This is a genomic window from Nocardioides sp. Z30_9 (assembly GCF_058215735.1).
Map to the genome: position 1 here is coordinate 508067 of NZ_JBZAJF010000002.1, position 57340 is coordinate 565406.

Genomic DNA, 57340 nt, shown 5'->3' on the forward strand with positions numbered 1-57340 from the left:
GCTGCTGGCGATGGCGACGGTCGAGGCGGTGGTCGCAGGCCTGGCGGCGTGGGTGATCGGCACGGTCGCCGTCGTACCCGCGGTCCTCGGTGTCAGCGGCGGGCTGCTCGGCGCCGCGGTGCCGCCGGTCGACCTGGTGTCCTACGCCGTCCTGACCGGAGCGGTCCTGCTGATCCCGCTGCTCACCGTGGTGCCGGTGGTGGCCCGAGCCGTTCGCAGCTAGGGCGATCAGGGTCCGGGCCGCAGGGGATCCGACCTGCCGGCCCGGACCGATAGCCTGCGCTGGTGAAGGTCGTCGTGCTCACCGGTGCCGGGATCTCGGCCGAGAGCGGCCTGCCCACCTTCCGCGACGCCGACGGTCTCTGGCACGGCCACGACCCGATGACGGTGGCCACCCCGGAGGCCTTCGCGTACGACCCGGAACTGGTGCAGCGGTTCTACGACGAGCGCCGGGCGGTGCTCGGGCGGGTGCAGCCCAACGCCGCCCATGTCGCGCTGGCCCGGCTCGAGGAGCACCTCGGTGAGGACCTCTACCTGGTCACCCAGAACATCGACGACCTGCACGAACGGGGTGGCTCCCGCCAGGTGCACCACATGCACGGTCGGCTCCGCGCGGCCTGGTGCAGAGCGTGCGACCGGCGCTTCGACTGGGACGGCGACCTCGGGAACCGTCCCCCTTGCCCCGCGTGCGGAAGCCGGTCCCTGCGGCCCGACATCGTCTGGTTCGGGGAGGTCCCCTACGGCATGGACGAGCTGCAGCAGGCGGTCTTCGACTGCGACCTGTTCGTCGCCATCGGCACGTCCGGGACCGTCTACCCCGCAGCCGCGTTGGTGCACTACGCGATCGGCAACGGGGCCGACACCCTCGAGCTCAACCTGGCGGCCGACCCGTTCAGCGACTTCGCCCAGGTGCGGCAGGGACCTGCCACCGAGCTCGTGCCGGCCTGGGTCGAGGAGATGCTGGCCTGACCCGTCCGGCCTGACCCGTCCGGCCTGACGAGCCCGGGGGTTCGGGCCGGAGTGAGTGGAGCCTCGCCTTCGTTGCGGGGCCTCCTCCGGGGCGGGAGCATGGTGGTCATGTCTTCCCCTCCCGCCGTACAGGTCCCGCCCATCGGTGGGCACGCGGACGAGCCACACTCGGAGTCGGTGAGCGGCAAGCTCAACGCGCTGCGCGCGGCGGTGCTCGGCGCCAACGACGGGATCGTCTCCGTCGCGGGACTGGTGATGGGCGTCGCGGGCGCCACCACCGACCGGCAGACCATCTTCGTGGCCGGGCTCGCCGGGCTCGTCGCGGGCGCGATGAGCATGGCAGCGGGGGAGTACGTCTCGGTGAGCACCCAGCGTGACGCCGAACGGGCCCTGATCGAGAAGGAGACCCGCGAGCTCGCCGAGGAGCCGGAGGACGAGCTGGCGGAGCTGGCCGAGCTCTACCGCCAGAAGGGGCTCAGCGCCGACCTCGCGAAACAGGTCGCCGTCGAGCTGACGGGCGGTGACGCCCTGCGCGCGCACCTGGACATCGAGCTCGGGATCGACCCGGACGAGCTGACCAACCCGTGGCAGGCGGCCTGGGCCTCGTTGATCTCCTTCACCCTCGGCGCCATCCTCCCGCTCGTCACCATCCTGCTGTTCTCGCCCAGCCTGCGTGCGGTGGTGACGGTGGCCGCGGTGACCGTCGCGCTGGCCCTGACCGGCTTCACCAGCGCCAAGATGGGCGGCGCCAGGCTGCGCCCGGCCGTGGTCAGGAACGTGTGCGGTGGGGTGCTGGCGATGGCGATCACCTACGGCATCGGGCACCTCGCCGGCGTCGGGATGGCCTGAGGCCGCACCGACCGGTGAAGTTTCCGGTGTGACCGCGATCTCAAAGCCCGGAACGGTCACTGCGGTCCACTAGGTTCTGACGCGTGAAGATCGCTGTGGTGAGGGAAGTCCGTGACGGTGAGTCGCGGGTCGCGATGGTCCCTGAGCTGGTCGGGAAGCTGACCGCTCTCGGCTACGAGGTGCTGGTGGAGCCCGGTGCGGGTGTCCGCGCGGAGTACGCCGACGAGCTCTACGCCGACGCCGGCGCCGTGCTCACCGACGACGCGCTGACCGAGGCCGACGTCGTGCTCGGCGTGAACGCGCTCAGCATCGACCGCGCCCGGCGGCTGCGTGAGGGGACCGCCGTGCTGTCCTTCCTCCCCGTCGGCTCCTCCCACGACCTGGTCGTGGACCTGCGCGACCTCGGCGTCACCGCCTTCGCCCTGGAGTTGGTGCCGCGCATCTCACGGGCGCAGTCGATGGACGCGCTGTCCTCGCAGGCGCTGGTCTCCGGCTACCGCTGCGCGATCGTGGCTGCCGGGCTGCTGCGCCGCTTCTTCCCGCTGAACATGACGGCCGCGGGCACCGTGCAGCCGGCGCAGGTGGTCGTGCTCGGCGCCGGTGTCGCCGGCCTGCAGGCGATCGCGACCGCCAAGCGCCTCGGCGCGGTGGTGCAGGCCTACGACGTACGCGCGGCCGCGGCCGAGGAGATCCGCTCCATGGGCGCCAAGGCGATCGACCTGCAGCTCGAGACCCTCGAGGGCACGGGCGGCTACGCCCGGGAGATGAGCGAGGACCGCGCGCAGCGCCAGATGGACGCGCTCGCGCCGTACATCGCCGACGCGGACGCGCTGATCACCACCGCCGCCGTCCCCGGACGGACCGCGCCGATGCTGGTCACCGCCGAGATGGTGGAGCAGATGAAGCCCGGTTCGGTGGTGGTCGACCTCGCGGCCGAGACCGGCGGCAACGTGCAGGGCTCCGTGCCCGGCAAGGTCGTCCGGATCGGCCACGCGCAGGTCTGGGGCGGGGCCAACGTGCCCTCGCAGATGCCCGGCCCGGCCTCCAAGCTCTACGCCCAGAACCTCGTCAGCCTGCTCACCCTGATGACGCGCGACGGTGGGTTCGACCCCGACTTCGAGGACGAGGTGGTCGCCGGCTCCGCGGTGACCCATGCCGGCCGGATCGTGCACGAGCCGACCCGGGAGGCCATCGAGGGACCGCTCACGCCCGTGACGGAGCCGTTGCGGGCTGAGTCGTCCGGGCCACCCGGGAGCGGCCTCGGCAGCGAACAGCTCGATCTCCCCTACGACTCCGAGGACGACAAGTGAACGACGCCACTGTCTGGCTGACGATCTTCATCCTCAGCGTCTTCGTCGGTGTGGAGGTGATCTCCAAGGTCTCCTCGACCCTGCACACCCCGTTGATGTCGGGGGCGAACGCCATCCACGGGATCATCCTGCTCGGCGCCATCATCGTCACCGGTACCACCGACAACACCTTCGCCCTCGTGATCGGGCTGATCGCGATCGTGCTCGCGGCGGTGAACATGGTCGGCGGGTTCGTGGTGACTGACCGGATGCTGCAGATGTTCGTGCGCAAGCGGAAGAAACCGGTTTCGACAGGCTCGACCGGCGGAGCGAACGGTTCGACCGGCGGAGTGAACGGGGTGACCAGGTGAGCACTCCTCCGATCTGGGTCCAGCTGGTCTACCTGGCCTGCGCCGTCTGCTTCATCCTCGCGCTCAAGGGTCTCTCCGGCCCGAAGACCGCCCGCACGGGCAACCTGATCGGTGCCGCTGCTGCCGTGGTGGCGTGCGTGGTGCCGTTCCTCTACCTCGACCTGGACCACGTCCCGCTGATCGTGGGCGCGATCGCGGTCGGCACCATCGGCGGTGTCGTCGGCGCCCGGCGGGTGCAGATGACCCAGATGCCGCAGATGGTGGCGCTGTTCAACGGCGTCGGCGGCGGGGCTGCGGCCCTGGTCGCGCTGCTGGAGCTGCGCGAGATCGTCGAGCACGGCAGTGACGTCAACTGGTTCGTGCTCGCCGCGACGGCCTTCACGATCTTCGTGGGCTCGGTCTCCTTCTCCGGCTCGGTGGTCACCTTCGCCAAGCTGCAGGAGCTGATGTCCTCGGCGCCGCTGGTCTTCCCCGGCCTCGCGCTGGCCTTCGGCGTGGGCCTGGTCGCCGGGGTGGGCCTGTCCACCCAGCTGGTCCTCGACCCGGCGATGTGGGTCGGCGTCGTGCTGGGCCTGGTCGGCCTCGTCTTCGGCCTGCTGCTGGTGCTGCCGGTCGGCGGTGCCGACGTACCGATCGTGATCTCGCTGCTCAACGCGTTCACCGGTCTCACCGTGGCCGCCGGCGGCTACGTGCTCGGCAACGTCGTGCTCCTCGTCGCGGGCACGCTCGTGGGTGCCTCCGGCACGTTCCTGACCATGCTGATGGCCCGGGCCATGGGGCGCTCGGTGGCCAACATCCTCTTCGGCGCGCTGAAGGGTGGCTCCACCCTCGGCGCTGGCGAGGCCTCGGACCGCCCGGTGAAGTCGGCGAACCCCGAGGACGTCGCGATCATGCTCGGGTACGCCGACCGGGTCATCGTCATCCCCGGCTACGGGCTGGCCGTCGCCCAGGCGCAGCACACCCTGCGCGAGCTGGTCGACGTGCTCTCCGAGCGCGGTACCGAGGTCGACTACGCGATCCATCCCGTCGCGGGCCGGATGCCGGGTCACATGAACGTGCTCCTGGCCGAGGCGCAGGTGCCCTACGAGCAGCTCAAGGAGATGGACGAGATCAACGGCGACTTCAAGGACGCCGACGTCGTCCTGGTCGTGGGCGCCAACGACGTGGTCAACCCCGCGGCGAAGACCAGCCCCGGCGCGCCGATCTACGGGATGCCGATCCTCAACGCCGACGAGGCCAAGCAGGTCGTGTTCATGAAGCGGTCCATGCGGCCCGGGTTCGCCGGCATCGAGAACGAGCTGCTCTTCGAGGAGAACACCACCCTGCTCTTCGGTGACGCCAAGGACTCCATGGGCAAGCTGCTGAACGCCGTCAAGGCCCTCTGAGCCCGGGCGCCCGGTACTGCCCGGGCGCCTTGCAGAGCCCTAGTGGGCCAACCCGTACAGCCGGTCGCCGGCGTCGCCGAGCCCCGGCACGATGTAGCCGCGCTCGTCGAGGCGCTCGTCGAGCGCGGCGGTCACGACCGTGACCGGCACCTCGAGCCCGTCCAGCTCGTTCTCCAGGTTCTGCACGCCCTCGGGGGCGACCAGCAGGCAGATGCAGGTGATGTGGTCTGCTCCGCGGTCGGTGAGGAACCGGATGGCCGCCGCGAGGGTCCCGCCGGTGGCCAGCATCGGGTCCAGGACGTAGCACTGGCGGCCCGAGAGGTCGGCCGGCAGGCGCTCGGCGTACGTCGAGGCCTGCAGCGTCTCCTCGTTGCGGACCATGCCCAGGAAGCCGACCTCGGCCGACGGCATCACCCGCATCATCCCCTCGAGCATGCCCAGACCGGCCCGCAGGATGGGGACCACGAGCGGGCGGGGCCGGGAGAGGCTGACGCCCTGGGTGGGTGCGACAGGGGTGTGGATCTGCACCGCCTCGACGCGGACGTCGCGGGTCGCCTCGTAGGCCAGCAGGGTCACCAGCTCCTCGGTGAGGCGCCGGAACTCGGGCGAGGCCGTCTCCTTGTCACGCAGCATCGTCAGCTTGTGGGAGATCAACGGGTGGTCAACGACGTGCAGGCGCATGCGTACACGGTAGTGGTCCGCGTGCTGGCGTTGGTCTGCGCGCTGTGGTCTGCGAGGATTGCAGCGAGCATGAACTGCATCCGGAAGGTGGTGCGCCATGGCACAGGTGTCTGACGCCGGGGCTGGCGAGGTCGACCTCGCCGTCGTCGCCTACCGCGACGAGGGCACCTGGAACCTCGCCGAGCTTCCGGAACGTTCTCTCGACGACGTCGAGACGATCGCGAGCGAGCTGCGTCGCTACCCCGGTGAGAACGGCGCGCTCGCGCTGATCTCGGTGGCCGAGGACTTCGTGCTCCTGGTGCGCGCCCAGGGGTCGCTGGTCCGGGTGCTGCTCTCCGACGCGACGGCCGCGACCGACTGGAGCCTGGCCCGCTCGGCCGTCGACCACCTCGGCGTGCACGTCGACGACGAGGACGACCAGGAGCCCGCCGGTGACCTCGGGATCTTCGAGGACATGGGGATGTCGGCGCGGGAGATGGGCGCGCTGCTCGACGACTACGACCTCTTCCCCGACGAGATCCTCAGCGACCTCGCTGCCACGGCGGGCTTCGGAGCGAAGTTCGACGAGCTGGTCGGCATCGACGGGTGAGCCCGACCCTGGGTCAGGGCGCCTGGGAGCCCGCGATGCGCGCCGCCCTGGCGCAGGCACGGCTGGCGGCCCCCTCGGGCGACGTGCCCATCGGCGCGGTCGTGGTCTCGGACACCGGTGAGCTCATCGGTAGCGGGCACAACGTCCGCGAGCGCGACGGTGATCCCGCCGGGCACGCCGAGATCCTGGCGCTCCGCGCAGCGGCAGCCGCACGCGGCGAGTGGCGCCTGACCGGCTGCACCCTGGTGGTCACGCTGGAGCCGTGCACGATGTGCGCCGGAGCGGCGGTCCTCGCCCGCGTCGACCGGGTCGTGTTCGCGGCGTACGACGAGAAGGCGGGCGCGGTCGGCTCGCTGTGGGACGTCGTACGGGACCGTCGGCTGAACCACCGCCCCGAGGTGATCGCCGGAGTTCTCGCCGAGGAGAGCACCGCCCTGCTGCGCGGGTTCTTCGACGCACAGCGCCAGTCGCCCTGATTTCAGCCGCACCGAGGGCGTCCGGTAGCCTTCCCGGCGGTGGCGTGTCCGAGCGGCCTAAGGAGAACGCCTCGAAAGCGTTTGTTGGCGCAAGTCAACCGAGGGTTCAAATCCCTCCGCCACCGCCAATGTGATGTCGCAAGACGTCGCGGACTCCCGAACTCACGACCTGGGTTCGGGAGTCCTTGGTTTTCAGGGGGTCGAGCGTTCGCCCCGGCGCCAGGAGTCGAGCACCATCAGCGTCTTCGTGCCGATCACGTTGCCGTCGCGCCGGACCTGGTCGATGAGCCGGTGCAGGTGCTGGAGGCTGGCGATCCGGAAGTGGACGATCGCGTCCGGGTCCCCGGCCACCGTGTAGATCGCGATCACCTCCGGGATGTCCTTGGCCGACGCGGTGATCGCCTCGACCTCGGTGCTCCCGGTGAACCGCAGCTCGGCGAAGGCCTCGATCGTCTCTCCGAGCTGGCTCTCGTCGACCAGTGCCGTGTAGCCGGTGATCACCCCGCGTCGCTCGAGCCGCTCGATCCGTCGCCGGACCGGGCTCGGCGAGAGGTTCACGATGTCCGCGATCTCGCGCACTGTGCGGCGCCCGTCCTCGATCAGCAGGTCGAGGATCTGGCGATCCACGTGGTCGATCTCCAGGGACGGCATGAGGCCGATCCTAACGCTCAGAGGGCGGAAAGATGCGTGGAAAGAATTCTCAGCGCTTGAAAGCGGCAGACAATGGCGTTTTGGGTTCTCACATATTGCGCACGATCCGGCGACGTACGACGTTGAGCCGTGAACCCCACGCCGATCGGAGCACCCATGGCCTCGCTGGACACCTCGACGCTGCACTCGAGCCTTCGCACTGCGGACCCTGCCTCCGCCGACCTGGAGGCCCTCCAGGAGATCGCCAGGCGGGTGCTCTGGCTCTCCACGGCGATCGTGGACGCGGCCAACCGCGGCAGGCCGAACGAGTCCGGCGTGAAGGTGGGCGGGCACCAGGCCTCCAGCGCCTCGATGGTCGACATCATGGTCTCCCTGTGGTTCTCCGAGCTCACCAACCTCGACCGGGTCTCGGTGAAGCCGCACGCCTCGCCCGTGCTGCACGCGATCAACCACCTGCTGGGCGACCTGGACGCGAAGTACCTGCCGACGCTGCGGACCAAGGGCGGTCTCCAGTCCTACCCGAGCCGGCGCAAGGACCCCGACACCGTCGACTTCTCGACCGGGTCGGTGGGCATCGGCGCGACGGCGGCCCTGTGGGCGGCGATGTCGCACCGCTACGTCAGCTCGCACTTCTCCAGCGCCCCCGCGGCCGGCCGGTTCGTGAGCCTGCTGGGAGATGCCGAGCTCGACGAGGGGGCGATCTGGGAGGCCGTGGCCGACCCCTCGGTGGCACGGCTCGGTGAGCTGCTGTGGATCGTGGACCTGAACCGGCAGTCGCTGGACCGGGTGGTGCCCGACGTCCAGATCCACCGCCTGATGGGGATGTTCGAGGCCGCCGGGTGGCAGGTGATCACGCTGAAGTGGGGCCGGGCGATCGCCGAGCTCTTCGGTCGTCCCGGCGGCGAAGAGCTCCGCCAGCGGCTCGAGGAGATGCCGAACGAGGAGTACCAGCGGCTGCTGCGGGTCGACGCCGGCGAGATCGCCGAGCGGATCGCCGGTGCGCACGCGGGGGAGGGGCTGCGCAGCCTGCTCGCCTCGCTGCCGGCCGAGGAGCTCGCCCACGCCGTCCGGGACCTCGGTGGTCACGACATCGGGCTGCTGCTCGACACCTACCGGACGCTCGACGAGACGCGGCCGAGCGTGATCTTCGCCTACACCGTCAAGGGCCGCCGGCTCCCGACCGAGGGGCACCCCAACAACCACTCCGCCCTGCTGACCGGTGACCAGATGCAGGAGCTCGCCCGCGCCTGCGGCACCGACCTCGACGACCCGTGGGCGAGCCTCCCGCCCGGCTCAGCGGCCGCGCGGCTGTGTGCGGCACGCGGCGAGGTGATGGCCCGCCCGCCCGTCGTGGCCCGGCCGACCGTGGCGGTCCCGAGCCGGCTCTCTCGCGCGCACAAGGCGCCCATCTCCACCCAGGCCTCGCTCGGCCGCTTCCTCGGAGACCTCAAGCGGGCTGCGCCCGAGGTCGCCGACCGGGTGGTGACCTGCAGTCCCGACGTCGCGTCCTCCACCAACCTCGGCGGCTGGATCAACAAGACCGGGGTCTGGTCCGTCGCGGACCGTCTCGACTGGTTCGCCGACGACGCCGAGCGGGTGCTGAAGTGGTCCGAGGTCACCAGCGGGCAGCACATCGAGCTCGGCATCGCCGAGGTCAACCTGGTGAGCCTGCTCGGCGAGCTCGGCGCCACCTGGTCGCGCTGGGGTGAGCGCCTGATCCCGATCGCGACGCTCTACGACCCGTTCGTGGCGCGGGCGCTGGAGCCCTGGTCCTACGGCATCTACTCCGGTGGCCAGTCGATCATCGTCGGTACGCCGTCCGGGGTGACGCTCGCGCCGGAGGGTGGGGCCCACCAGTCGATCACCACCCCGTCGATCGGCCTGGAGCAGCCCGAGTGCATCGCCTGGGAGCCGGCCTTCGCGCAGGACCTCGAGTGGACCATGCTCGCCGCGATGTCCAGGGTCGGCATCGAGGGCGGGACGTCGTCGTACTTCCGGCTCTCCACCCGCCCGATCGACCAGGCACTGGCCGCCGTACCCGAGGACGAGCTGCTGCTCGAGCGACGGCGCCAGCAGGCCGTCGCGGGCGGTTACCGCATCACCGGCCACGACCCGGCGACGGAGCAGGTCACGCTCGTGGGCGTGGGCGCGATGATGCCCGAGGTGATCGAGGCGGCCGCGGCACTGGAAGGCCAGGGCGTGCGCGCCGGCGTGGTCTGCCTGACGAGCCCGGACCTCCTCTTCCGCTCGTTCCAGCAGCGCGGCACCGTCGGGTCGGCCCGGGGCGACGACATCCTCGGCACGCTGTTCCCGAGCAGGTTCCCGGCGCCCATCGTCACCGTGATGGACGGCCACCCGCACACGCTCTCGTTCCTCGCCGGTGCCCGTGGGGACCGGATCCGGTGCCTGGGCGTCAGCGACTTCGGGCAGTCCAGCAGCCTCGACGACGCCTACCGCATCCACGGGATCGACGTCGGTTCCATCGTCGACGCCGCCCTCACGATCACCGGTCGCTGACCGCCACCCGGCCTCACGGCCCGGCCCGGTGCGGTCGTGGCCAGGTGGAAGAGACGGTCGCGGTCTCGCATCATCACCCGCCCCGGTGCTGATTGCCGGCGACGCCCGCTAGGGTGCTCCCCACACCACGGCCGGGTCCCCTGGTCGAGGCCGCCCCCCGCACCCTCGAAGTGAGTTCGTCATCCAGTCCCCCACCGGCCCTGAGTCGCCGTCGCCGAGCGACGGCTCATCGCGACCTGCGGACGCCATGCCGGACCTGATGGTCCACCTGACCGAGACGATCACCTCGAACCTGGACCTGCGCGGCGTCCTGCAGACCGTCACGGACGCGGGCACGAGGCTCTCCGGCGCCAAGTTCGGCGCCTTCTTCTACAACGAGGTCGACGCCAGCGGCGCCAGCTACCACCTCCACGTGCTCTCCGGGGCCGACGGCGAGCAGTTCTCGGCGATGCGCGCACCCCGCATCACCGCGCTCTTCGAGCCCACGTTCACCGGCACCGGCACCGTGCGCATCCCCGACCTCGCCCTCGACGAGCGCTTCGCCGGCCTCCCTCCGGGCCATCTCGCGCTGCGCAGCTACCTGGGCACCCCCGTGGTCGGGCGCAACGGTGCCCCGATCGGCGCCCTGCTGTTCGGGCACCCGGAACCAGACGTCTTCGGTGAGCAGATCGAGCAGGCGATCGCGGTGGTGGCCGCCCACGCCGCGGTCGCGGTGGAGAACGCCCGCCTCTTCGAGGCCGAGACGGCCGCACGCCAGCTCGCCGAGGAGCGCGCCCAGAGCCTGGAGCTGCTGCAGGAGATCACCTCCCGCCTGGCCATGGCGCTGAGCGAGGACGAGGCCCTGGACGCGATGACCGACACCTTGAAGCGGCTGCTCGGGATCGAGCGGATGGGCGTCTACCGGCTCGAGGGGGAGGGCTTCCGAGCACTGCGCTCGAAGTACCCCAACGGGATCCCGGCGGCGGTCCAGGAGGACCTCGCCAACAACGCCCACTTCGGCTGGGTGCCGCTGACGGCCCCGAGCCTGGGGCGCGACGCCGTCCTCACCGGCGAGATCGTCACCGTCTCGGACCGCGCCGAGCTCGCCGAGCGCTACCCGACCCTGGTCGGCGACCTTCCCGGGATCGAGGCGGCCGCGGCGCTGCCCCTGCGGATCAGCGACTCCCGGATCGGGGCGATCGCGCTCACCTGGACCCGCGCGAAGCAGTTCAGCGACAACGACCTGAGGATGCTGTCCGCGGTGGCCGAGCAGCTCGCCGGCACCCTGGAGCGCACCCGCCTCTACGCGGCGGAGAAGCGTGCCCGGGTCGAGCTGAGCCAGCACGTCTCCGCCCTGACCGAGGCCTCGCGGACGCTCCAGCGCTCGCTGCTGCCCAGCGAGCTCCCGCCGTCCGAGCACGTCCAGGTCGCGGTCCGCTACGTGCCCGGGGCAGCGGACGCGGAGGTCGGCGGTGACTGGTACGACATGGTCGTCTCGCCGAGCGGCCGCGTCACCCTGGTGATCGGGGACGTTCAGGGCCACAGCTTCTCCGCGGCGGCGGTGATGGGCCGGGTCAGCACCGCCCTGCACGCCTACCTCCTCGAGGGCCACCCGCTCGACGTCGCGCTGCGCCGGGTCAACCCGATGGTGGAGCAGTCGGGGCTGCTGGTGACCTGCTGCCTGATGTCGCTGGACCCGGTGACCGGCGAGGTGCACACCGCACGCGCCGGCCATCCGCTGCCGATCTTCGCGCGCGGGGAGCGGGTCGGCGAGGTCGGATCGGAGTACGGCGGCCCGCCCCTGGGGGTGTCCACGGACCATGCGGAGTGGACCGTCGACGTGGGGATCGCATTGCCCGGCGACCGGCTGGTGCTGTTCACCGACGGGCTGGTCGAGCGCCGGGACTCCGACATCGACGTCCAGGTCAAGGAGCTGGTCTCGGTCGTGGCGGACGGCCTCGACGTGGGGACCGAGGCGGCCGCCGACCTGGTCCTCTCCCAGATGCGGCCCCACCACGGCGACGACGTCGCCCTGCTCGTCGCCGACTACGTCGGGTCCGAGCCGACGGCCTCGGCCTCGTTGGCCGTCACCGGCGCCGAGCACGTCGCCGCTGCCCGTGCGTTCACCCGCGAGCAGCTCAGTGCCTGGGGGGTGGTCGGGCACAGCGCCGACACCGCGGTGCTGCTGGTCAGCGAGCTGGTCACCAACGCGCTGCTGCACGCTCGCGGACCGGCGTACCTCGAGCTGTTCCGCTCCGCCGACGTGGTCCGGCTGGCGGTGACCGACCTGGTGCCGCACGAACCCACCAGGGAGAGCCCGGACGACCAGTCCACGCACGGCCGGGGGGTCCTCCTGGTCGAGGAGCTGGCCCAGCGGTGGGGCGTGGAGCCGTCGGGGCCGGGCAAGACCGTGTGGGCCGAGCTGACCTGCAGCTGAGCGGCTGCCTTTCACCGGCGGCGCGGTGGCAGCCAGCGGGATGCCACGATGGGGCCCATGGACAAGTCGAGGATCCTGGCCATCATCCAGGCAGGCGGCGCCGGCGGGCGCATGGACGTGCTCACCCTGGAGCGGGCCAAGCCCGCGCTCCCGTTCGCCGGCAGCTACCAGCTGCTCGACTTCCCGCTCTCCAACCTGGTGAACTCCCGGATCGACGACGTCTGGCTCTCGGTGGCCTACCAGGCCTCGGCGCTGCAGGACCAGGTCTCCAACGGGCGCCCCTGGGACCTGGACCGCACCCGTGGGGGCTTCCGTCTCCTGGTGCCCCAGGAGGGCACCGGCTCCCTGGACGAGGAGGGCTTCGCCAAGGGGAACGCCGACGAGCTCTACCGGCTGCGTGACCAGATCCGCAGCGCCGACCCCGACCTCGTCCTGGTGATGAGCGCCGACCACATCTACCGGCTCGACTATCGCGATGTCGTGGACACCCACCGGGAGAAGGGTGCCGAGGTCACGGTGGTCACCACCGACCTGGCCGGGACCTTCGGTGAGGATCCCGGCGAGCACGCCGTGGTCGAGGCGAACCGTCTGGGCCGGGTCACCTCGTTCGAGTACAAGCCCGAGAAGCCGGCGTCCACGACGGTCGCCACCGAGGTGTTCCTCTACGAGCCGGACGTGCTCATCGAGGTCCTCGAGACGCTGCACCGGGAGCAGTCGGACGAGCCCGACGAGGGGGACGACGGCGAGGGCGACTCCGGGCTGGGTGACTTCGGTGACCTGCTGCTCCCGCGCCTGGTCGAGCGGGGCAAGGCCTACGTCCACCAGCTCGACGCCTACTGGCGCGACCTCGGCCAGCCGCACCACTACCTCAACGCACACCTCGAGCTGCTCGACGGGGACGCCGGGCTGTTCCGGCGGGACTGGCCGCTCGCGACCCAGCAGCCGCAGCGCGAACCTGCCCGGGTGCTCGAGGACGCTCGGCTGTCCCAGGCCCTGCTCAGCTCCGGGTGCGTGGTGGCCGGTGAGGTGTCCCGAAGCGTGCTCGGCCCCGGGGTGGTCGTCGAGGCCGGCGCCAGGGTCAGCGAGAGCATCATCTTCGCCGACACCGTGATCCGCAGCGGCGCCAGCGTCACCCGCTCGATCGTCGACTCCGGCTGCGAGCTGCTCGACGGTGCCGACGTGGGTGATGAGTCGGTGGAGCTCGAGGACCCCGACGCCATCCCGATCGTCGGCCGCGACAGCCGGGTCAGCGTCTCGCTCCCCTCGGGGTCGCGGCTGCCCCCGGGCACCACCGTCTAGGTGGCCGGGGCCGGCGCGCGGCGCCGGCCCCGGACCGGACTCAGCGCCAGTGGGCGCGGGTGTACTGGTCGGGCCAGGGTGCGTCCGCGGCCGCGACGCCGAGCTCGTGCGCGGCGCGCAAGGGCCAGGCCGGCTCCCGCAGCGCGGCCCGGGCAAGCAGTACGACGTCTGCCTCGCCGTTGGCCACGATCTTCTCCGCCTGCTCCGGCTCGGTGATCAGGCCGACCGCGCCCGTGGGCACCCCGGCCGTCCGGACACCGGCGGCCAGCGGGACCTGGTAGCCCGGCTCCACCGGGATCGACGCGGGTGCGTTGCCGCCCGAGGAGACGTCGACGAGGTCGACCCCCCGCTCCTTCAGGAGTACGCCGAGCCGGGTGCTCTGCTCGAGGTCCCAACCACCTTCGACCCAGTCGGTCGCGGAGATCCGCACCAGCAGCGGGGCGGTGTCCGGGAGGACGCGGCGCACCGCCTCGACGGTCTCCAGCAGCAGCCGGACCCGGTTCTCGAACGATCCGCCGTAGGAGTCGTCGCGGCGGTTCGAGAGCGGCGAGAGGAACTCGTGCAGCAGGTAGCCGTGCGCGGCGTGGATCTCGACGGTGTCGAACCCGGCATCGATCGCGCGCCCGGTGGCGGCGGCGAACGCGGCGACGACGTCGTTGATCTCCTCGACCGAGAGGGCGGCCGGCTCGTCGTACCCGGGGAAGGGGACGGCCGAGGGGGCCACGGTCTGCCAGCCGCCGTCGGCGACGGGGACCGATCCGGAGGTCTCGGCCCAGGGACGGTAGGTGGAGGCCTTGCGGCCGGCGTGCGCGAGCTGCACGCCGATCGCGGCGCCCTGTCCGTGCACGAAGTCCACGATCCGCCGCCATGCGGCGACCTGGGTCTCGTTCCAGATCCCGGCGTCCTGCGGGGAGATCCGCCCCTCGGGCACGACCGCGGCCGCCTCGGTGAGGACCAGGCCGAACCCGCCGGTCGCGCGGGCGCCGAGGTGGACCAGGTGCCAGTCGTCGGGGACGCCGTCGGTCGCGGAGTACTGGCACATCGGTGCCAGCCAGACGCGGTTGCGGACGGTCAGTGAGCGCAGCGTGATCGGGTCGAACAGGGTGGACAAGGGGTTTCCTCCAGAGGGTTGGATGTCTTGGACAACCAACTGGCCCGGATTCCTGTTCCCTCCCGGCGTGGTGATGGTCGTCTAGCGTGCTGGTATGGAAACCGGACCGTTCGGCGACTCGGCACTCGGACCCGTCCAGCTGCTCACCATCGGGACCGAGCCCGGCCCGGTGCTCGAGCTGCTCGATCTCGGCGCCACCGTGCACCGGCTGTGGGTCACCGGCGGCGACGGCGTACGTCGCAACGTGGTGCTGGGCCACGCCTCCGTCGAGGAGCGCCTCGCCTCGACCGCCTACCTCGGCGGCACGATCGGCCGCTACGCCAACCGGATCGCCCGGGGCCGGTTCTCGCTCGACGGGAAGGACCACGAGGTCGGCACCAACGACCGGGGCAACAGCCTGCACGGAGGCCCTGACGGGTTCGACCGCCGGATCTGGTCGGTCGCGGACGGCTCCGAGCGGCACGTCACCCTGCGGCTGGTGAGTCCCGACGGCGACCAGGGCTTCCCCGGCCGGCTCGAGGTCTCGGTGCGGTTCGAGGTCATCGAGGACCGGGTCGAGGTGCGATTCGAGGCCACCACGGACGCACCCACCGTGGTGAACCTGACCAGCCACGCCTACTTCAACCTCGAGGGGGAGGGCTCCGGCACCATCGACGACCACCGGCTCGGCATCGACGCCGACGGCTACCTCCCCGTCGACGAGACCGGTGTCCCGAGCGGCGTGCTCGAGCCGGTGGCGGGCACCCCGTTCGACGTACGCCGCCCCACGGGTCTGGCCCGGGTCGTCCGCAGCCGGCACCCCCAGCTCGTCGCCGCCCACGGCATCGACCACAACTACGCCCCGCGCGGCGAGGGTCACCGGGTCGTGGCCACGCTCGACTCCCCGCGCACCCGGACCCGCCTCGAGCTCAGCAGCGACCAGCCCGGGCTGCAGGTCTACACGGGCAACGCGCTGGACGGCGTGCTCGGCTCGACCACGGGCGGGCTCTACCGCCAGGGGGACGGGATCGCCCTGGAGCCGCAGCTGTTCCCGGACAGCCCGAACCGGCCCGACTTCGACTCCCCGGTGCTGCGCCCGGGGCAGACCTACCGGGCGGCCCTGGACTGGCGGTTCCGCGCCCTTCCCTGAGGCCTGCGCCCGCGAGGTTTCCCGGTCAGCGTCCGGCCCGCGCCCGCTTTGGCCGCGTTTGATGTGAGCGATCACATTTCCCAGGTCACAGGATGGTCACGCCGGTCAAGAAGTTCTCTTCACGTCCTTGACCTTCGCGAATGTTAACGCTCACACTCGCAAGAAGTGACGTGCGTCACACACGGGCTGGGACCCGACGAACCGAGAGGACAACACCGTGCTGAAGAAGAGTCTGGTCGCCGCGTGTGCGATCACCTTGAGCACCATCTCGCTCACCGCATGCGGCAGCTCCGACTCCGGGAACAGCGCAAGCGGCGGCGGGGACAAGATCACGATGGGCTTCGCGCAGGTCGGCGCCGAGAGCGGCTGGCGCACCGCGAACACCAAGTCCATCAAGGAGACCGCCAAGGCCGAGGGCATCGACCTGAAGTTCTCCGACGCCCAGCAGAAGCAGGAGAACCAGATCAAGGCGATCCGGTCCTACATCCAGCAGAAGGTCGACGTGATCGCGTTCAGCCCCGTCGTCGAGACCGGCTGGGACACCGTGCTCGTCGAGGCGAAGCGCGCCAAGATCCCGGTGATCCTCACCGACCGGTCCGTGGACAGCAAGGACGACTCCCTCTACGAGACCTTCCTGGGCTCCGACTTCATCGAGGAGGGCCAGAAGGCCGGTGACTGGCTGGTGAAGAACGCTGCCGACGCGGACGGGAACGGCGACGGCAAGATCAACGTCGTCCAGCTCGAGGGGACCACCGGCGCCGCCCCCGCGATCGACCGCGGCGAGGGCTTCGCGGAGAAGGTCAAGGCCGACCCGAAGATCAAGGTGATCGCCTCCCAGACCGGGGACTTCACCCGTGACGGCGGCAAGAAGGTGATGGAGTCGTTCCTGAAGTCCCAGAAGGGCATCGACGTCGTGTTCGCGCACAACGACGACATGGGACTCGGCGCCATCGAGGCGATCAAGGCGGCCGGGCAGAAGCCCGGGACCGACATCAAGATCATCACCGTGGACGCCGTCAAGGACGGGATGATCGCCCTGTCCAAGGGGGAGATCAACTACATCGTGGAGTGCAACCCGCTCCTCGGTCCCCAGCTGATGGACCTGGCCAAGAAGGTCGTCGCCGGGGACGACGTCCCCAAGCGGGTCGTCACCAAGGAGTCGGCGTTCGACCAGGCGTCCGCCACCAAGGTCCTGGCCGACCGTCAGTACTGACGACCGCCAGCAGGAGCCGCTGGGCCCGTCCCGGAACGACCGTGGCGGGTTCGGCGCTCACGGCACCCCATGGGTGCCCGGGACCGAGGAGAAAGCGTTGACCCAGATGGACCTCCAGCCGACCGTCGCGAAGGACGAGTCCGCACCCGCCCGCAACGGGGACGGTGGGACCGGCGTCCCTCCCGTCGTGGAGATGCACGACATCCACATCGCCTTCGGCGGCGTACCCGCGCTTGCCGGCGTCGACCTGCGTCTCTTCCCGGGGGAGGTGCATGCGCTGATGGGGGAGAACGGCGCTGGCAAGTCAACGATGATCAAGGCGCTCACCGGGGTCTACAGCATCGACCAGGGCTCGATCGAGGTCGCCGGCTCCCGGCAGAGCTTCTCCTCGCCGGCCGCCTCCCAGGCGGCCGGCATCAGCACGGTCTACCAGGAGATCAACCTGTGCACGAACCTCTCCGTGGCCGAGAACATGCTGCTGGGCCGCGAGCCCCGTCGGTTCGGGGGCATCGACGGCAGGGCGATGAACCGGCGTGCCCAGCAGACCCTCGACCGGCTGGGCCTGGACATCGACCCGGCCTCGGAGCTCGGTGAGCACCCGATCGCGGTCCAGCAGCTGGTGGCGATCGCGCGGGCGGTCGACGTGGACTGCAAGGTGCTGATCCTCGACGAGCCGACCTCCAGCCTGGACGCCGACGAGGTCGCGAAGCTCTTCGAGGTGATGCGGACGCTGCGCGAGCAGGGAGTCGCCATCGTGTTCGTCTCGCACTTCCTGGACCAGATCTTCGAGATCAGCGACCGGCTCACGGTGCTGCGCAACGGCGCCCTTGTCGGGGAGCGGATGACTGCGCAGGTCACCGAGCTCGAGCTGGTGCGGATGATGATCGGGCGCGAGCTCGAGGTCCTCGAGCGCATCGACCGCGGGGCCGCGGCCAGCGACGTGCAGGAGTCCGGCGTACCGGTGCTCAAGGCGCTGCACCTGGGCCGCAACGGCTCGCTGGAGGCGGTGGACCTCGATGTCTACGAAGGGGAGGTGATCGGGGTCGCCGGGCTGCTGGGCTCGGGTCGGACCGAGCTCGCGCGGCTGCTGTTCGGAGCCGACACCGCCGACAGTGGCGAGCTCGAGGTGCATGCGCGACCGAGCCGGTTCCGGAGCCCCCGCAACGCCATCGACCACAAGATCGCCTTCTCCAGCGAGAACCGCCGGGCCGAGGGAGTGATCGAGGACCTGACCGTCGCCGACAACATGCTGCTCGCGATGCAGGCCACGCGGGGGTGGCTGCGGCCGATCCCCGCCGCGACCCGGACCCGCCTGGTCTCGCAGTACCTCGAGGCGCTCGACATCCGGCCCCCCGACCCCGGCGCGATGATGCGCACCCTCAGCGGCGGGAACCAGCAGAAGGTGCTGCTGGCGAGGTGGCTGATCACCGAGCCCGAGCTGCTGATCCTCGACGAGCCGACCCGGGGGATCGACATCGGCGCCAAGGCGCAGATCCAGGGGCTGGTCGCCGACCTGTCGCGCACGGGAGTGGCGGTGGTGTTCATCTCCGCCGAGCTCGAGGAGGTGCTGCGCCTCGCCGACCGGCTGGTGGTGATGCGCGACCGCCGCAAGATCGACGAGCGTCCGAACGACGACCTCAGCGTCAGCGACATCCTCGAGATCATCGCCGGCGAGGCCCGCAGCGAGGAGGCCAGCCATGCCTGAGACGACGCCCACCGTCACCAGCAGGGCCGCGTCCCTGGCGAGCAAGCCGCTGCTGTGGCCGGTCCTGGCCCTGGTCGTGCTGCTCGTGGTCAACGTGGTCGCCACCCCGTCGTTCTTCGACATCCGGATGCAGGACGGCCACCTCTACGGCAACCTGGTCGACATCCTCCGCAACGGAGCCCCCGTGCTGCTGGTCGCGCTCGGGATGACCCTGGTGATCGCCACCCGGGGCATCGACCTCTCGGTCGGTGCCGTGGCCGCGATCGCGGGCGCCGTGGCCTGCGTCTACATCGCCGGCGCCCGGGACCAGGCGTCGGCGGCCACCGCGATCGTCGCCTGCACGATGGCCCTGGGGGTCTGCGTCCTGCTCGGGCTGTGGAACGGCTTCCTGGTCGCGGTGCTGGGGATCCAGCCGATCATCGCGACGCTGGTGCTGATGACCGCCGGGCGCGGCCTGGCGATGCTGATCACCGACGGCCAGATCACCACCGTCAACAACGACACCTTCGCCGCCCTCGGCGTCGGTTTCGTGGCCACGCTGCCGGTGGCGATCCTGGTCGCGCTCGCCGTCTTCGCGATCACCGGCGTGGTCACCCGGCGTACGGCGCTGGGGATGCTGATCGAGTCCGTGGGGATCAACCCGGAGGCGAGCCGGCTCGCCGGCGTCCGCGCCCGCACGATCATCTGGACCGTCTACGTGTTCGCCGCCCTCTGCGCCGGGCTGGCCGGCCTGATGATCGCGGGCAACACCAGCGCCGCCGACGCCAACAACGCCGGCCTGTGGATCGAGCTCGACGCCATCCTCGCGGTCGTCATCGGCGGTACGTCGCTGGCCGGGGGACGTTTCTCCCTGACGGGGACCCTCATCGGTGCCATGCTCATCCAGACGCTGGCGAGCACGATCCCCAACATCGGCATCCCGGCCCAGTCCAACTACCTGTTCAAGGCCGTCGTGGTGATCCTCGTGTGCCTGGTCCAGTCGCCGAAGGCGCGGGCCGCGCTGAGGGTCCGGCGTACGACCTCCGCCCCCCTGACCGCGAACGGAGGTGCGGCATGAGTGCCGCGACCGCCACCGGGACCAGCACCTGGGACCGGGTCCGCACCTACTCCCCGCCCTCGCAGTACCTCCCGGTGCTGGGCACGTTCGCCTTGTTCGTCGGCATGTTCGCCGCGGGCGGCGTCCGCTACGAGGGGTTCGCCTCGCCGCAGGTGGTGCTGAACCTGCTTGTGGACAACGCGTTCCTGATCGTTCTGGCGGTCGGGATGACCTTCGTGATCCTCACCGGGGGCATCGACCTCAGCGTCGGGTCCGTCGTCGCCCTCTCCACCATGGTCGCTGCCCGGACGCTGGAGGCGGGCTGGTCGCCGGCACTGGCGATGGGCGCGGTGCTGCTCATCGGCACCACGATGGGGCTGGTGACGGGCCTGGTGATCCACTACTTCGACATCCAGCCGTTCATCGCCACCCTGGCGGGGATGTTCCTCGCCCGCGGGCTCTGCTACCTGATCAGCATCGAGTCGATCCCGATCCGCAACGAGACCTTCATCAGCATCGCCTCGGGGCAGATCTCGCTGCCGGGAGGTCTCTACACCACGTCCGCGGCCGTGCTGGCCCTGGCGCTGGTCGCGGTCGCCGCCTGGGTGCTGCACCGCACCAGGTTCGGCCGCACCGTCTACGCCATCGGCGGCAGCGAGAGCTCCGCGACCCTGATGGGCCTGCGGGTCGCGTTCACCAAGGTGATGGTCTACGCGATCAGCGGGTTCTGCGCCTCGCTGGCCGGGCTGCTGTTCTCCCTCTACATGCTCTCCGGCTACAGCCTGCACGCCGTGGGCATGGAGCTGGACGCGATCGCCGCCGTGGTCATCGGCGGCACCCTGCTCACGGGTGGGCGGGGCCTGGTGATCGGCTCCCTTCTCGGGGTGCTGGTCCTCGGCACGATCCAGACGTTCATCTCCTTCGACGGCACGCTCAGCTCGTGGTGGACCAAGATCACCATCGGGGTGCTGCTGCTGGCCTTCGTGGTCCTCCAGCGGTTCATCACCAGGCGTCAGGCATGAGCGCCACCGAGCCGCGGGCGGTCAGGCCGCTCGCCGGACGTACGCCGGTGATGGCCGACGTGGCCCGCCTCGCGGGGGTCTCGCACCAGACCGTCTCGCGGGTGATCAACGGGCACGACAGCCTGCGCCCGGAGACCCGGGCCCGCGTCGAGGAGGCGATCCGGCAGCTCGGCTACCGCCCCAACACGGTCGCCCGGGCGCTGGTGACCCGACGCTCGGCGACCATCGGCGTGATCGCCACCAACGGCGGGCTCTGGGGACCCTCCACGGTGCACCGGGCGATCCAGGCCGCTGCCCGCGAGTCCGGCTACTTCGTCAGCTCGGTCAACCTGCCGGACGTCACCCGGGAGGACCTCGCGGCCGCCGTCGAGCACCTGCGCGACCACAACGTCGAGGGCATCGTGATGATCGTCGCCACCGACGAGTCGCTGGACATCGCCCGGCACCAGGAGACCGGCGGCGTACCGGTCGTGGTCGTCGAGGGTGACCTGTCCCGGGCCCCGTGGACCGTCGGGGTCGACCAGGTCGCCGGTGCCCGGATGGCCACCGAGCACCTGCTCTCGCTCGGGCACACGCAGATCATGCACGTGGCCGGCCCGCAGCACTGGGAGGAGGCGCGGGCACGCGTCACCGGCTGGCGCGAGGCGATCCATGCCGCCGGCCTGCAGCCGATCGAGCCGCTGCTCGGCGACTGGACCGCCGCCAGCGGTCACGCCGTGGGCCAGGTCATCGCCGGGCGCCGGGAGGTCACGGCGGTCTTCGTGGCCAACGACCACATGGCGATCGGGGTGCTGCGCGCCCTCTCCGAGGCGGGGCGCTCGGTGCCCGACGAGGTCAGCGTCGTCGGCTTCGACGACATCCCGGAGTCGGGGTACCTGATCCCGCCCCTCACCACGGTCCGGCAGGACTTCGACGCGGTGGGACGTCTCGCGATCGACACCCTGAACGTGGCGATGCGCCCCGAGGAAGACGCAGGCGACGACGGCGGAAGCTCGCGCCGCGGGCTGCTGATCGAGCCGGAGCTGGTCCGTCGCGCCAGCACCGCGCCGCCACCGAGGAGTCGAGGATGACCACTGCGGCCGACCAGAGTTCCCACCCCGGAGACGTCGTCGTCGGCGTCGACTTCGGCACCCTGTCCGGCAGGGCTCTCGTCGTACGCGTCGCGGACGGCGCCGAGCTGGGGACCGCGACCCACGAGTACGCCCACGCGGTGCTGGACGAGGCACTTCCCTCCGGTACGCCGCTGGCACCCGACTGGGCCCTGCAGGTGCCCGACGACTACCGCGACGTGCTGCGCAACGCGGTGCCGGCCGCCCTCGCCGCAGCCGGGGTCGACCCGGCGCGGGTGATCGGCATCGCCACCGACTTCACCGCGTGCACGATGGTGCCGGTGCTCGCGGACGGCACCCCGCTCAACGAGGTGGACGGGTTCGCCGACCGCCCGCACGCCTACGTGAAGCTGTGGCGCCACCACGCCGCCCAGCCGCAGGCCGACCGGATCACGGCCCTGGCAGCATCCCGCGGGGAGAGCTGGCTGCCCCGCTACGGCGGCCTGATCTCCTCGGAGTGGGAGTTCGCCAAGGCCCTCCAGCTCTTCGAGGAGGACCCCGAGCTCTACGAGCGCACCGAGCACTGGGTGGAGGGCGCGGACTGGATCGTGTGGCAGCTGTGCGGTCGCTACGTCCGCAACGCCTGCACGGCCGGCTACAAGGGGATCCTGCAGGACGGCCGCTACCCGGGCCCGGACTTCCTCGAGGAGCTCGCGCCGGGGTTCGGGTCCTTCGTCACCGACAAGCTGGAGCACCCGATCGGCCAGCTCGGCGACCGCGCGGGCTCGCTGACCGCAGAGGCGGCGGGGTGGACCGGCCTGCCCGAGGGGATCGCGGTGGCGGTCGGCAACGTCGACGCCCACGTCAGCGCGCCCGCGGCGCAGGCCGTGGAGCCCGGGCAGATGGTGGCGATCATGGGCACCTCGACGTGCCACGTGATGAGCTCGGACCGGTTGCGCGAGGTGCCGGGGATGTGCGGCGTGGTCGACGGCGGCATCGTCTCGGGCAGCTGGGGCTACGAGGCCGGGCAGAGCGGTGTCGGCGACATCTTCGGCTGGTTCGTGCGGACGGGGGTGCCTCAGGCCTACGCGACGCAGGCCGAGCGCAACGGCGAGACCGTGCACGAGCTGCTCACCCGCCTCGCCGCGGCTCAGGAGGTCGGCGAGCACGGGCTGGTGGCGCTGGACTGGCACAGCGGCAACCGGTCGGTGCTGGTCGACCACCAGCTCTCCGGGCTCGTGGTCGGGCAGACGCTCGCGACCAGGCCCGAGGACATCTACCGCTCCCTGCTCGAGGCCACGGCGTTCGGGACCCGGGTGATCGTGGAGACGTTCCGCGACGCGGGCGTGCCGGTGACCGAGTTCATCGTCGCGGGCGGACTGGTCAAGAACCCGCTGCTGATGCAGATCTACGCCGACGTCCTCGCGATGCCGCTGTCGGTGATCGGCTCCGACCAGGGCCCTGCCCTGGGGTCCGCGATCCACGCGGCGGTCGCCGCCGGGGCGTACGCCGACGTACGGGCTGCCGCGAGAGCGATGGGCCGGGTCCGCCCCGACAGCTATCGCCCGGACCCGGCCCGGGCCCGTGCCTACGACCGGCTCTACGCGGAGTACCTCGAGCTGCACGACCACTTCGGCCGAGGATCCTCGGCGATGCGGCGGCTCAAGGGCATCCGTCACGACGCGGTGGCGCGACGTCGCGGTCGCCGGTCAGCCGAGGACCCGGCGCAGGCGGACGCCGAGTCGTTGGGCACGAAGCCGCTGGGCAGCGACCGGCAGGCGAGCCCGGAGATGTCGGCATGACCGCCGTCGCCGAGGTCGACGCGAGCGTCCGGTCGCTGCGTCGCGAGGTGTGCGCGCTGCACGAGCAGCTCACCCGCTACCGGCTGGTGGTGTGGACGGCCGGCAACGTCTCGGCGCGGGTGCCCGGGCAGGACCTGCTGGTGATCAAGCCCAGCGGCGTCTCCTACGACGAGCTCACCCCCGAGAACATGGTGGTCTGCGACCTGCGCGGACGCGTGGTCGAGGGGGAGCACGCGCCGTCCTCGGACACCGAGGCGCAGGCCTACGTCTACCGGCACCTGCCGCAGGTCGGCGGCGTGGTGCACACCCACTCCACCTATGCGACCGCCTGGGCCGCGCGCGCCGAGCCGATCCCGTGCGTGCTCACGATGGTCGCCGATGAGTTCGGCGGCGACATCCCGGTCGGGCCGTTCGCGATCATCGGCGACGACTCCATCGGGCGCGGCATCGTGGAGACCCTGCGCGGGAGCCGGTCGCGCGCCGTGCTGATGCAGAACCACGGGGTGTTCACGGTCGGGCCGACCCCCCGGGCGGCGGTCAAGGCCGCCGTGATGTGTGAGGACGTGGCCCGGACCGTCCACGTCGCGCGCCAGCTCGGCCAGCCGATCCCCGTCGAGCCGGCGGCCGTCGACGAGCTCTACGAGCGCTACCAGAACGTCTACGGCCAGCGCTGACCGTGCGGTCGACCCGCGCAGCGACGCCCTCAACGAGAGATCCCGGAGGCCCACCATGACCAGCACCGCCCCAGTTCCGGCGACAGTCCCGGCCCCAGCGTCGGACCCAGCCCAAGGGTCAGCCCCGGGGTCAGCCTCGGGCGAGGTCTGGTTCCTCACCGGCAGCCAGGCGCTCTACGGCCCCGAGACGCTGGACCAGGTCGCGGAGCAGTCCCGCGTCATCGCCGAGCGCCTCGACGCAGCGCTGCCGGTGCGCGTGGTGTGGAAGCCGGTCCTGCTCGACTCGGTCTCGATCCACCGGCAGATGCTGGAGGCGAACACCGCCGAGGACTGCATCGGCGTGATCGCGTGGATGCACACGTTCTCGCCGGCCAAGATGTGGATCTCCGGGCTCGACGCCCTGCAGCAGCCGCTGCTCCACCTGCACACGCAGGCCGGGATGGCGCTGCCGTGGTCCACGATCGACATGGACTTCATGAACCTCAACCAGGCCGCGCACGGTGACCGGGAGTTCGGCTACATCCAGACCCGTCTCGGGGTGCCCCGCACGACGGTGGCCGGGCACGTCGAGTCACCGCAGGTGGCTGCCCGGATCGGGTCGTGGGCCAGGGCGGCGCTGGGACGGCACGAGCTGCGCCGCCTCCGGCTGGCCCGCTTCGGGGACAACATGCGCGACGTCGCCGTGACCGAGGGCGACAAGGTCGAGGCCCAGCTCCGGTTCGGGGTCTCGGTGAACACCTACGGCGTCAACGACCTCGTCTCCGTGGTCGACGAGGTCTCCGACGACGAGGTCGACAAGCTCGTCACCGAGTACGCCGACACCTACCGGGTGGCGCCCGAGCTGCTGCCGAACGGCGAGCGGCACCGGTCGCTGCGCGACGGCGCCCGGATCGAGCTCGGCCTGCGGGCGTTCCTGACCGAGGGATCCTTCGACGCGTTCACCACGAACTTCGAGGACCTCGGTGGGCTGCGCCAGCTCCCGGGTCTCGCGGTGCAGCGGCTGATGGCCGACGGCTACGGGTTCGGCGGGGAGGGGGACTGGAAGACCTCGGTGCTGCTGCGGGCGACGAAGGTGATGGCCGCGGGGCTCCCGGGAGGGACCTCGTTCATGGAGGACTACACCTACCACCTGGTCCCGGGCGAGGAGAAGATCCTCGGAGCGCACATGCTCGAGGTCTGCCCGAGCATCACCACCCAGCGTCCCTCGCTGGAGGTCCACCCCCTCGCGATCGGGGGGCGCGAGGATCCCGTCCGGCTCCGGTTCGTGGCGGACCCGGGGCCGGCGGTGGTGGCGGGCATCTGCGACCTCGGTGACCGGTTCCGCCTGACCGTCAACGAGGTCGACGTCGTCGAGCCCGACGAGGACCTCCCGGCGCTGCCGGTCGCCTGCGCGGTGTGGGAGCCGCGCCCCTCGCTGTCCACCTCGGCCGAGGCCTGGCTGATGGCCGGGGCGCCGCACCACACGGTGCTCTCCAAGGCGATCGGGGTCGAGGTGCTCCAGGACTTCGCCGAGATGACCCGGACCGAGCTGGTGGTGATCGACGCGGACACCACGGCGCGCGGGTTCCAGCGCGAGCTGCGCTGGAACGCCGCCTACCACCGGCTGGCCGAGGGGCTGGGCGCCTGAGCGGCTGGTGCTCCCGCCGCCGCCTTGGTCAGGGCCTCAGGCCTCGGTCGCGAGCAGCTCCTTGAGGTGCTGGTCGACCTCGTCGAGATAGGTCTTCTCGAAGCCGAACAGCCCGAAGTGACCGGCGATCGAGTGCAGCATCCGCAGCTCGCTGCCGGGCGTGAGCTCCTGCTCGATCCGGCAGTCGCCGGGCGGGAAGAACATGTCCTGCTCGATCGGCATCACGAAGGTCTTCGCGCGCACCCGGCCCAGGGCCGCGGCCAGGTCGCCGCCGGTGTTGCGGGCGACGTCGCCGCGCTGCCACTTCCAGCCCATGGTGAGCAGGGCGTTGGGATCCATCATCCGGAAGAGCGCGCGCAGGAAGTTCTCCTGGAACTCCTCGAAGGTGTCCCAGCCCATCGCCTCCTCGAGCGGCTCGATGCCGCGCCAGAACTCGGTCCGCCAGAACTCCGTGGTCAGTCCCATCACCGCCCAGATGTCGGCGTGCCGTCCCAGGCCTGCGGCGACGTCCGCGGCGGCGGCGTACTCACCGCCGTTCCAGCCGGGGTCGGAGGTGATCGCGTCCATCAGGGTCTGGGTGAACACGAAGTCGTGCGGGGTGTTCTGCGCGGTCCCGGCGATGGGTGCGGCTCGTCGTACCTTCTCGGGGAAGCGCACCGCCCACTCCCAGGTCTGCTGGGCGCCCATCGAGCCGCCCACCACCAGGGCGAGGGTCTCCACGCCGAAGGTCTCCCGCAGCAGCTGCTCCTGGGCGCGTACGTCGTCGCCGATGCGCACGTGCGGGAACTTCGACATCGCCAGCTCGCGGTCCTCGACCGTGTGCGGCGAGGTGCTGAGCCCGTTGCCGATCTGGTTGACCACCACGATGAAGTACTGCGAGGGGTCCAGCGCCCGGCCCTCGCCGATGTAGACCTGCTCCCAGGTCTGGTGGGTCCCGGAGAACCACGTGGGCACCAGGATCACGTTGTCCTTGGCGTCGTTGAGCTCGCCGTAGGTGGCCACCGCGAGCTGCAGGTCGGGGATCACCCCGCCGTCCTCGAGCTCGAACCGGCCCACCGAGTGCAGCTGGTAGTCCCCTTGCGTCTCGGCGGTGTAGAACGGATTGGCGAGCGGCATGGGAACCTCCGAGAACGGGTAGTGGTGACGTGCGTCACACGCTATCGCGGGAATCCCTCACGATCCTGGGCTGCCGAGCCCGGCACCCGGACGAGGCCCGCACCTGCAGCAGCGATGAGAGAAGAGGCCCGCATGGAGCAGCGACTACTGGGACGGACCGGCCGCGAGGTCTCGGTCGTGGGCCTGGGCACCTGGCAGCTGGGCGCCGACTGGGGTGAGGTCAGCGAGGACGACGCGCGTGCCGTGCTCGAGGCGTCGGCGGAGGAGGGAGTGACCTTCTACGACACGGCCGACGTCTACGGCGACGGTCGCAGCGAGCAGATCGTGGGCCGGTTCGCCGCCGCCCACCCCGACGCGGGGTTCACCGTGGCCACCAAGATGGGCCGGCGGATGGACCAGGTGCCGGAGAACTACTCACCCGACAACTTCCGCGCCTGGATCGACCGCTCGCGCAGGAACCTCGGCGTGGACCGGCTCGACCTGGTCCAGCTGCACTGCCCGCCGTCGGAGGTGATCGACGCCGACGCGACCTACGACGCGCTGGACGCCCTGGTCGAGGACGGCTCCATCGCGGCGTACGGCGTGAGTGTGGAGACCGCTGCCCAGGCGCTCTCCGCGATCGCCCGCCCGCACCTCGCCACCGTGCAGATCATCCTGAACGCGCTGCGGCTCAAGCCGCTGGAGGAGGTGCTGCCCGCGGCCGCCGAGGCCGGCGTCGGGATCATCGCCCGGGTCCCGCTGGCCTCGGGCCTGCTGTCGGGCAAGTACGACGAGACCACCACCTTCGCCGACGACGACCACCGCAACTACAACCGCGACGGCAGCGCCTTCGACGTGGGCGAGACCTTCTCCGGCGTCCCCTACGAGGTGGGGCTGCAGGCCGCGGCCGACTTCACCCGCCTGGTGAAGACCTCCGCCCCGGGCGGGCTCACCCCCGCCCAGGCCGCGATCGCCTGGATCTGGCAGCAACCCGGCGTGACCACCGTGATCCCCGGCGCCCGCAACGAGCAGCAGGCCAGGTCCAACGCCGCCGCCGGCAACGCGAACAACCTCGGTGTGGAGTTCATGGACGGCGTCCGCTCGATCTACGACCAGCGGGTCCGCGGGCTGGTGCACGAGCGCTGGTGACGGGGTCACCGCCCACGACAGGCACAATGGCCACGTGACCCAGACGCCCTCATGGTTCGAGTCCCCGGCCGACGCCGAGAAGCAGCTGGCCGCGGTCGGGTACCTCGCCGACAACGCCACCGCCACCACCGCGTTCCTGGCCGGTGCACTCGAGAAGCCGCTGCTGGTCGAAGGGCCTGCGGGGGTCGGCAAGACCGAGCTGGCCAAGGCGATCGCGCGCGCGAGCGGGGCCGAGCTGGTGCGGCTGCAGTGCTACGAGGGGCTCGACGAGGCGCGGGCGCTGTATGAGTGGAACTACAAGAAGCAGCTGCTGCGGATTCAAGCAGCGGGTGAGCAATCGTGGGACGAGACCCACGACGACATCTTCACCGAGGAGTTCCTGCTCACCCGGCCGCTGCTCACCGCGATCCGGCGCCAGGAGCCGACCGTCCTGCTCATCGACGAGGTCGACAAGAGTGACGTCGAGGTCGAGGGGTTGCTGCTGGAGGTGCTCAGCGACTTCCAGGTGACGATCCCGGAGATGGGCACGATCGTCGCCGTACGCCGCCCGCTGGTCGTGCTCACCTCCAACGCCACCCGCGAGCTCTCCGAGGCGATCAAGCGCCGCTGTCTGTTCCTGCACATCGACTACCCCGAGTCCGAGCGCGAGCGCGAGATCGTCGTCTCGCAGGTGCCCGGCATCGAGGAGTCGCTGGCCGGCCAGATCGTCGAGGTGGTGGCCAGGCTGCGCGGCCTGGAGCTGCGCAAGGCGCCGTCGATCGCGGAGACCATCGACTGGGCACGCACCCTGATCGCCCTCGGCACCCGGACCCTCGACGAGGCCGCGATCGACCAGACCCTGGGCGTGGTGCTCAAGCACGCCAGCGACCACGACCGCGCGGTGCGGGAGCTCCGGCTCCGCACGCGGTGAGCGAGACGAGCCCCGGATGACCCTGCTGGACCGGCACATCGAGTTCGTGGAGGCGCTGCGCTCCACGGGCCTGCCGGTCTCGCTGTCCGAGGGGCTCGACTCGATCCGTGCGATCGACGCCCTCGGCATCGGCGACCGCGAGACCCTGCGGGCGGCGTACGCAGCGACCCTGCTCAAGCGGCACAACCACCGCACCGGCTTCGACCAGGTCTTCGACCTCTACTTCCCGGCCCTGATCGGGGACGGGTACGTCGCCGGTGACGGGGTAGTCCCGAACGAATCGCAGGATCTGGACCCCCTCGAGGATGCCGAACGGCCGGGACTACCCGGAGCGTCAGCATCACCCCCTCCCGAGGGTCCCCAGGCCCTCGCCGACTTCCAGGAGGCGCTGGCGACCGCGATGGCGATGGGCGACCCGGACGTGATGCAGTCGCTGGCGCGGGAGGGCGTGGCGCGGTTCGGCCTGATCAGGGGGCGCGGGCCGGGGGAGCAGCGGTGGTCGTCGTACAACGTGATCAACCGGGTCTCGCCCGAGGAGCTCGTCGCCAAGGCCCTCGCCGGCCTCGGTGCCTCGCCCGACGGGAGCGACGACCCCTCGCTGCGCCGGCTCGTGGAGGCGCAGGCGCAGGAGTTCGAGCGGCTCGTGGACGTGGAGGTACGCCGGCGCGCGGCCGAGGTCCGCGGTCCCGAGCACGTCGCGCGGCACACGGTGCGGCCGGCGATCGAGCTGGTGGACTTCACCTCGGCCCGCCGGGCCGACCTGGAGCTGATGCGCCGCGAGATCCAGCCGCTGGCCCGCCGCCTCGCCACCCGGCTCAGCCGGGAGCAGCACGCGCGCTCCCGGGGACCGCTCGACTTCCGGCGTACCGTCCGAGCCTCGATGTCCACCGGCGGCGTGCCGATCGAGACCCGGCACAAGCCCCGGCGGCCGGCCCGCACGGACCTCGTGGTGCTGTGCGACGTCAGCGGCTCGGTCTCCAACTTCGCCAGCTTCACGCTGATGCTGGTCTTCGCGCTGCGCGAGCAGTTCAACCGCGTCCGTGCGTTCACCTTCGTCGACGAGATCCACGAGGTCACCGACCGGTTCACCTCCGGCCGGGATCCCGCGGAGACGATGACCGAGCTCGCGGCCAGCGCGCGCTACGCCTCGCTGTGGGGCCGCACGAACTACGGCCGCGCGTTCACCCGCTTCTCCGAGGGGTACGCCGACGCGCTCACCCCACGGACGAACCTGCTGGTGCTCGGCGACGCCCGCTCCAACCACACCGACCTCGCGCTGCCGGTCGTCAAGGAGCTGGTGCACGCCTCCCGGCACGCCTGGTGGCTCAACCCCGAGCACGTGCGCAACTGGGACACCGGCGACTCGGCCGCCCGCGACTACGGCCGGCTGATCCCGATGGTGGAGTGCCGCAACCTCACCCAGCTCGGCGAATTCGTGCACGACCTGGCCTGAGCGGCGCTCTCCCGGGTCGCGGGACGCCGGTAGTCCGGATCCGGGACTTGCGGGGGCGAGCCCTGACCCTGCGCGGTAAAGTTGTCGATTCGCTGAGAACGACTTGCTCCTACGGAGGACACCCGCGTTGAACACTGACGTCGCTGCACGCGAGGTAGCGAGCGAGCAGGCCTACGTCGACACCGTCTACCGGCAGCTCGAGAAGGCGGCGCTCTCTGCGCAGGAGCTCGCCAAGGAGGGCCTCGCCCGCGGACGGATCGGCAACGAGGGCGGTCTCGTCGAGCGCGACGCGATGGTGTTCCAGGCCGCACGCCGGATCGCCACGCTGGACGCCGCCCACGAGGGACTGGTCTTCGGTCGTCTCGACATGGGTGCCCAGATCAGTGACGTGCCCCGCTACATCGGCCGGATCGGCCTGCGCGACGACAACTACGACGTGCTGCTGATCGACTGGCGGGCCCCCGCCGCGGCGGTCTTCTACCAGGCCACCCTGGCCGATCCCCAGGGCGTCGTACGCCGCCGGATCCTGCAGAGCAAGGGCGTGCACGTGCTCGGAGTCGAGGACGAGCTGCTCGACGCCGAGGATCCCGCGGCCGAGACCTTGCCCATCGTCGGCGAGGGCGCGCTGCTCGCCCAGCTGTCCAAGGCGCGCGACCGCTCGATGCACTCCATCGTCGCGACCATCCAGGCCGAGCAGGACAAGGCGATCCGCGCGCCCAACAAGGGCGTCGTCTCGATCACCGGCGGTCCCGGCACCGGCAAGACCGTGGTGGCGCTGCACCGTGCGGCGTACCTCCTCTACGCCGACCGCCGTCGCTACGAGCGCGGCGGCGTCCTGGTCGTCGGCCCCTCGGGTGTCTTCATGCGCTACATCGAGCGGGTGCTGCCCTCGCTGGGTGAGACCGCGGTCGCGCTGCGCTCGCTGGGCGAGGTCGTCGACGGCGTCAAGGCCAGCCGTCGCGACGAGCCCGCGGTGATGCAGATCAAGGGCTCGGCGGCGATGGCCGAGGTGCTGCGGCGTACGTCGCGCCAGGCCGTGCCCGACGCCCCCACGGAGTTCCGGGTCTTCTACCGCGACGACGTGATCCGGCTCGGTCACCGCGAGCTCGGCGCCCTGCGCCGCCAGCTGCTCGCGATGGGCAGCCGCAACCGGTCCACCACCCGGGTCGCCTCCACCCTGATCGACGCGATGTGGCGCCAGGTCCGCAGCGAGCGCGGCCGCGAGCGCACCAAGGAGGAGTTCTCCGAGGAGATCCGCACCAACGACGACTTCCTGGAGTTCGCCGCTGCGTGGTGGCCGGTGCTGGACGCGGCCACCGTGCTCGGCTGGCTGCGTGACCCCGACTTCCTTGGACGGGTCAGCGAGGGCGTGCTGGACGACGAGGCGGTGCGCCTGCTCTCCAAGACCTGGGGCGACTCGCTGTCGGTCGACGACGTGGCGATGCTCGACGAGCTGCGCTACCTGCTCGGCGACCCGCCGCTGGTGAACACCGGCTCGGTCGACGACGAGCACCTCGGCGCCGAGGACGCGTCGCTGCAGGAGCTGTGGACCGCTTCGGACCGGGAGTACGCCGGGCCGCGCGGCTGGGCGCCACCGACCAACCGGGTCGAGGACGACGCCTTCGCTCACGTCCTGGTCGACGAGGCGCAGGACCTCACCCCGATGCAGTGGCGGATGGTCGGTCGCAGGGGACGTGGAGCGACCTGGACGATCGTGGGCGACCTCGCCCAGTCGTCGTGGCCGGTGCCCGAGGAAGCCGCTGCCGCCCGTGCCGCGGCGCTCGGCGACAAGCCGCGCCACGACTTCCACCTCTCCACCAACTACCGCAACTCCGCGGAGATCTACGACTTCGCCGCGGCCTACGCCCAGCGCGTCGGCCTCGACGCCGACCTCCCCGACGCCGTGCGCTCCACCGGCATCCCCCCGCTGGAGCTGCACGTGGACGACCTGGAGCAGGCGGTCCACGAGCACCTGACCGAGCTCGCCGGGACGCTTGCGGGCACGGTCGGGATCGTCGTACCCACCGCTCGGCTCGGCGAGGTCTCCCGGTGGGTCTCCTCCTGGCCCGAGTTCGCCGAGGAGACGGGCACTCCCGAGTCGCGGATCGTCGTACTCGCCGGGCTGGACACCAAGGGCCTCGAGTTCGACGGCATCATCGTCGTGGAGCCCCAGGAGATCGAGGACGAGGCCCCCACCGGCCGCGCCGTCCTCTACGTCGTCTACACCCGCGCCACCCAGCGGATGGTCACCCTCACCTCCAGCTGAACCCCGCCGACCGGGCACTTACGACCCGCCGTAGCGCGTCGAGCGGGCAATTGTGTCCCGCCGTAGGTCGCCGAGCGGGCAATTGCGTTCAGCAGCGTGGACACAATTTGCCCGGTCACCGTCCTGCGGCGTGACGTTTGTGCCCGGTCGGCTGACTACGACGTGACAGAAGTGCCCGGTCGGCCACCTAGTAGCGTTCCCGGCATGTCCTCCCCGACCCCTGAGCCGTCCTCCGCCAGCGCTGCACTCCAGGAGCTGATGGGGCACGAGGCGTGGGCGGTGATCCGGTTGCGGGAGAGCTCGACGGTCACGCTGGTCGGGGGGCCGGTGAGCCACCTCGAGACGCTGCGCGACATCCCGTTGGAGGAGGGCGTGCCCGAGGAGGGACGCCGCTTCGACCGGCTGGTCGCCGTACCGTTCCGCCAGGTCACCGAGCGTGGGTTCGTCGCGCACGACGACGAGACCCCGCTGGCGGTGGTCGCGATCGAGACCGAGCGGGAGGTGCCGCTCGAGGAGCTGATCGCCGCGCTCCCCGAGGAGGAGATCTCCATCGAGGGCGAGGGTGGCTTCGAGACCTCCGACGAGGAGTACGGCGCTGTCGTGGACCGGATCATCCGCGAGGAGATCGGCAACGGCGAGGGCGCCAACCTCGTGATCGGGCGTCACTATCGCGCGCAATTGCGCGACTGGGACGCTGCGAAGGCGCTCACCGTGCTCCGCCGGCTGCTGACCAGCGAGCGCGGCGCCTACTGGACCTACTGCTTCTGGACCGGCGACCGGTTCCTGATCGGCGCCTCGCCCGAGCGGCACGTGAGCGTGCACGGCGGCGACGTCCGGATGAACCCGATCTCCGGGACCTTCCGCCTGCGCGGACTCGAGCCGGCGCAGCGCAAGCAGAAGCTGCTGGACTTCCTCGCCGACGAGAAGGAGATCTTCGAGCTCTTCATGGTCGTCGACGAGGAGCTGAAGATGATGTGCGACATCTGCCACGAGGGCGGCCAGGTGCTCGGGCCCTTCCTCAAGCCGATGACGCACCTCGTGCACACCGAGTACCTCCTCGCCGGCCGCACCCGCCACGACGTGCGCGACGTGCTGCGCGACACGATGTTCGCCGCGACCGTCACCGGCGCCCCCGTGGAGAGCGCCTGCCGGCTGATCCACCAGTACGAGTCCGAGGGACGCGGCTACTACGCCGGCGCGCTCGCCCTGATCGGCCGCGACGCCGAAGGCGCCCCCACTGCGGACTCCCCGATCGTGATCCGCACCGCCGACGTCTCCCCACAGGGCGCGATGAAGGTGACCGCGGGAGCGACCCTGGTCCGCGACTCCGACCCGATGAGCGAGGTCGCCGAGACCCTCGCCAAGGCGGGTGGCATCCTCACCGCGTTCGGTCTGGTCCCCGGAGCGACGGGCGCTCCCTCGGACATCGCCGACCTCACCCAGGACGAGGACGTGCTGATCGCCCTGAACTCGCGCAACCAGCGGCTCGCGAAGTTCTGGCTCACCGACCAGGCGGGCGCCGCGCCGGCGCCGTCGCTGGCGGGTCGGCAGATCGCGATCCTGCACGGCGAGGACGACTTCGTGAACATGCTCGCCCACGTGTTCTCCGTGCTGGGCATGGGGTCGCGCGTGGTCCGGCACGAGGCCTACGAGGACGGGGTCTTCGACGACGTCGACCTCGTCGTCATCGGCCCCGGCCCCGGCGACCCGCGCGACGCGGCGCACCCCAAGATCGCCGCCTACCAGCGGGCGATCGACGGTCTCCTGGCCACCCAGAAGCCGTTCCTCGCGGTGTGCCTGGGGCACCAGGTGCTCTGCGACCGCCTCGGGATCCCGCTGGACTACAAGGACATCGTCTTCCAGGGCACCCAGTCGCTGGTCGAGATCGAGGGCCGCGACGAGCGGGTCGGCTTCTACAACACCTTCGTCGGGCGGCTCGGCGAGGGCGCCCTGCCCGAGGGCGTCCGCGCGGAGTCCGACCCCGCCACCGGAGACGTCCATCTCGTCGCCGGACCGAACTTCCGCGGCGTGCAGTTCCACGCCGAGTCGATCCTCACCGAGAACGGCTTCGCGCTGCTGCGCGGGCTCCTGCTGGAGCTGCTGGGGTGACCACGGGGGTGCTCGTGGTGGACCACTACGACTCCTACACCTGGAACCTCGTGCACCTCGTCGCCACGGTCACCGGCACCCTTCCCGAGGTCGTCGAGCACGATGCTCCCGGAACCCTCGAGCGTGCCCGCGCTGCCACCCACGTGGTCCTCTCGCCCGGACCCGGACACCCCGGCGTCCCGGCCGACTTCGCCCTCGGCGCCGCGGTGTTCGGCCTCGGCGTACCGGTCCTCGGCGTGTGCCTGGGGATGCAGGCCCTCGTCACGGCGTACGGCGGAACGGTGACGCGCGTGCGCCCGGCGCACGGCGAGGTGGCCGTGGTCGAGCACGACGGGGATGGCCTCTTCGCCGGGGTGCCCGACCGGTTCCGGGCGGTGCGCTACCACTCGCTCGCAGCGGTGGAGCTGCCGGCGACGCTGCGCCGCACGGCCGTCGACGAGCTCAGTGGCGTGACGATGGCGGTCGCCCACCGGGACCTGCCGCACACCGGCGTGCAGTTCCACCCGGAGTCGATCCTCTCCGAGCACGGCGCCGCCCTGGTGAGGAACTTCCTCTCGTGAGCCACCCGACCACCTGCCCGGCCTCCGAACCCGTCGTCGCGGCCGTCCGCGACGGCCTGGCCCGCAGCGACCGGGTGTTCTGGCTCGACGGGGGCGGGGCACGCGAGTGGTCGGGCCGCCGGTCCCTGGTCGGCGTGCTCGAGGACGACGACGTCTCGCTGAGCTTCGACGCGGGCCGGCGCGAGGTGACCCGGCACCAGGGGACCCGGCACGAGGTGGTCGGCACGGACGTCTTCGAGGTGCTCGAGGCCGAGATCGCCCGCGACGAGGGCGATCCCGACGTGCACTGGGTGGGCTGCCTGGGGTACGCCGCCCGGCCGGACCTGCCCGCCCGCCCCTGGCCGCACGGCCCCGACGCCGTCTGGATGCGCTCGCGCGGCGTGCGGTTCTTCGACCACGGCCCGTTGCCGCAGGCAGGCCCGCTGCCCCCGGTGGCGCACCCCGGCACCGCGCCCGCGTGGTACGCCGACGCCTTCGCGCGCGTCCAGGAGCAGCTGCACGCCGGGAACACCTACGAGGTCAACCTGACCTTCCGCGACGAGGTCGGCCGGGTAGGCGAGGTCGGAGCGGCCACCGACCCCCTGGCCACCTACCTGCGGCTGCGCGCGAGCAACCCCGCGCCGTACGCCGGTCTGCTCAGCCACCGCGGGACCCACCTGCTGAGCAGCTCCCCGGAGCGCTACGCCACCGTCGACGCCGACCGCTGGGTCGAGACCAAGCCGATCAAGGGCACCACCCCGCGCGGCTCCACCGAGGCCGAGGACGAGCGGCTCCGCGAGGAGCTCGCCAGCGAGCCGCGGTTCCGCGCGGAGAACCTGATGATCGTCGACCTGCTGCGCAACGACCTCTCGATGGTCTGCGAGGTCGGGTCGGTCGAGGTGCCCAGCCTGATGGCGGTGGAGTCCTACCCGAGCGTGCACCAGCTGGTCTCCACGGTGCGGGGCCGGCTGCGCGAGGACGTCTCCACGCTCGGCGCGCTGCGGGCGCTGTTCCCGGCCGGCTCGATGACCGGTGCCCCGAAGCGGCGCACGATGGCGATCATCGACGAGGTGGAGGCAACCTCCCGCGGGCTCTACGCGGGGGCGTTCGGCTGGGTGTGCGCCGACGGCCGCGCCGACCTCGGCGTGGTGATCCGCTCGCTGTACGCCGGACCGGACCGGGTCTGGCGCATCGGCACCGGCGGCGGCATCACCGTGCACTCCGAGGTGGAGCAGGAGTGGGCCGAGACCGGCTGGAAGGCCGAGCGGATGCGCGCGAGCGCCGCCGGACCGGGCTGACAACAGTCGGATCACGCGTTCCCCGCTTCGCCGGACGCGGGGGCCGCGCCCTCGTATCTTGGCCGGACGAGGTCCCGGCGGAGGGTGTGACATGGCGACCAGCCAGAGCGTGGTCAAGCCCGGGACCCGTCCCGTCGCAGCCCCGGAGGCAGCCGGGGCGCCGGCCCCGCGGCGCGCCGGGCCGCGGACCCTGCTGTTCGCCACGACGGCCTTCCTGGGTGCGGCGCTGCTGTTCGTGGTCCAGCCCCTCGTCGCCCGGCTGATCCTGCCGTCGTACGGCGGCTCCGCGACGGTGTGGAGCACCTCCTCGCTGTTCTTCCAGGTGCTGCTGCTCGCGGCCTACGGCTACGCGCACTGGTCGACCTCGAGGCTGGGCGCGACCTGGCAGCCACGGGCCCACCTCGTGGTGCTGCTGCTGCCGCTGGTGGCCCTGCCGCTCGCGATCCCCGACGACGTCGCCCCGGGGGCCGACACCTCGCCGGTGCTCTGGCTGCTGCGCACCCTGCTCCTGGTGATCGGGCTGCCGTTCGCCGTGGTGGCGACCACCGGGCCGCTGCTGCAGCGGTGGTACTCCTGGGGCGACCACCACCGCTCCGAGGACCCCTACTTCCTGTTCGCGGCCAGCAACCTGGGCAGCTTCGGGGGACTGCTCGCCTACCCGCTGCTGATCGAGCCGAACCTCGCGCTCGCCGACCAGCGCGCGTGGTGGTCCGCGGGCTTCCTCGGCTTCGTGGTGCTCACCGGGGCGTGCGCGCTCTCGGTGCGCGGCGCGGGACGCACCCGCGACACCACGGCCACCCGGGTCCCGGCAGGGCCGCGGCCGGGACGCAGGCAGGTCCTCGGCTGGATCGCCCTCGCCTTCCTGCCGTCCTCGCTGATGCTGGGGGTCACCTCGCACATCTCGACCGACATCGCGGCGATCCCGCTGCTGTGGGTGGTGCCGCTCGCGATCTACCTGGCTACGTTCGTGCTCGCGTTCGCGCGCACCTCGCGGGTGCCGCCGCGACGGGTCACCCAGCTGGCTGTCGGGCTGGCCTTCGCGTGCGGCGGTGCGTCCGTGCTGGGCGGTGGCGTGTCGGTCGCGGGATCCATCGCGCTGAACCTCGCCATGCTCGCGCTGGTCGCGTACGCCGCCCACGCCCGCCTGGCCGCCGAGCGTCCCTCGCCCGACCACCTGACCGCGTACTACCTCGTGGTCTCCACCGGCGGAGCGCTGGGCGGGCTGCTGAACGGGCTGATCGCCCCGATGCTCTTCGACCGGGTGCTGGAGTACTGGCTGGTCCTCGCGGTGGTGCCGCTACTGCTCGTCGGGCTCGCCAAGGCCACCCCCGTGGCCGGTCCGGCGGGCTCCTCCCGTCGTCCCGGCGGCCTGACGATCGCCCTCCTGGCGGTGGCGGCGCTCGCGGTGGCAGGCCTGCTGTGGCTGGTCTCTGTGTACGCCGCGGTCGTGCTGGTGCTCCTGTGCGCGGCAGTCGCGCTCGGCACCGGGATGGCCCGGATGCCCCGGGCGATGGCCGGCATCCTCGTGGTGTTCTTCGGCTTCGCCGCCTTCGGGCAGTCCCAGGGCCAGCTGTCCCAGAGCCGCACCTTCTTCGGCAGCTACTCGGTGGTCAACGACCGCGGGGTCACCGAGCTGGTGCACGGTACGACGGTCCACGGCACCCAGTTCCGGGACCCGGACAAGCGCGGCATCCCGACGAGCTACTACTCGCGCACGGGCCCCCTCGGCGACGTGTTCACCGCGCGCAAGGGCGGCGACGTGGCGGTGGTCGGACTGGGTGCGGGCACCGTGGCGGCGTACGGCCAACCGGGCCAGCGGTTCACGTTCTACGAGATCGACCCGGAGATCGTGCGGATCGCCCGGGACCCGCGGCTGTTCACCTACCTCGACGACAGCGCCGCCACGGTCGAGACCGTGGTCGGCGACGGGCGGCTCGGGCTCGCGGAGGCCGCACCGGGCAGCTTCGACACGATCGTCCTGGACGCGTTCAGCTCGGACTCGATCCCGGTGCACCTGCTCACCGAGGAGGCGATCGCCACCTACCGCGAGCGGCTCGCGCCCGGTGGCGTGCTCGTCGTACACATCAGCAACCGGGTCTTCGACCTCGAGCCGGTCCTGGTGGGGGCGGCGGAGGAGCTCGGGCTCTCGATGGCCGTCGGCAGCGGCGAGGGCGACGCCGACGGCGGCGTCAACAGCGTCTGGGTCGCCCTGGGTGCGGAGCGGCAGGACCTCGCGCCCCTGCTGGAGCGTCCCGGTTGGCGCGAACCCGGCTCGCGGGCGATCCGCTGGACCGACGACTACTCCTCGATCCTGTCGGTGCTGGAGTAGCCGGTCCCGCGAGGATGGTCCGGGCGTGAATGGTCCGGGCATGGATGGTCCGGCGACAACCGTCCGGCGTGGACCCCGGCCAGGACGGGGGACCTGGTCGTGGTCGACGCGCGGAGCGGATGCCCTGCCGAGACGTCTGGCTCCCCCCGGATGCCGGGCAACCGCACCGCGCGCCGCGTCCCGCCATGCTTGTCCCGCACCCGCCGGGGGCACAAGGCCTGTGGCCGAGTCCGTAATTCAGGCCTAGACCACCGTCCCGCTTCGGGAACGCGCCGGAGCAACGCGCCGGGCGGAGTGGCCCCGCGTCAGGACGTCTGGCTGTTGGCGTCCGAGCCCAGGGTGGCCGTGGTCGTCTCGGTCTTGCCGTCGCGCAGGTAGGTGATCTTCACCTTGTCGCCGGGACGGTAGCCCCGGATCGTCGCCACCAGCGACTCCGACCCGTCGATGACCTGGTCGCCGACCTTGGTGATCACGTCACCCTCCTCGAGCCCGGCCTTGGCCGCGGCGCCGCCTCGCTCGACCGCGCCGAGCTCGGCGCCCTGCACCGAGGGGCTCCTGGCATCGGAGACCGAGACCCCCAGGCGTGCGTGCGTCGGCTTCTCGCCCTTGATGATCTGCTCGATCACCGGGCGCACCTTGTCGACCGGGATCGCGAAGCCGAGGCCGATGGAGCCGCCCGAGTCCCCGGAGAGCCCGCCGCTGGAGGCGGTCCGGATGGAGGAGTTGATCCCGATGACGCGGCCGGCGAGGTCGACCAGCGGCCCGCCGGAGTTGCCGGGGTTGATCGCGGCGTCGGTCTGGATCGCGGGGTACGTCGTGCTCAGCGAGCCCTGCTGCTGGTTCTGCTGCCCGCCGAACGGGTTCTGCTCGGACTCGTCCTGGGTGGACACCGAGACGGGCCGGTTCAGGGCACTGACGATCCCGGCGGTCACGGTCGCGTTCAGGCCGAACGGCGAACCCACCGCCACGACCTCCTGGCCGACCCGGACGTCGTCGGAGTTGCCGAGCTCGGCGGGATCGAGGTCCGTGGCGTCCTTGGCCTTGATCACGGCGATGTCGGTGAGCGGGTCGGTGCCCACGACGCTCGCCGGCTTGGTGGTGCCGTCGTTGAAGCTCACCGAGATCGACCCGCCCTGCGCGCCGGCTACCACGTGGTTGTTGGTGAGGATCTCGCCGTCCTTGGTGAGCACGATGCCGGAGCCGGAACCGGACTGGTTCTGGCCGGTGACGTTCACCTTGACCACCGAGGGCAGCACCTCGGCGGCCACCTTCTCCACCGTGCTGGCGGGGGCGGGGTCGGCGTCGTCGCCGGAGGAGCGCAACGGGCTCGACGACGTCGAGGAGGAGCTGTCGTTGCCGTTGTCGAGCGCGTCGTAGGCGGCGGCGCCGCCGAGACCGGCGAGCCCACCGAGGACCAGTGCGCCGACCAGGACGCCTGCGGTCAGGCCGTTGCCGCGCTTGGATCGCGCGGGCGTCGACGGCATGGGAGAAGCGGCGGGGTGGTCCTGGGACCGCGGCAGCGGCTGGGTGTGCTCGGGCCCAGCGGGGGGCCCAGCGGGACGCCCGGCACCAGCCGGGTCTTGTGGGTCATGCGGGTAACGATTCTGCTCATCCATGTTCATAGAATCCGCCGTCATCCTGAGAGAGACCTTTGGAAAGGCTACGCGCGGTCCAAAAGGTCTGGAGGCGCCATTGTGCCCGGCACGTGGAAGGAGAAGCAGGCTCCGGTGCCGCCCGGACCCGAGGCTGCCTGCACCGATCCTCCGTGCCGGTCGGCCACCGCCTGGACGATCGAGAGCCCGAGCCCGGAGCCGGGCATCCCGCGCGACTCCGCGGATCGGTAGAACCGGTCGAAGACGTGCGGGAGGTCCTCGTCGGAGATGCCCGGCCCCTGGTCGGTGACCACGACCGTGCCCTGCGAGAGCGCGACGGTGACCCGGCCGTCCTCGGGACTCCACTTGGCCGCGTTGTCGAGCAGGTTGGTGATCGCGCGCTCGAGTGCGGCAGCGTCCCCGGTGAGCCACCAGGGCTCGGTGGTCACGTCGAAGTGGACGGTGGGCGCGCGTCTGCGGACCCGGGTGACGGCTTGGCTGACCACCGCCGCGAGCTCCACCGGCTCGACGGGCGACGGTGCCGAGGGGTCCTCGCGGGCGAGCTCGACGAGGTCGACGATCAGCGTGGTCATCTCCGAGATCTGGGCGCGCACGTCGTCGAGCAGCTCGCGGCGCGACTGCGCCGAGAGCTGGGTGGAGGCGTCGGCCTGGGCCAGCAGGTCGAGGTTGGTGCGCAGGGACGTCAGCGGCGTACGCAGCTCGTGGCCCGCGTCCGCCACGAGCTGGCGCTGCCGCGCCTGGGAGGCCGAGAGGGCGGTGAGCATCGCGTTGAACGACATCGACAGGCGCGCGACCTCGTCGCGGCCCTCGACCGGGATCGGGTCGAGGCGCTCGGTGCGCGCGATCTCCTCCACGGCCGTGGTCAGCCGCCGGACCGGCCGCAGGCCGTTGCGGGCGACCCCCCAGCCGGCGAGCGCGGCGATGATCATCCCGGCGACGCCGAGCAGCAGCATCACCAGGCCCAGGCGGCCCAGCATCCTGTCCGTGGACTGCAGCGACTGGGACAGCACCAGGGCGACGCCCTTCTGCACCGGCACGGCCACCGCGCGGTAGCGGTCGCCGTGGACGAGCACCGTGCGGGCACTCCACTCCTTGCTGCCGGTCGCCACCTCGTACTCCGTGCGGCCGACCTCCTCGGCGGCGTCCCCGTCGGTCCAGGCGACCGGTCCGGCCTCGTCGATGAAGACCAGGTTCACGTCGGCCGCACCCAGTGCCCACCGGGGCACCTCCTGGCGGGCGAGCGCGGTCAGCGTGGCCGGCTTCGCGGCCTGGGTCGCCCGCACGTGCAGCGAGCGGTCGATGCTCTCCATGCTCTGCATCCGCACCGTGGCGTACGCCGCCAGCGCGACCACCGTGACCGCGATGCCCACCGCGAGGGTGGTGAGCAGGATGACCCGGCTCGCCAGCGACCTGCGGTAGTGGAAGGAGTTGCGCCAGTGTGTCGCCGGGCGCAGTGCGGGATGCACTACGGGGCCTCGCGGAGGACGTAGCCGACGCCTCGGACGGTGTGGATCAGGCGGGGCTCGTCGGAGGCCTCGGTCTTGCGCCGCAGGTACCCCACGTAGACCTCGAGGCTGTTGGCGGTCGTGGGGAAGTCGAAGCCCCAGACCTCCTCGAGGATGAACGAGCGCTCCAGCACCCGGCGGGGACGTCGCAGGAACAGCTCGAGCAGGTTGAACTCGGTCCGGGTGAGGTCGATCAGCCGGCCGCCGCGGCGTACCTCGCGGGAGGCGAGGTCCATGGTCAGGTCGGCGAACGCCAGCTGCTCCTCCGGGTTGCCCGGGGTGGGCGCGACGCGGCGCAGCAGGGCCCGCAGCCGGGCGAGGAGCTCCTCGAGCGCGAACGGCTTGGTGAGGTAGTCGTCGGCGCCGGCGTCGAGGCCCTCCACCCGGTCGCCGACCGCGTCGCGGGCGGTCAGCACGAGGATCGGCACGCTGTTGCCGACCTTGCGCAGGGCGCGGGTGGTCTCGAGGCCGTCGAGGCGCGGCATCATCACGTCCATCACGACGGCGTCGGGGTTGAGCGCGCCGATTCCGGCCAGCGCCTCGGCGCCGTCGGAGGCGGTGGAGACCTGGTAGCCGTTGAACTCCAGCGACCGGCGAAGCGACTCCCGCACCGCCCGGTCGTCCTCGACCACGAGGACGTGCTGGGGCGCCGCGGAGGGCGAGTCGGGGGCGGTCACGGGCACAAGAGTGCCATCTGGGCCTTAACGATCGCTGAGACGCCGTCGGGGTCAGAGGCGGCGCGCGACCTCGCCGGCCCGCTTGCCGTAGCTGCCGCCGAACAGGGCCGCGTGCACCAGGAGCGGGAACAGCTGGTGCAGCGGCTGGCGGTCCTCCCAGCCGTCGGCGAGCGGATGCACCTCTTGGTAGCCCTCCATCAGCCGCTGCAGCTGCGGGAGCCCGAACATCGCCAGCATCGCCAGGTCGGTCTCGCGATGACCCCCGTGGGCGGCGGGGTCGATCAGGGTGCCGTGGGTGGCGGACCAGACGACGTTGCCGCCCCACAGGTCCCCGTGGATCCTGGCGGGGGGCTCCGGCGGCCCGGCCAGGTCGGTGATCCTGCCCAGCAGCGCCTCGACGTCGCCGGCGTCCTCGGGGGTGATCCGGCCGCGGTTCAGCGCCCGCCGCAGGTAGGGCAGCACCCGGCGGGTCGCGAAGAACTCCGCCCAGGTGGGCGCCGGCCGGTTCGGCAGCGGCATTGATCCGATGAACCCGTCCTGCTCGGCCCCGAACCTGTCCGCACCGCTCGCGTGCAGCGCGGCGAGCGAGCGGCCCAGCGCGGCGGCGGTCTCCGCCGAGGGCCGGGCCGGCTCGATCCAGCGCAGCACCAGGCAGTCGTGCTCGACGGCCAGCACCTCCGCGACGTCGACGACGCCGGGCTCCGCGAGCCACCGTAGGCCGCGGGCCTCGGTCTCGAAGAACCCTTCGGGGGCTCCGGGGAGCGTCTTGACCAGGGCCGAGCTGCCGTCGCTGAGCCGGACTCGGGTGCAGGTGCAGATGTCGCCGCCGGCCACCGGGCTCGTGGAGACCACGGACTGGGGCAGCAGCTGCTCGACCCGACCGGCGATCCCTCGCATGTGCGCCACAGCTCAACTGTGCACCCCGGCTCCGAACCGGTGCCGGGTCCCGGGGATCAGCCGCCGCCGCTGCGTGGTGCCGACCACGCGGGATCCCGGCCCAGGTGGGCCAGCAGCCGCGCGCTGGCGGAGGCACGCGGCGCCACCTCGACGGGCGCCGCGAAGCGGTGCCCGCGCTCGCGCGGTGTCACCACGACCAGGGCCAGGGCGTGCAGCCGCTCGGCGAGGTCCGCGGGCAACGGTCGGTGGTCACCGCAGGCCGCGGCGACGTCCCACCCGTGCACGGCGATCTCCAGGGCGCCGACCAGGACGGTGGTGTCGCGGCCCAGGACGAGCTCACCGACGGTCACGGGCGCGGAGGTGAGCCGCCGGCGCCACGCGGCGAGCGTGGCGCAGCCGCGCTCGACGATGCGGTCCACCAGGTCGCCGGAGTCCCCGGCGCCCCGGCTGCCCTCGATCGGGACACGTCCCTGCTCGGCTGCGTCGCCCAGTGCCGTCAGCGAGTCCTCCATGTGCAGGAGCAGGTCCCCCAGGGTCCAGGCGCGGCAGGGGGTGGGCGAGGGCAACGCTGCGTCGCGGGCCGCCTCGAGGCAGCCGAGGGCCCAGACGACGGAGTCCTCGAGCACCGCCACCGAGGTCGGCGGCGGGACGACGGACATCTCAGGCCTGGGCGTACGACGCGGGCAGGCTCGGCGGCAACCCGAACTTCTCGAACAGCCCGAGCCCGCGGAACGCGACCACGTGCTGCACGCGCCCCTCGACGAGCTGGAGGACCTGGAGCTGGAACGGCTCGAAGTGGCCCTCCGGCTGGCGCATGTAGAGGCCGAAGGCCGGCTGGCCGTTGGCGGTGGTCCGGATCATCGGCATGTCGTTGGCGCCACCGGGGCACTGCGTCCCGATCAGGTCCGCGATGTTGCGCGACCCGGCGTACCACCCGGTGAACGGCGGCATCTCCCAGATCGCGTCGTGGGCCAGCATCGTCACCAGTGCGTTGACGTCCTTGTCCCAGAACGCCTGGACGTAGCGCTCGAGCATCGCCTCGAGCTCGGGGGTGAGGTCGTCCTCGACCGTCCCCTGGGTCAGCTGCCTCTCGGCGAGCTGCGCGTGGGCACGCTGCAGGGCGCTGTTGACCGCCGCGGTGGTGGTCTCCAGCGCGACCGCCGTCTCCTTGGCGGACCAGCGGAGCACGTCGCGCAGGATGAGCACGGCGCGCTGGCGGGCCGGCAGGTGCTGCAGCGCCGCCACGAACGCCAGCCGGATGGAGTCGCGATTGCCCACGACGTGGGCCGGGTCGACGTTGGCGACGTCCACCATCACGTCGGGCAGCGGCTCCAGCCAGGGGACCTCGGTGGCCTCGACCAGCTCGTCGTGCGCCTGTGCCCCGGGCAGGCCGAGCCCGGTCGGCAGCGGGCGACGGGCCTTGTTCTCCAGGTTGGTCAGGCACACGTTGGTCGCGATGCGGTAGAGCCAGGTGCGGACCGAGGAGCGCCCCTCGAAGTCGTCGTAGGCCCGCCAGGCACGCAGGTAGGTCTCCTGGACCATGTCCTCGGCGTCGTAGACCGACCCGGTCATCCGGTAGCAGTGGGCGGTCAGCTCGCGGCGGTACTGGTCGGCGACCTGCGGGAACTCCTCGGGCAGGGGCGGGGCAGGGGGCGACCCCTGCTGGTTCGCAGCCTGCGATCCGGTGTCGAGCGACGTCATGGGAGCTCCTCTTGTTCCGACTCTAGACACCGCTGCTGACCAGCGGGGACCGGAGAACTCATCGGAGGGGCGCCGCGCCGCGTCCTACAGACCCAGCTCCCTGAGCTCGTGCACCAGTGCCCGGCAGGTGCGCTCCACGATCCGGAGCACCTCCTCGAAGCCGTCGTCGCCGCCGAACCACGGGTCCGGCACGTCGAGGTCCTCCGGAGCCGGGTCCGCGGGGAGGCGGGGGTCCAGGGAACGGAACATCCGGACCCGGTCGCTCGGACCGGCGCCCCCGGTGATGTCGGCGAGGTTCTTGGCGTCCATCGCCAGGACCAGGTCGAGGTCGAGCCAGCCGGGGTCGAACTGCTGGGCGCGGTGGCTGGCGCCGTCGTACCCGCTGGCGACGAGGTGTGCGGCGGCGCGCGGGTCCATCGGCTCGCCGACGTGCCAGTCGCCGGTGCCGCAGCTGCTCACCTCGACCTTCTCCGCGAGCCCGGCCTCCTCGAGCATGGCGCGCAGCACCACCTCGGCCGTGGGGGAGCGGCAGATGTTGCCCAGGCACACGAACCCGATGCGGTACGGCGTGCCGGTCGGCGAGGGGAGGCTCACGGCGCGATCAGCGCCGATCGGGCTCGGGGAGGATCGCCTCGAGGATCGTCGAGGCCACCGAGATCACGAGGGCCCCGAACAGGGCCACCCAGAATCCGTCCACGTGGAAGCCGAGGTCGAAGCTCCCCGCGATCTTGCTGGTGAGCAGCAGCATCAGGGCGTTGATCACCAGCAGCATCAGCCCCAGCGTCAGGATGATCAGCGGCAGCGAGAGCAGCTTGACCACGGGCCGCACGATCGAGGTGACCACCCCGAAGATCGCGCCCACCACGACCAGGGTGACGACCCGGTCGGTCTCGGTGGCCCCGGTGAGGGTGATCCCGTCGAAGAGCCACACGGCGGCACCGAGGGCAAGGGTGTTGACGACGAGCCAGACCAGGAACCTCATGCGTGCACCCTAGTGGGGTCCCAGCGGACCTCCGTGGAGGCGGCTTCGCCGACATACGACACGCGATTGCCTGAAACAGCACTGAAACGACGGCTGGTTAGACAGGTCTCCTCCTCGTACGCCGAGACCCGGGAGGGCCGATGATCTCCGGCACCGAGCTCCAGTGGGGCCACGACTACCTGATGGTCCAGCCCGACCACTTCCGCATCGACTACGCGATCAACCCGTTCATGGACGTCCGCGACCAGCCCGATCCGGGACTCGCCACGGCGCAGTGGTGGGGGCTGGTCGCTGCGATCGAGACCGCCGGCGGCACCGTGCAGGTGGCGCCGCAGCTGCCGCAGGCCCCCGACATGGTCTACGCGATGAACCTCGGCCTGGCCCTGCAGGGTCCCGGGCCGCACGCGCGCCAGGTGGTGCTCTCGCACATGCGCTACCCCCAGCGCCAGGTGGAGACCCCCGGCGCGGACAGGTGGTTCGCGGGGCGCGGCTTCGCTCGGCGCAGCACCGGTCGCGACGGCGTGGGGGCCCACTTCGAGGCCGGCGACGCGTTCGCGTGGCGTGGTGAGCTCCTGGTCGGCCACGGCCCGCGCACCGAGGAGCTGGCGCTCAAGCACCTCGCCGGCGACCTCGGCGTGAGCGTCCGTGGCCTGCGGATCGTCCACCCGGCGATGTACCACCTCGACCTGGCCTTCTGCCCCCTCGACGACGCCCGGGCGATGGTGTGCCCGGACGCCTTCGACACCGAGTCGGCGGCTGCGCTGCTCGCGCTGGTGCCGGATCCGCTGGTGATCTCCGAGCAGGAGGCGCTCACCTTCTGCGCGAACTCGGTCGTGGTCGGCCGGACCGTGGTGATGCCGGCGTGCCCGAACCGCGTCCGGGCGCAGCTCGAGACGTGGGGCTTCGAGGTCGTGCTCGCCGACGTGGGGGAGTTCCTCAAGGGCGGCGGGGCGATGCGGTGCCTGACCAACCCGCTCGACGTACGCCTCGGTCGCGACCTCGCGCCTGTCCCCGGTGGTCGGGTCGCGCTGCCCTGAGGGCCGGTCGCCGGTCGGGCCTGCTCGCGCGGCCGTAGGGTCGGCGCGTGAGTTCCCAGGTCCCCCCGAGCCCCCGCGCGAGCCTCGCCGACATCCCGGCCTACGTGCCGGGACGGCCGCCGGCACACCGCCCGGGGCGGCAGGTCTACAAGCTGTCCTCGAACGAGAACCCGTTCCCGCCGCTGCCCTCGGTGCTCGAGGCGGCCGAGTCCGCGGCCGCGCAGATGAACCGCTACCCCGACATGGGCAACGCCGCGCTGTACGACGCCCTGGCCCGCCGTCTCGGCGTACCCACCGAGCGGCTTGCCGCCGGGACCGGGTCGGTGGCGTTGGTCTACCACCTGCTCCAGGCGTTCTGCGAGCCTGGCGACGAGGTCGTCTACGCCTGGCGCTCCTTCGAGGCCTACCCGCTCGCGGTGGCGACCGTCGGCGGGGTCTCGGTCCAGGTACCGCTCACCGCGGACGGCCGCCACGACCTCGTCGCGATGGCCGAGGCGGTGACCGAGCGGACCAGGGTCATGTTCGTGTGTACGCCGAACAACCCGACCGGGCCCGCGGTGGACCACGCCGCCCTCACGCAATTGCTGGCAAATGTCCCCGACCGGGTCCTGGTGGTCGTCGACGAGGCCTACCGGGAGTTCGTGCGGTCGCAGGACCCGGTCGACGGGATCGCCCTGCAGGAGGCGCACGCGAACGTCGCGGTGCTGCGCACCTTCGCCAAGGCCTACGGGCTGGCCGGGTTCCGGGTGGGCTACCTGCTCGCGCACCCGCAGGTGGCTGCGGCGGTCCGGGCCTGTGCCCTGCCCTTCGGGGTCTCCACCGTCGCCCAGGCGGCGGCCGTGGCGAGCCTGGCGGCGGAGGCCGAGCTGATGGAGCGCGTCGAGGCGATCGTCGCCGAGCGCGACCGGGTCGTGGCCGGACTGACCGGGCAGGGCTGGGACCTTCCCGAGCCCCAGGGCAACTTCGTCTGGCTGCCGCTCGGGGAACAGACGCCCACGTTCGTCGCGGCGGCGGAGGCGGCCGGCATCAGCGTGCGACCCTTCGCCGACGAGGGAGTGCGGGTCAGCATCGGCGAGCCTGCGGCCAACGACGTGTTCCTCACGGTCGCGGCCGGTCTCGCGCGACCCGCAGGCCGGCAAAAGTGATTGAAAGTTGATCTACCGAGGCACAATGGGGGAATGGTGGAACGCAACTCGACGTACGTGGAGCAGGGCAAGTCCTTCGACCGGGACATGAACTACATCCCTGACCGGATCACCCGTGACTCCGAGCAGTGGCCCGTCGAGCCCGGGCGCTACCGCCTGATCGCGGCGAAGGCCTGCCCATGGGCCAACCGCGCCATCATCGTGCGCAACCTGCTCGGCCTCGAGGACGTGATCTCCCTGGGGATGCCGGGGCCGGTGCACGACAAGGACAGCTGGACCTTCGACCTCGACCGCGGCGGCGTGGACCCGGTGCTCGGCATCCACAAGCTGCAGGAGGCCTACTTCAAGCGCTACCCCGACTACCCGCGCGGCATCACCGTCCCGGCGATCGTGGAGGTGGAGAGCGGCGAGGTCGTCACCAACGACTTCCCGTGGATCACCCACGACTTCTTCTTCGAGTGGAGCGACCACCACCGCCCCGACGCCCCGGACCTGTGGCCCGAGGACGTGCGCGAGGAGATGGAGACCGTGATGAAGCGGATCTTCACCGAGGTGAACAACGGCGTCTACCGCTGCGGGTTCGCCGGTTCCCAGGAGGCGTACGACGACGCCTACGACCGGCTCTGGACCGCGATGGACTGGCTCGAGGAGCGGCTGGCCGAGCGGCGTTTCCTGATGGGGGACTCGATCACCGAGGCCGACGTACGCCTGTTCACCACGCTGGTCCGCTTCGACGCGGTCTACCACGGGCACTTCAAGTGCAACCGCAACAAGCTCACCGAGATGCCCAACCTCTGGGGCTACGCCCGCGACCTGTTCCAGACCCCCGGCTTCGGCGAGACGATCGACTTCGACCAGATCAAGCAGCACTACTACGTGGTGCACCTCGACGTGAACCCGTCGGGCATCGTCCCCAAGGGCCCTGACACCTCGGTCTGGACGACCGCGCACGGCCGGGAGTCGCTGGGCTGACGCGGCTCAGGCGCCCACCCATCTCGGCCCGACCGAGGTGTGGACGTACGGCGACCTACGGAGCGGTCACCCGGCTCGCCAGGCTGCGCATGCTCGGGGCCTTGCGGAGGTCCGCGTCCTCGTCGGTGGCCAGCTCGACCCACTGGCGGCCGTTGACGGTGTTGAGCACGCCGACGCTGATCAGGCTGACGTCCCCCTCGCCGTTGTTCATCGCCGCCACGAACAGGATCCGCTTGGCCTTGGTCCGGACGCTCACGGTGGCGCCGGGCGCCACAGTGCGCTGAAGCAGGGGACGCTTCGCCTTCGGGCTGCCGGCGACGAGGACCACCCAGCGCCGGTTGGTGTTGGTGAACGCCACGACGGCCCGCTTCTTGACCTTGTGCTTCTTCACGGTCAGCTTGCGGACCAGTTGCGCGCGGACCGGCTTGACGCCCTCGACCGCGATGGTGACCTTCGCCGTGCGGTAGAGGTCGCCGTCGGTGACGCCGTACGTCAGGGTCTCGGTGTAGTTGGCGGCGCTGAGCGCGGGCGAGTACACGATCGTGCTGTTGGGCTGGATGCAGACCTCGCCGCGGCCCTGGCTGAGGTTCGTCACGTAGAGCCGGTCCCCGTCGGGGTCGGAGTCGTTGGCCAGCACCTTGACCGTCACGGACCCGCCGGAGATGACCCGTGCGGTGTCGTTGGCCAGCTCGGGTGCCCGGTTGGCCACGCGTGTGTTCGCCGGCGCAGGCACCCCGGAGCAGGAGCGAGCGGCGTTCGCGGTCCCCGCGGAACCCACGAGGGCCAGTCCCGCGAGCAGGACGAGCGTGGTGGTGGCGGCAACCTTGCGTGTCGCACTGAGCATGGGCAGATCCGATCCAGAGACGTATGAGGGCTGCAGTGTGCCGGAACCTCCGCCGCCGCGACTGGGTTTGCCGAATCTGTCCACGCCGGGACTACCCGAGTTCTGGGCTCACTTGATCTCCGAGCGCAGCAGCGCCCACATGCCCACGGTCAGGGGAAGGACCAGCCAGATCAGGGTGGTCGCACCGAGCTGCAGCCACTGGGTTGCGGCGAGTGAGCCGTTGAACAGGGCGTCCTGGAAGTAGTTCGGGTCCACCCAGGGCTGCACGTCGCGGAACCACTCCTGGTTGGCCGCGAAGACCACGAACACCGTCGGGAGCAGGAACGTGTAGACGAAGTAGGCGACGATCGCTCCCGCCGAGCTGCGGATCAGTACGCCGAGCATGAACCCGATCAGCAGCCCGACGACGTTCACCAGCACGATCTGCAGGAGGCCGACCGCGTTGTCGTCCCACACCACCTCCACGCCGGTGACCGCTGCCCCGGCCAGGGTGCCGATGGCGCCCAGGATGAAGGCGAGCAGCATCGAGGCCACCGCGACCGAGACCGCGACGATGCCCTTGGCGAGGACGATCCGACCGCGGTGGGGGACCAGCGTGAAGGTCGTCAGCCCGCTGCGCTGGCTCCACTCCCCGGTGACCGAGAGCGCTGCCACCATCGGCAGGATCACTGCCATCGGGAAGATGATCGCCTGCGTGAACAGGTGGAAGGTGAGCTGCTCCGCAGGTGCGAAGGCGATCACCGCGACGGTGGCCAACGCGGCGGAGATCGCGATGCTGCACAGCAGCCAGAAGCCGGCTCGGGTGTCGAAGGACTTGCGCAGCTCGACCGAGACGATCCGTGCGAGCGGGATCCCGGCGGGTGCGTGGCGGCGTACTGGGGCATCGATCTCGATGGTGGTCATGCCGCTGCTCCTTCTCGTTGGGTGTCCGCGGTGAGCTCGAGGAACATCTCTTCGAGCCCGGCACCCTCGGCGCCGCGCAGCTCGATCAGGGTGGCGCCGGCCCGATGGGCCAGGTGGCCGACGAGCTCGGGCTCGGCCTCCACGCGAAGGGCGCCCTCGCGCCCGAGGGGGCCGCTGCGGGTGAACGGCACGCCGGCGAAGGTCAGTGCCTCTTCCAGGCCGGCGACGTCGGTGGTCCGCACCAGCGTGCCGGCCGTCCGGAGGAGGGCGGCCTTGGTTCCCTGGGCGACGATTTGGCCGTTCCCGATGACCACGAGATCGTCCGCGACCACCTCGATCTCGTGGAGCAGGTGCGAGGAGAGCAGCACGGTCGCGCCCCGGTCGGCGTAGTCACGCAGTAGGTCCCGCATCCACCGGATGCCGGCCGGATCGAGTCCGTTGGCCGGTTCGTCGAGGATCAGTACCTCGGGTTCCCCGAGCAGGGCGCTCGCGATTCCGAGTCGCTGGCGCATTCCCAGTGAGTAGTGCCGGACCCGTCGCCCCGCCTCGGCGGGAGTGAGGCTGACCAGGTCGAGCATCTCCTGGACCCGGCGTGCGGGCAGGCCCATCATGCGCTGTCCGAGGGTCAGGATCTCGCGCCCGGTGCGGCCGGCGTGCTGAGCCGAGGCGTCGAGCAGGACCCCGACGTCCAGGCCCGGGTTCGCCAGGTCGACGAACCGCTGCTGGCAGATCTCGGCGGTGCCCGCGGAGGCTGGAGTCAGCCCCACGATGATCCGCATCGTCGTGGACTTGCCGGCGCCGTTCGGCCCGAGGAAGCCGGTGACCCGACCTGGAAGCGCGGTGAAGCTGACGTCGTCCACGGCGGTGAAGCCGGCGTAGTTCTTGGTGAGGGAGTCGACCTTGATCATCACGATCACGCTTTCCATCGGGTGGGGGTGTTTCGCGGGGTATGCGGTTGCGCTCAGGCGTCGTACGTCGTGGGGGCGATGCTGATGCCGACCTTCCCGCGGGCCCGGCCGGCCGCCAGGTGGCGGATGGCGTCGGAGGCCTGGGCCAGCGGATAGGTCCGGTCCAGGCGCGGGCTGACCTCGCCGGCTTCGACCAGGGAGGTGAGCCGGTCGAGGTCGGCGGAGTTCTCCCTGCACAGGAACATGGTCAGCCGCTGGCGAGTCGCCGCGGACACGGCGAGTGCGCGTAGCTGGCGGTTCATCCCTCCCGAGAAGTTGCCGCCCTCCTCGCCGCCGACGATGACCGCGGTCCCGGCCGGGGTCAGTGCCTGTCGCAGCCGGGTCAGGCTCGGGTTGCCCGCGATGTCGATGATCAGGTCGTAGCGGCGTACGCCGTCGGCGAAGTCGTCGCGGTTGTAGTCGATGACGTGGTCGGCACCCAGGGACCGCACCAGGTCGAGCTTGCCGGTGCTGGCGGTGCCGGTGACCTCGGCGCCGTAGGCCTTCGCGACCTGGACGGCGAAGCTGCCGACGCCGCCCGAGGCCCCGGTGACCAGGACCTGTTGCCCGGCCTGGACCCGGCCGGTGTCACACACGGCCTGGAGCGCGGTGAGACCGGAGACCGGGACCACGGCTGCCTGTTCGAAGGTCAGGTTGGCAGGCTTCACGACCAGCTTGGCCTCCGGTGCCACGGCGTACTCCGCGAACGAGCCGCGGCCGATGCCGAACACCTCGTCCCCCTGCGCGAACCGGGTCACGGCCGACCCCACCTGCGCCACGGTCCCGGCGAGGTCGCCGCCCAGCACCGGCTGCCGCGGGCGGCGTACGCCGGTCGCGAGCCGCATCAGGTACGGCTTGCCGGTCATCAGGTGCCAGTCGCTGCTGGCGAGACCGGCCGCGTGCACCCGGACCAGCACCTCGTGCTCACCGACCGTGGGGCGTGGGACCGACTCGACCCGGACCACGTCCGCGGAACCGTAGGTGTGCCGGACGACTGCCCGCATCGTCTCCGCGCAGGGACGGGAAGGGAATCGGGTCGGTGACTGCTGGTCTCGGGTTCCCATGGCTGCTCCAACCGGTGGACGAGGTCTTCGTACTTAGTACGGTTACGTTAACGTACTAAGTACGGAAGCGCTACCCCCAAGGAGTGAGATGCCGAGAACGGGCCCCCAGAGCAGCCCGGGACGGGCTCCCCTGAGCCGCGACCGGGTGCTGCGTGCCGCCGTCGACGTGGCCGACCGGGGCGGGCTCACGAGCCTGACGATTCGGTCCCTGGCCGAGGAGCTGGGCGTGAAGCCGATGTCGGTCTACCACCACGTCGCGAACAAGGAGGAGATCATCGACGGCATCGTCGATCTCGTCTTCGGCGAGTTCGAGCTGCCCCGACCCGGCGGTGATTGGCGCGAGGAGATGCTCCGACGCGCGCTCTCGGTGCGGGCCGTGCTGCGGGTCCACCCGTGGGCGATCCCGCTGCTGCAGGCGCGGACCTCGCCCGGCGCTGCGACCCTGACCCACCTCAACGCCGTGATCGGCACCCTGAGGGAGGGCGGCTTCTCGGTCGAGGCGACCGCACACGCCTACGCGCTGCTCGACAGCTACATCTACGGCTTCGCGATGTCGGAGGCCTCACTGCCCATCAACGGACCGGAGACGGTCCATGAGGTGGCCGAGTCGATGAACTTGAACGAGCTGTTCGGCACGGGCGCGTTCCCCTACCTCGTGGAGTTCTCGACCGAGCACGTGCTCAAGCCGGGCTACGACTTCGGCACCGAGTTCGAGTTCGGGCTCGACCTCGTCCTGGACGGCTTGGCCGTCTCGTTGCCTGCAGACCGGTGACTTTGCCAGCAATTGCTGGCGAATTCCCGTCTCGAGTGGCGACAGGACTGACTTTTGCCAGCAATTGCTGGCAAGCAGCCCTGCAGGCTCAAGAAGCCCGGCGGGCGTCCGCCTCCGCGGCCTCCTTCAGGTTGACCAACGTGCCCTCGATCCCCTTGCGGTTGCGGGCGGGGAAGCCGGTGAGCTCGATCAGCAGGCGCTGCGGAGCGCCGTACATGCTGTAGTCGAAGGACTCGGTGACCCGGGTCCCGCTCGGAGTGGGCTCGAGGACGTAGCGCCAGCGGTGGCCGCCGAAGTGGCGCCAGGCGATCCGGCGGCCCTCCTCGAACTCCACGACGGTGTTGCGGATCTTGTACGGCAGCCCGAACAGCTTCATGTCCACGCCGAACGTCGCGCCCTTGCTCAGCCGGTCGGGGCCCTTGAGCAGGCCACGGACCGAGCCGGAACCGTCGATGCGGGACTGCTGGCGCGGGTCGGCCAGGATCGCGAACACGGTCTCGGGAGGCGCTGCGACCTCGATCGACTCGGAGACCACACGAGGGGTATCTGATTGCTGACGACTCATCCGTCGAGTCAAGCAGATCTAAGGTGGGGCGACACCCTGCCAGCCCACGGAACGGGAGACCGATGGCCAGCACCCGGCACCTCCCGTTCCTGCCCGCGGCCGGGTTCGTGCTGGTGTGGTCCTCGGGCTACATCGCCGGGCCGTACGGCGTGGAGGCGATGTCCCCGCTGATGCTGGTGGCGGTGCGGTTCCTGCTGGCGGCGGTGATCGCCTGGGCGCTCGCCCGGGTGCTCCGCGGACCGGTGCGGGTCACCAGGGCCGATGCCGTGCGGATCGGGCTCTCCGGCTTCGTGCTCAACGGGGTGCAGTTCGCCGCGATGTACATCGCCTTCGACGCGGGCCTGGGAGCCACGCTCGCCTCGTTGATGCACTCGCTGAGCCCGGTCCTGACCGCCCTGCTGGCCGCCGCGTTCCTGGGGGAGCGGCTCAGCCGGGTGCAGGTCCTCGGGTTCGTCATCGGTGTCGCCGGGGTGGTGCTCGTGCTGGGCCCCGACGTGGACCAGGCGGGCGGCACCGTGGGGATCCTGTGCGGGGTGGTGAGTGTGCTCGCCCTGAGCGCCGGCACGCTGGGGCAGCGCTGGATCGGGTACGCGCCGGACCCGCTGTGGTCCGGCGCGATCCAGTTCGGCGCGGCGGCTCCGCCGTTGCTCCTGCTCGCGGTGCTGGTGGAGGGGACCGGCGTCGTACGCGATCCGGCAGCGGCCGGGATCGCCCTGGTCTACCTGGCGGTGGTGAACTCGATCCTCGGTCTCGGGCTGCTCGGGATCCTGGTCCGGGCCCGTGGCGCCGGGGCGGCGGCGAGCGTGTTCTTCCTGATGCCGCCGGTGACGGCCGTGCTGGCCTGGCTGCTGCTCGGCGAGACGCTGAACACCCGGGAGGTGGTCGGTCTGGTGATCGCCGTCGTCGGCGTCGCGGCCGCCACCCGCAGCCGCCGGCCGCGGAAGTTCCAGCCCGCCTGACCGGGGGCGCTGGGTCACGGTCCGGATCGTCCGTTATCTTGTCGGGGGCGGTGTGGCCTGGGTCACAGTGCTCCCACCCAATCAATGGGCCGTCGGCCGCGCCATCCCTGCGACCGCCGACCCGCTGCACGTCGCGATCGCGGAGACCCCGCACTCGCCCGGAGACAGGAGTGTGTGATGCCCGATTTCGGTCCCGACCTCGTGGAGGCCTTCGGCCCCTCGCTGGCCGACGGCGGCCCGGAGCTGGTCCAGCTCCTCACCCCGGAGGGTGAGCGCGTCCACCACTCCGACTTCGACCAGGACTTCAGCGGCGACCAGCTGCGGGGCTTCTACCGCGACATGGTGATGACCCGCCGCATCGACACCGAGGCCACCGCCCTCCAGCGTCACGGCGAGCTCGGCATCTGGGCCCAGCTGCTGGGCCAGGAGGCCGCGCAGATCGGTGCCGGCCGCGCGCTGCGGCCCCAGGACCACGTCTTCCCCACCTACCGCGAGCACGGCGTCGCCTGGTGCCGCGGCATCGACCCGCTCAAGCTGCTCAGCCTCTTCCGCGGCGTCGACCACGGCAGCTGGGACCCCAAGGAGACCAACTTCGGCCTCTACACGATCGTGATCGGCGCGCAGACCCTGCACGCGACCGGCTACGCGATGGGGGTGCAGCGCGACGGCGCGGTCGGCACCGGTGACCCGGACCGGGACACGGCCGTGGTCGCACACTTCGGCGACGGCGCCAGCAGCCAGGGCGACGTCAACGAGGCGTTCATCTTCGCTGCCTCCTACAACGCGCCGGTCGTGTTCTTCTGCCAGAACAACCAGTGGGCCATCTCCGAGCCGATCGAGCGGCAGAGCCGGATCCCGCTCTACCAGCGGGCGCTGGGCTTCGGGTTCCCCGGCGTCCGGGTCGACGGCAACGACGTGCTCGCGACGTACGCCGTCACCCAGGCCGCCCTGCAGCGGGCCCGCGAGGGCAGCGGGCCCACGCTCGTGGAGGCCTACACCTACCGGATGGGCGCGCACACGACCACCGACGACCCCACCCGCTACCGGCTCTCCGACGACGTGGAGCGGTGGAAGCTCAAGGACCCGATCGCCCGGCTGGAGGTCTACCTGCGCCGCAACGGCCTGGCCGACGACGCCTTCGTCGCGGACCTCAAGGGTGAGGCCGACGACCTCGGGCACCGCCTTCGTGAGGGGTGCAAGGCGCTGCCCGACCCGGCGCCGCTGGACCTGTTCGACCACGTCTACGCCGAGGAGACCGTCGAGCTGCGCGAGCAGCGCGCCGGCTACGCCGCCTACCTGGAGAGCTTCGAGGGGGCCCAAGGATGAGCCCAGGGATGAGCACCCAGAAGATCACCCTCGCCAAGGGCCTGAACATGGGCCTGCGCAAGGCGATGGAGGACGACCCCAAGGTCCTGGTGATGGGCGAGGACGTCGGCAAGCTCGGCGGGGTCTTCCGGATCACCGACGGGCTGCAGAAGGACTTCGGCGAGGACCGGGTGATCGACTCGCCGCTGGCCGAGTCCGGCATCGTCGGCACCGCGGTGGGGCTGGCGCTGCGCGGCTACCGCCCGGTCGTAGAGATCCAGTTCGACGGGTTCGTCTACCCGGCGTACGACCAGATCGTGTGCCAGGTCGCCAAGATGAACTACCGCTCCAAGGGCAGGTCACCGATGCCGATGGTGATCCGGATCCCGTTCGGTGGCGGCATCGGGGCGGTCGAGCACCACTCCGAGAGCCCGGAGGCACAGT

52 protein-coding genes and 1 tRNA gene (2 of these 53 cut by a window edge) are annotated in these 57340 nt (G+C 71.3%); 36 read left to right on the top strand and 17 right to left on the bottom strand.

Features of this window, described 5'->3' with window-relative positions:
• The 6 genes from AC4BGB_RS13105 to AC4BGB_RS13130 all read left to right on the top strand — a co-directional run.
• A protein-coding gene (locus AC4BGB_RS13105; RefSeq protein ID WP_490547322.1) for an FtsX-like permease family protein crosses the window boundary here: on the top strand, positions 1–223 show its 3' portion. It extends 1628 nt beyond the left edge of the window; 223 of the gene's 1851 nt are visible here — the last part of the coding sequence; the start codon falls outside the window, past its left edge; it ends in the stop codon at positions 221–223.
• A gap of 62 nt (positions 224–285) precedes the next feature.
• A complete protein-coding gene (locus tag AC4BGB_RS13110) occupies positions 286–969 on the top strand; it encodes an NAD-dependent deacylase (protein WP_490547323.1) in 684 nt (227 codons plus the stop codon).
• 108 nt (positions 970–1077) lie between these two features.
• On the top strand, positions 1078–1818 hold the full coding sequence (locus AC4BGB_RS13115) for a VIT1/CCC1 transporter family protein (RefSeq protein ID WP_490547324.1): 741 nt from the start codon (positions 1078–1080) through the stop codon (positions 1816–1818).
• Between the two features lie 83 nt (positions 1819–1901).
• A complete protein-coding gene (locus AC4BGB_RS13120; protein WP_490547325.1) occupies positions 1902–3128 on the top strand; it encodes a Re/Si-specific NAD(P)(+) transhydrogenase subunit alpha in 1227 nt (408 codons plus the stop codon).
• Complete coding sequence (locus tag AC4BGB_RS13125) at positions 3125–3478, top strand: NAD(P) transhydrogenase subunit alpha part 2 (RefSeq protein ID WP_490547326.1); 354 nt, start codon at positions 3125–3127, stop codon at positions 3476–3478. Before AC4BGB_RS13120 ends, AC4BGB_RS13125 begins: the two co-directional genes overlap by 4 nt.
• Complete coding sequence (locus AC4BGB_RS13130; protein WP_490547327.1) at positions 3475–4863, top strand: NAD(P)(+) transhydrogenase (Re/Si-specific) subunit beta; 1389 nt, start codon at positions 3475–3477, stop codon at positions 4861–4863. The genes AC4BGB_RS13125 and AC4BGB_RS13130 overlap by 4 nt, the downstream gene beginning before the upstream one ends.
• 39 nt (positions 4864–4902) lie before the next feature.
• Here the strand turns inward: AC4BGB_RS13130 and upp are convergent, their stop codons facing one another.
• Positions 4903–5544, bottom strand: a complete 642-nt coding sequence (gene upp / locus AC4BGB_RS13135) for a uracil phosphoribosyltransferase (protein ID WP_490547328.1) — start codon at positions 5542–5544, stop codon at positions 4903–4905.
• Between the two features lie 97 nt (positions 5545–5641).
• On the opposite strand from upp, the gene AC4BGB_RS13140 reads away from it, so the two are divergent.
• The 3 genes from AC4BGB_RS13140 to AC4BGB_RS13150 all read left to right on the top strand — a co-directional run bounded on the left by AC4BGB_RS13140 (position 5642) and on the right by AC4BGB_RS13150 (position 6737).
• Positions 5642–6133, top strand: a complete 492-nt coding sequence (locus AC4BGB_RS13140; RefSeq protein WP_490547329.1) for a tRNA adenosine deaminase-associated protein — start codon at positions 5642–5644, stop codon at positions 6131–6133.
• A gap of 35 nt (positions 6134–6168) precedes the next feature.
• On the top strand, positions 6169–6609 hold the full coding sequence (locus tag AC4BGB_RS13145; RefSeq protein ID WP_490548438.1) for a nucleoside deaminase: 441 nt from the start codon (positions 6169–6171) through the stop codon (positions 6607–6609).
• A 38-nt stretch (positions 6610–6647) separates the two neighbouring features.
• Positions 6648–6737: transfer RNA gene (locus tag AC4BGB_RS13150), tRNA-Ser, on the top strand.
• 64 nt (positions 6738–6801) lie between these two features.
• Here AC4BGB_RS13150 and AC4BGB_RS13155 read toward each other — a convergent pair.
• Complete coding sequence (locus tag AC4BGB_RS13155; protein ID WP_490547330.1) at positions 6802–7260, bottom strand: Lrp/AsnC family transcriptional regulator; 459 nt, start codon at positions 7258–7260, stop codon at positions 6802–6804.
• Positions 7261–7416: 156 nt separating this feature from the next.
• Between AC4BGB_RS13155 and AC4BGB_RS13160 the strand changes: the two genes are divergently transcribed.
• The 3 genes from AC4BGB_RS13160 (at position 7417) to AC4BGB_RS13170 (ending at position 13492) form a co-directional block, all read left to right on the top strand.
• Complete coding sequence (locus AC4BGB_RS13160; protein ID WP_490547331.1) at positions 7417–9777, top strand: thiamine pyrophosphate-binding protein; 2361 nt, start codon at positions 7417–7419, stop codon at positions 9775–9777.
• Positions 9778–10024: 247 nt separating this feature from the next.
• Complete coding sequence (locus AC4BGB_RS13165; protein WP_490547332.1) at positions 10025–12193, top strand: SpoIIE family protein phosphatase; 2169 nt, start codon at positions 10025–10027, stop codon at positions 12191–12193.
• Between the two features lie 57 nt (positions 12194–12250).
• Positions 12251–13492 carry a glucose-1-phosphate adenylyltransferase family protein gene (locus AC4BGB_RS13170; protein WP_490547333.1) on the top strand — a complete coding sequence of 414 codons (1242 nt, stop codon included), beginning with the start codon at positions 12251–12253 and terminating at the stop codon, positions 13490–13492.
• Positions 13493–13532: 40 nt separating this feature from the next.
• Here the strand turns inward: AC4BGB_RS13170 and AC4BGB_RS13175 are convergent, their stop codons facing one another.
• A complete protein-coding gene (locus AC4BGB_RS13175; protein ID WP_490547334.1) occupies positions 13533–14603 on the bottom strand; it encodes an NADH:flavin oxidoreductase/NADH oxidase in 1071 nt (356 codons plus the stop codon).
• Positions 14604–14697: 94 nt separating this feature from the next.
• On the opposite strand from AC4BGB_RS13175, the gene AC4BGB_RS13180 reads away from it, so the two are divergent.
• The 9 genes from AC4BGB_RS13180 to araA all read left to right on the top strand — a co-directional run bounded on the left by AC4BGB_RS13180 (position 14698) and on the right by araA (position 25860).
• Positions 14698–15732 (top strand): aldose epimerase family protein, encoded by a 1035-nt coding sequence (locus tag AC4BGB_RS13180; protein WP_490547335.1) that lies wholly within the window; start codon positions 14698–14700, stop codon positions 15730–15732.
• A gap of 217 nt (positions 15733–15949) precedes the next feature.
• A complete protein-coding gene (locus AC4BGB_RS13185) occupies positions 15950–16945 on the top strand; it encodes an ABC transporter substrate-binding protein (RefSeq protein ID WP_490547336.1) in 996 nt (331 codons plus the stop codon).
• 106 nt (positions 16946–17051) lie between these two features.
• On the top strand, positions 17052–18650 hold the full coding sequence (locus AC4BGB_RS13190; RefSeq protein WP_490548439.1) for a sugar ABC transporter ATP-binding protein: 1599 nt from the start codon (positions 17052–17054) through the stop codon (positions 18648–18650).
• Positions 18643–19707 carry an ABC transporter permease gene (locus tag AC4BGB_RS13195; RefSeq protein ID WP_490547337.1) on the top strand — a complete coding sequence of 355 codons (1065 nt, stop codon included), beginning with the start codon at positions 18643–18645 and terminating at the stop codon, positions 19705–19707. Before AC4BGB_RS13190 ends, AC4BGB_RS13195 begins: the two co-directional genes overlap by 8 nt.
• The gene (gene yjfF, locus AC4BGB_RS13200) at positions 19704–20708 is read left to right on the top strand and encodes a galactofuranose ABC transporter, permease protein YjfF (protein WP_490547338.1); all 1005 of its coding nucleotides are present in this window, start codon (positions 19704–19706) and stop codon (positions 20706–20708) included. Before AC4BGB_RS13195 ends, yjfF begins: the two co-directional genes overlap by 4 nt.
• Positions 20705–21778 carry a LacI family DNA-binding transcriptional regulator gene (locus AC4BGB_RS13205; RefSeq protein WP_490547339.1) on the top strand — a complete coding sequence of 358 codons (1074 nt, stop codon included), beginning with the start codon at positions 20705–20707 and terminating at the stop codon, positions 21776–21778. The genes yjfF and AC4BGB_RS13205 overlap by 4 nt, the downstream gene beginning before the upstream one ends.
• On the top strand, positions 21775–23559 hold the full coding sequence (araB, locus tag AC4BGB_RS13210; RefSeq protein WP_490547340.1) for a ribulokinase: 1785 nt from the start codon (positions 21775–21777) through the stop codon (positions 23557–23559). The genes AC4BGB_RS13205 and araB overlap by 4 nt, the downstream gene beginning before the upstream one ends.
• Positions 23556–24233 (top strand): L-ribulose-5-phosphate 4-epimerase, encoded by a 678-nt coding sequence (locus AC4BGB_RS13215; RefSeq protein WP_490547341.1) that lies wholly within the window; start codon positions 23556–23558, stop codon positions 24231–24233. The genes araB and AC4BGB_RS13215 overlap by 4 nt, the downstream gene beginning before the upstream one ends.
• 55 nt (positions 24234–24288) lie before the next feature.
• On the top strand, positions 24289–25860 hold the full coding sequence (gene araA, locus AC4BGB_RS13220; protein WP_490547342.1) for an L-arabinose isomerase: 1572 nt from the start codon (positions 24289–24291) through the stop codon (positions 25858–25860).
• A gap of 36 nt (positions 25861–25896) precedes the next feature.
• Here araA and AC4BGB_RS13225 read toward each other — a convergent pair whose 3' ends face one another.
• Entirely contained in the window at positions 25897–26976 is a 1080-nt protein-coding gene (locus AC4BGB_RS13225) for an alpha/beta fold hydrolase (RefSeq protein ID WP_490547343.1), read from the bottom strand.
• Between the two features lie 132 nt (positions 26977–27108).
• On the opposite strand from AC4BGB_RS13225, the gene AC4BGB_RS13230 reads away from it, so the two are divergent.
• The 8 genes from AC4BGB_RS13230 to AC4BGB_RS13265 all read left to right on the top strand — a co-directional run bounded on the left by AC4BGB_RS13230 (position 27109) and on the right by AC4BGB_RS13265 (position 39008).
• A complete protein-coding gene (locus AC4BGB_RS13230; RefSeq protein WP_490547344.1) occupies positions 27109–28104 on the top strand; it encodes an aldo/keto reductase in 996 nt (331 codons plus the stop codon).
• A 34-nt stretch (positions 28105–28138) separates the two neighbouring features.
• Positions 28139–29014, top strand: a complete 876-nt coding sequence (locus tag AC4BGB_RS13235; RefSeq protein ID WP_490547345.1) for an AAA family ATPase — start codon at positions 28139–28141, stop codon at positions 29012–29014.
• A 16-nt stretch (positions 29015–29030) separates the two neighbouring features.
• A complete protein-coding gene (locus tag AC4BGB_RS13240) occupies positions 29031–30467 on the top strand; it encodes a vWA domain-containing protein (protein ID WP_490547346.1) in 1437 nt (478 codons plus the stop codon).
• A gap of 127 nt (positions 30468–30594) precedes the next feature.
• Entirely contained in the window at positions 30595–32733 is a 2139-nt protein-coding gene (locus AC4BGB_RS13245) for a HelD family protein (RefSeq protein WP_490547347.1), read from the top strand.
• 204 nt (positions 32734–32937) lie between these two features.
• Positions 32938–34842: a chorismate-binding protein gene (locus AC4BGB_RS13250; protein WP_490547348.1), complete on the top strand. Its 1905-nt coding sequence runs from the start codon at positions 32938–32940 to the stop codon at positions 34840–34842.
• Positions 34839–35402, top strand: a complete 564-nt coding sequence (locus AC4BGB_RS13255; protein WP_490547349.1) for an anthranilate synthase component II — start codon at positions 34839–34841, stop codon at positions 35400–35402. The genes AC4BGB_RS13250 and AC4BGB_RS13255 overlap by 4 nt, the downstream gene beginning before the upstream one ends.
• Entirely contained in the window at positions 35399–36679 is a 1281-nt protein-coding gene (locus AC4BGB_RS13260; protein WP_490547350.1) for an anthranilate synthase component I family protein, read from the top strand. Before AC4BGB_RS13255 ends, AC4BGB_RS13260 begins: the two co-directional genes overlap by 4 nt.
• A gap of 91 nt (positions 36680–36770) precedes the next feature.
• Positions 36771–39008, top strand: a complete 2238-nt coding sequence (locus AC4BGB_RS13265) for a fused MFS/spermidine synthase (RefSeq protein WP_490547351.1) — start codon at positions 36771–36773, stop codon at positions 39006–39008.
• 305 nt (positions 39009–39313) lie between these two features.
• Here the strand turns inward: AC4BGB_RS13265 and AC4BGB_RS13270 are convergent, their stop codons facing one another.
• The 8 genes from AC4BGB_RS13270 to AC4BGB_RS13305 form a co-directional block, all read right to left on the bottom strand.
• Positions 39314–40492, bottom strand: coding sequence for a S1C family serine protease (locus AC4BGB_RS13270; RefSeq protein ID WP_490547352.1), 1179 nt, complete (start codon positions 40490–40492; stop codon positions 39314–39316).
• A gap of 176 nt (positions 40493–40668) precedes the next feature.
• On the bottom strand, positions 40669–42087 hold the full coding sequence (locus AC4BGB_RS13275) for a sensor histidine kinase (protein WP_490547353.1): 1419 nt from the start codon (positions 42085–42087) through the stop codon (positions 40669–40671).
• A complete protein-coding gene (locus tag AC4BGB_RS13280) occupies positions 42087–42803 on the bottom strand; it encodes a response regulator transcription factor (protein WP_490547354.1) in 717 nt (238 codons plus the stop codon). The genes AC4BGB_RS13275 and AC4BGB_RS13280 overlap by 1 nt, the downstream gene beginning before the upstream one ends.
• Before the next feature lie 51 nt (positions 42804–42854).
• Positions 42855–43700: a fructosamine kinase family protein gene (locus AC4BGB_RS13285; protein ID WP_490548440.1), complete on the bottom strand. Its 846-nt coding sequence runs from the start codon at positions 43698–43700 to the stop codon at positions 42855–42857.
• Positions 43701–43756: 56 nt separating this feature from the next.
• Positions 43757–44359, bottom strand: coding sequence for a TIGR03086 family metal-binding protein (locus AC4BGB_RS13290; protein ID WP_490547355.1), 603 nt, complete (start codon positions 44357–44359; stop codon positions 43757–43759).
• A 1-nt stretch (position 44360) separates the two neighbouring features.
• Complete coding sequence (locus tag AC4BGB_RS13295; protein WP_490547356.1) at positions 44361–45401, bottom strand: sigma-70 family RNA polymerase sigma factor; 1041 nt, start codon at positions 45399–45401, stop codon at positions 44361–44363.
• 84 nt (positions 45402–45485) lie between these two features.
• Positions 45486–45995: a low molecular weight protein-tyrosine-phosphatase gene (locus tag AC4BGB_RS13300; protein ID WP_490547357.1), complete on the bottom strand. Its 510-nt coding sequence runs from the start codon at positions 45993–45995 to the stop codon at positions 45486–45488.
• A 7-nt stretch (positions 45996–46002) separates the two neighbouring features.
• Positions 46003–46383 (bottom strand): phage holin family protein, encoded by a 381-nt coding sequence (locus tag AC4BGB_RS13305; RefSeq protein WP_490547358.1) that lies wholly within the window; start codon positions 46381–46383, stop codon positions 46003–46005.
• A 140-nt stretch (positions 46384–46523) separates the two neighbouring features.
• Here AC4BGB_RS13305 and AC4BGB_RS13310 point away from each other — a divergent pair, with 140 nt between their 5' ends.
• Genes AC4BGB_RS13310 through AC4BGB_RS13320 form a run of 3 tightly spaced genes read left to right on the top strand, consistent with a single transcriptional unit; the run spans position 46524 to position 49537 of the window.
• Positions 46524–47420, top strand: a complete 897-nt coding sequence (locus AC4BGB_RS13310) for a dimethylarginine dimethylaminohydrolase family protein (protein ID WP_490547359.1) — start codon at positions 46524–46526, stop codon at positions 47418–47420.
• Between the two features lie 47 nt (positions 47421–47467).
• A complete protein-coding gene (hisC, locus tag AC4BGB_RS13315) occupies positions 47468–48565 on the top strand; it encodes a histidinol-phosphate transaminase (protein WP_490547360.1) in 1098 nt (365 codons plus the stop codon).
• 33 nt (positions 48566–48598) lie between these two features.
• Positions 48599–49537, top strand: a complete 939-nt coding sequence (locus AC4BGB_RS13320) for a glutathione S-transferase family protein (RefSeq protein WP_490547361.1) — start codon at positions 48599–48601, stop codon at positions 49535–49537.
• Between the two features lie 55 nt (positions 49538–49592).
• On the opposite strand, the gene AC4BGB_RS13325 is transcribed toward AC4BGB_RS13320, so the two are convergent.
• The 4 genes from AC4BGB_RS13325 to AC4BGB_RS13340 all read right to left on the bottom strand — a co-directional run bounded on the left by AC4BGB_RS13325 (position 49593) and on the right by AC4BGB_RS13340 (position 53235).
• Entirely contained in the window at positions 49593–50381 is a 789-nt protein-coding gene (locus AC4BGB_RS13325; RefSeq protein WP_490547362.1) for an Ig-like domain-containing protein, read from the bottom strand.
• A gap of 108 nt (positions 50382–50489) precedes the next feature.
• Positions 50490–51284 carry an ABC-2 transporter permease gene (locus AC4BGB_RS13330; protein ID WP_490547363.1) on the bottom strand — a complete coding sequence of 265 codons (795 nt, stop codon included), beginning with the start codon at positions 51282–51284 and terminating at the stop codon, positions 50490–50492.
• Positions 51281–52210 carry an ABC transporter ATP-binding protein gene (locus AC4BGB_RS13335; protein ID WP_490547364.1) on the bottom strand — a complete coding sequence of 310 codons (930 nt, stop codon included), beginning with the start codon at positions 52208–52210 and terminating at the stop codon, positions 51281–51283. The genes AC4BGB_RS13330 and AC4BGB_RS13335 overlap by 4 nt, the downstream gene beginning before the upstream one ends.
• 35 nt (positions 52211–52245) lie before the next feature.
• The gene (locus AC4BGB_RS13340) at positions 52246–53235 is read right to left on the bottom strand and encodes an NAD(P)-dependent alcohol dehydrogenase (protein WP_490547365.1); all 990 of its coding nucleotides are present in this window, start codon (positions 53233–53235) and stop codon (positions 52246–52248) included.
• Between the two features lie 148 nt (positions 53236–53383).
• Between AC4BGB_RS13340 and AC4BGB_RS13345 the strand changes: the two genes are divergently transcribed.
• Positions 53384–54067, top strand: a complete 684-nt coding sequence (locus tag AC4BGB_RS13345; protein WP_490547366.1) for a TetR/AcrR family transcriptional regulator — start codon at positions 53384–53386, stop codon at positions 54065–54067.
• An 88-nt stretch (positions 54068–54155) separates the two neighbouring features.
• Here the strand turns inward: AC4BGB_RS13345 and AC4BGB_RS13350 are convergent, their stop codons facing one another.
• Positions 54156–54632 (bottom strand): SRPBCC family protein, encoded by a 477-nt coding sequence (locus AC4BGB_RS13350; protein WP_490547367.1) that lies wholly within the window; start codon positions 54630–54632, stop codon positions 54156–54158.
• Positions 54633–54694: 62 nt separating this feature from the next.
• Here AC4BGB_RS13350 and AC4BGB_RS13355 point away from each other — a divergent pair, with 62 nt between their 5' ends.
• From AC4BGB_RS13355 to AC4BGB_RS13365, 3 genes are all read left to right on the top strand, one after another.
• The gene (locus tag AC4BGB_RS13355; protein WP_490547368.1) at positions 54695–55591 is read left to right on the top strand and encodes a DMT family transporter; all 897 of its coding nucleotides are present in this window, start codon (positions 54695–54697) and stop codon (positions 55589–55591) included.
• Between the two features lie 177 nt (positions 55592–55768).
• Entirely contained in the window at positions 55769–56917 is a 1149-nt protein-coding gene (gene pdhA / locus AC4BGB_RS13360) for a pyruvate dehydrogenase (acetyl-transferring) E1 component subunit alpha (protein ID WP_490547369.1), read from the top strand.
• A gap of 8 nt (positions 56918–56925) precedes the next feature.
• Positions 56926–57340: the 5' portion of an alpha-ketoacid dehydrogenase subunit beta gene (locus AC4BGB_RS13365; RefSeq protein WP_490547370.1), read on the top strand. Its footprint extends 569 nt past the window's final position; the window shows 415 of its 984 coding nt (coding positions 1–415); its start codon is at positions 56926–56928; its stop codon lies beyond the right edge, outside the window.

Coding starts and splice junctions, on each gene's coding strand:
- AC4BGB_RS13115 (WP_490547324.1), top strand. CDS start 1,078: ATGTCTTCCCCTCCCGCCGTACAGGTCCCGCCCATCGGTGGGCACGCG.
- upp (WP_490547328.1), bottom strand. CDS start 5,544: ATGCGCCTGCACGTCGTTGACCACCCGTTGATCTCCCACAAGCTGACG.
- AC4BGB_RS13140 (WP_490547329.1), top strand. CDS start 5,642: ATGGCACAGGTGTCTGACGCCGGGGCTGGCGAGGTCGACCTCGCCGTC.
- AC4BGB_RS13145 (WP_490548438.1), top strand. CDS start 6,169: ATGCGCGCCGCCCTGGCGCAGGCACGGCTGGCGGCCCCCTCGGGCGAC.
- AC4BGB_RS13155 (WP_490547330.1), bottom strand. CDS start 7,260: ATGCCGTCCCTGGAGATCGACCACGTGGATCGCCAGATCCTCGACCTG.
- AC4BGB_RS13160 (WP_490547331.1), top strand. CDS start 7,417: ATGGCCTCGCTGGACACCTCGACGCTGCACTCGAGCCTTCGCACTGCG.
- AC4BGB_RS13165 (WP_490547332.1), top strand. CDS start 10,025: ATGCCGGACCTGATGGTCCACCTGACCGAGACGATCACCTCGAACCTG.
- AC4BGB_RS13170 (WP_490547333.1), top strand. CDS start 12,251: ATGGACAAGTCGAGGATCCTGGCCATCATCCAGGCAGGCGGCGCCGGC.
- AC4BGB_RS13180 (WP_490547335.1), top strand. CDS start 14,698: ATGGAAACCGGACCGTTCGGCGACTCGGCACTCGGACCCGTCCAGCTG.
- AC4BGB_RS13190 (WP_490548439.1), top strand. CDS start 17,052: ATGGACCTCCAGCCGACCGTCGCGAAGGACGAGTCCGCACCCGCCCGC.
- AC4BGB_RS13195 (WP_490547337.1), top strand. CDS start 18,643: ATGCCTGAGACGACGCCCACCGTCACCAGCAGGGCCGCGTCCCTGGCG.
- yjfF (WP_490547338.1), top strand. CDS start 19,704: ATGAGTGCCGCGACCGCCACCGGGACCAGCACCTGGGACCGGGTCCGC.
- AC4BGB_RS13205 (WP_490547339.1), top strand. CDS start 20,705: ATGAGCGCCACCGAGCCGCGGGCGGTCAGGCCGCTCGCCGGACGTACG.
- araB (WP_490547340.1), top strand. CDS start 21,775: ATGACCACTGCGGCCGACCAGAGTTCCCACCCCGGAGACGTCGTCGTC.
- AC4BGB_RS13215 (WP_490547341.1), top strand. CDS start 23,556: ATGACCGCCGTCGCCGAGGTCGACGCGAGCGTCCGGTCGCTGCGTCGC.
- araA (WP_490547342.1), top strand. CDS start 24,289: ATGACCAGCACCGCCCCAGTTCCGGCGACAGTCCCGGCCCCAGCGTCG.
- AC4BGB_RS13225 (WP_490547343.1), bottom strand. CDS start 26,976: ATGCCGCTCGCCAATCCGTTCTACACCGCCGAGACGCAAGGGGACTAC.
- AC4BGB_RS13230 (WP_490547344.1), top strand. CDS start 27,109: ATGGAGCAGCGACTACTGGGACGGACCGGCCGCGAGGTCTCGGTCGTG.
- AC4BGB_RS13240 (WP_490547346.1), top strand. CDS start 29,031: ATGACCCTGCTGGACCGGCACATCGAGTTCGTGGAGGCGCTGCGCTCC.
- AC4BGB_RS13250 (WP_490547348.1), top strand. CDS start 32,938: ATGTCCTCCCCGACCCCTGAGCCGTCCTCCGCCAGCGCTGCACTCCAG.
- AC4BGB_RS13265 (WP_490547351.1), top strand. CDS start 36,771: ATGGCGACCAGCCAGAGCGTGGTCAAGCCCGGGACCCGTCCCGTCGCA.
- AC4BGB_RS13270 (WP_490547352.1), bottom strand. CDS start 40,492: ATGCCGTCGACGCCCGCGCGATCCAAGCGCGGCAACGGCCTGACCGCA.
- AC4BGB_RS13285 (WP_490548440.1), bottom strand. CDS start 43,700: ATGCGAGGGATCGCCGGTCGGGTCGAGCAGCTGCTGCCCCAGTCCGTG.
- AC4BGB_RS13290 (WP_490547355.1), bottom strand. CDS start 44,359: ATGTCCGTCGTCCCGCCGCCGACCTCGGTGGCGGTGCTCGAGGACTCC.
- AC4BGB_RS13295 (WP_490547356.1), bottom strand. CDS start 45,401: ATGACGTCGCTCGACACCGGATCGCAGGCTGCGAACCAGCAGGGGTCG.
- AC4BGB_RS13305 (WP_490547358.1), bottom strand. CDS start 46,383: ATGAGGTTCCTGGTCTGGCTCGTCGTCAACACCCTTGCCCTCGGTGCC.
- AC4BGB_RS13310 (WP_490547359.1), top strand. CDS start 46,524: ATGATCTCCGGCACCGAGCTCCAGTGGGGCCACGACTACCTGATGGTC.
- AC4BGB_RS13320 (WP_490547361.1), top strand. CDS start 48,599: ATGGTGGAACGCAACTCGACGTACGTGGAGCAGGGCAAGTCCTTCGAC.
- AC4BGB_RS13325 (WP_490547362.1), bottom strand. CDS start 50,381: ATGCTCAGTGCGACACGCAAGGTTGCCGCCACCACCACGCTCGTCCTG.
- AC4BGB_RS13330 (WP_490547363.1), bottom strand. CDS start 51,284: ATGACCACCATCGAGATCGATGCCCCAGTACGCCGCCACGCACCCGCC.
- AC4BGB_RS13335 (WP_490547364.1), bottom strand. CDS start 52,210: ATGGAAAGCGTGATCGTGATGATCAAGGTCGACTCCCTCACCAAGAAC.
- AC4BGB_RS13340 (WP_490547365.1), bottom strand. CDS start 53,235: ATGCGGGCAGTCGTCCGGCACACCTACGGTTCCGCGGACGTGGTCCGG.
- AC4BGB_RS13345 (WP_490547366.1), top strand. CDS start 53,384: ATGCCGAGAACGGGCCCCCAGAGCAGCCCGGGACGGGCTCCCCTGAGC.
- AC4BGB_RS13350 (WP_490547367.1), bottom strand. CDS start 54,632: ATGAGTCGTCAGCAATCAGATACCCCTCGTGTGGTCTCCGAGTCGATC.
- AC4BGB_RS13355 (WP_490547368.1), top strand. CDS start 54,695: ATGGCCAGCACCCGGCACCTCCCGTTCCTGCCCGCGGCCGGGTTCGTG.
- pdhA (WP_490547369.1), top strand. CDS start 55,769: ATGCCCGATTTCGGTCCCGACCTCGTGGAGGCCTTCGGCCCCTCGCTG.